Here is a 55,004-nt window from a genome sequence, read left to right as displayed (position 1 = left end):
GGGCGCGAACATGCCGGCGCCGCGGGCGATCCTGGCCGCCGCGATCGAGGGCGCGCAGGTCGACTTCGACACCGCGATCCAGATCGAGACGCGCTACTTCATCCACCTCGCCACCGGCCAGGTCTCGAAGAACATGACGAAGGCGTTCTTCTTCGACCTGCAGACCATCAACTCCGGCGGCTCGCGGCCGGACGGCTTCGAGAAGTACACGGCCAAGAAGGTCGGCGTCCTCGGCGCGGGCATGATGGGCGCGGCGATCGCGTACGTGTCGGCGAAGGCGGGCATCGACGTCGTCCTCAAGGACGTCTCGCAGGAGGCGGCCGAGAAGGGCAAGGGCTACGCGGAGAAGCTGGAGCAGAAGGCCCTCTCGCGCGGCAAGACCACGCAGGAGAAGTCGGACGCGCTGCTGGCCAAGATCAAGCCGACCGCCGACCCGGCCGACTTCGCGGGCGTCGACTTCGTCATCGAGGCCGTGTTCGAGAGCGTCGAGCTGAAGCACAAGGTGTTCGGCGAGATCGAGAGCATCGTCAACGCCGACGCCGTCCTGGGCTCGAACACCTCGACGCTGCCGATCACCACCCTCGCCGAGGGCGTGCAGCGCACCGAGGACTTCATCGGGATCCACTTCTTCTCGCCGGTGGACAAGATGCCGCTGGTCGAGATCATCTGCGGCGAGAAGACGTCGCCGGCCACGCTGGCCAAGGTGTTCGACTACACGCTCCAGATCAAGAAGACCCCGATCGTCGTCAACGACAGCCGCGGCTTCTTCACCTCGCGCGTCATCGGCACGTTCATCAACGAGGCCGTCGCCGCGCTGGGCGAGGGCGTCGAGCCGGCGTCGATCGAGCAGGCGGGTTCGCAGGCCGGCTACCCGGCGCCGCCGCTGCAGCTGATGGACGAGCTGACGCTGACCCTGCCGCGCAAGATCCGCAAGGAGACCCGCGAGGCCGTCGAGGCGGCCGGTGGCGTGTGGAAGGCGCACGCGTCGGAGACCGTGATCGACCGGATGGTCGAGGAGTTCGACCGCAAGGGCCGCTCGACCGGCGCGGGCTTCTACTCCTATGGGGAAGACGGCAAGCGGACCGGCTTGTGGCCGGGGCTGCGGGACGCGTTCAAGTCGGGCACGGCGCAGGTGCCGTTCGAGGACCTCAAGGAGCGGATGCTCTTCGCCGAGGCCCTGGAAACGGTGAAGTGCTTCGACGAGGGCGTGCTGACGTCGGTCGCGGACGCCAACATCGGCTCGATCTTCGGCATCGGCTTCCCGGCGTGGACCGGCGGCGTCATCCAGTACATCAACCAGTACGAGGGTGGCCTGCAGGGCTTCGTCGACCGGGCGCGTGAGCTGGCCGCCCGGTACGGCGACCACTTCGAGCCGCCGGCCTCGCTGGTGGAGAAGGCCGCCAAGGGCGAGATCTACGAATAAGCGGTGCCCGAAGGGGCTCCTCGGCTTCGGCCGGGGAGCCCCTTCAGCGCGTTTCGGACCGGAAGCTGTGGCCGAGTTCCGGCCCGAGGCCGAAGTAGTGGCGGAAGTTGTAGATCAGCGGGCTCCACGCCTCCGGGTCGACGTGCTCGGTGCCGGGCACGACCAGCGCGGGATCGGCGTGCACGGCCAGCACCTCGGCCTCGACGATCAGGAAGTCGCTGTTCGAGTGCACCGCCACCGCCCGCGCTTCCAGCTGCAGCGGGCACTCGCTTGCCCGGGGCGGACGCACCAGGCGCGCCGGCTCCGGGGTCAGGCCGGCCGCTTCGAACTTCGCGCGCTCGTGGCGGAACAACGGCTTGCTCCGGGGAACGGGATCGCGGCCGGTGAGCGGGGCCAGGCGTTCCACCGCTTCCCACGGGTGCGGACCGGGCAGGTTGACGACGACGTCGGGGCGCGCGCGGAGGTTGTGCGCGGTCTGCCCGTCGGCGGCGATCCCGAGGACGACCGTCCAGCCGAGCGCCCAGGCCGAGGACATCGGCGCGAGGTTCGGGCTGCCGTCGTCGTTCTCGGTGCTGAGCAGGACCACCGGGGTGCCGAAGTAGAGGATCCGTGGCTTGATCTCCATGGTGGCGAAGGTAGGTGCCGGATCCGTCGGTGCGCGCCGAAGCGAGTGAGCCGGGGGCGAGCGATGATCTATCGCCCATTCGTGGTCGCTGCTCTGCTAGTACGATCCCGGGTGCTCCTCTTTCACCGGCGCGAGGGAGGCTTGGCCGTATGGCAGCCCCTGTTCACCGAACTATCGCTGCGTTCGACGTCGAAGGCTATAGCGCACCTGAAAGGACGAGCGATGACCTCGAGGCGCTGAGAAAAGGTCTTCACGAAGCGTTGATAGCGGCATTTTCCGATTCCGGCATGCCGTGGGACGAATTGTATCATGAGGTCAATGGCGACGGCTATCTCGTTCTGGTGCCGGCACAATTCGGGAAGTCGGCGCTCGTCGAACGGTTTACTCAGTGCCTGGCAAAAGAGGTCCGGGTGCACAACGCGCAGAACGAGAAGCAAGCGCAGATGCGGCTACGGATGGCGTTGCACGCTGGTGAGATCGCCGGCGAGCCGACTCGGCGGACCTCGCCGGCGATCAACAAGACTCAGCGCTTGGTCGATGATCAAGCGCTGAAAGACGCGCTCGCCTGTTCCAATGGCGTGCTCGTCCTCTCGACTTCGACCTGGTTTTTCGATGAAGTGGTCCGGCCGAGTAAGGCGGCGGCCGCTCCCACCTTTCGCAAGGTGTGGGTCAAACGCATTGAAGAGCACGCGTGGATCTCGCGGCCGGATGACCCCTACCCGGTGAAAAAGCGCCGATCCGCCGCGGCCCGGCGATTCTGGTGGCTGGCCGCGGCGGTAATCGTGGTCGCGGCCATCGTGCTGGCCGCGCTTCTGATCCTCGGCTAGGGCTCCAGCGCGAAGTGCGGCAGCCGGCGATCCAGCCACCGCGGCAGCCACCACGCGCGGGCCCCGAGCAGGCGCATGATCGCGGGGACGACCAAGCAGCGGATCACCAGTGCGTCCAGCAGGACCGCGACCGCCAAGCCGAGACCGAACTGGGCCAGCATGCGGGACGGGTCCAGCAGGAACGCTCCGAACACCAGGACCATGATCGCGCCCGCCGCGGTGATCACCGCTCCCGTCGAGGCCAGGCCTTCGCGCACCGCCGACTGTGCATTGCCCGTGCGGCGCCACTCCTCGTGCATCCGGGACACCAGGAACACCTCGTAGTCCATCGACAGCCCGAAGACGATCGCGAAGATCATCACCGGGACGAACGCCTCGATCGGGCCCGGCTGCGCGCCGAACCAGCCGTCGCCGAACACCAGCGTCATCACGCCGAGCGAAGCGCCGATGCTCAGCAGGTTCAGCAGCGCCGCTTTGAGCGGGATCAGCACCGAACGGAACACCACCATCAGCAGCAACGCCGACAACCCGACGACGACCAGCACGAACAGTGGCAGCCGGTCCGCGACGGCGTCCGCGAAGTCCGTCGCCGCCGCGACCGAACCGCCGACGAGGTAGTGGCCCGGCAGCGTCGGGAGGACGTCCGTCCGCAGCCGCGTCACCAGATCGGCGGTGGCTTCGTCCTGCGGTGACGTCGTCGGGAACGCCAGAACCGTCCGGCCCATCGGCGGCAGGACCTGGGCGATGCCCGGAGTCGACGTGAGTTTCCTCTGCAGCGCAACGGTTTCGCCGTCTTCGGTGACGATGGCGAGCGGGCCGGTGAAGCCCGGGCCGAAGCCTTCGGCCAGCAGGTCGTAGGCCTTGCGCGTGGTGGAACCGGCCGGGTCGGTGCTCGCGTCGGCGAACCCGAGCCGCAGGCCGGCGGCCGGAATGGACAGTCCGATGAGGACGATCAGCCCCAGGGCGAGCGGCGCCAGCGGACGGCGTTGGACACCGTCGGCGAGCCGTCGCCACGCCTTGCCGTGCTCCTTCCGAAGAGCGTGCCGGCGGATCCCTCGCTCGAGCCGCTTGCCGAACAGCGACAGCAGCGCGGGCAGGAGCGTCACCGACGCGAGCATCGTCATCAGGACCGTCAGCGCGACGGACAGCGCGACCCCGCGCAGCCCGCCGAGCCCGAGCGCGAGGAGGCCGAGCAGGGCGATGATCACCGTCGTCCCGGCGAACAGGACCGAGCGGCCTGCCGTGTCGAGGGCCCGCCGGGCGGCCGAATCGCGGTCGTGGCCGGCGAGGATTTCCGTGCGGTAGCGGGAAAAGATCAGCAGCGCGTAGTCGACGCCGACGCCGAATCCGACCAGCATCATCAGCGGCGAGGTGTAGCTCGCGATGTCGACGAAGTGCGAGACGACCGTGATCACGCCCAGCGTGCTGCCGACCGCGAACACCGCCGTGATGACCGGCAGCCCGGCCGCCAGCAGCGAGCGGAACAGGAACACGAGGATGACCAGCGCGGCGAGCAAGCCGACGCCCTCCGCGGGACCGCCGCTCTCGGAGATCCGCTCGATCGGGTCCCCGGCGAGCGCCACCTCGACCGGCCCGGCCCGCTTGGCGGTGTCGGCGAACTGCACGATGTCGTCGTAGGGGAGATCGGTCGACGCCGCGTCGAAAGTGACGGTGGCGTAACCGATCCGTCCGTCGGGAGAGAGCGTCGTGTCGGTGACCGAGCGAACGTGCGGCAGGGACCGGACTTCGCCGAGCATGGCGTCGATCGGCGCCCGGTCGGCGGCGAGGCCATTGTCGGCTTTCAGCACGATCTGCGCGTTCGCGCCGGACTGCGCGGAGTTCTTGAGCAGGTCCACGACCTGCTGGGATTCGGTGCCGGGCAACGAGTTGTCGTCGTGGAACGCGCTGCCGGCCAGTTGCGAGGTGAACGTGACGCCGATGAGGACCAGCGCCCAGAGCGCGACGGCGAGCCACCGGTGGCGTTGCGCCCAGCCGGCCAGCCGCGCCAGGCCGCCCCCGGAGGTACGAGTGATGGTGTCCATGGTGGACAAGGATTCGCGAGCGGGGCCCTACCGCGCGTCGCGCAGCGGAGGACACTTCGCGTGCTCCCGGCGGTGTCCCCTAAGGCCGGTCCCGTACACCCGGGGGAGTACGGGTCAGGGCGCCAGCCACCGCGGCGTCACCGCGCCGGATTCGTAGGCGAGGACGACCAGCTGCGCGCGATCGTGCGTGCCGGTCTTGGTCATGATGCGGCTGACGTGCGTTTTCGCCGTCGCCGGGCTCAGTGTGAGCTCGCGCGCGATGTCGTCGTTCGACAGCCCGGCCGCGACCAGGGACAGCACCTCGCGCTCGCGGTCGGTGAGCCGGTCGAGCGCCGGGGACGGCGCCGGGCGGGTGCCGCGCGCGGCGAACTCCGCGATCAGCCGCCGGGTGATCGACGGCGCCAGCAGCGCGTCGCCGCGGGCGACGACGCGCACGGCGTGGATCAGCTCCTCGGGCTCGGTGTCCTTCACCAGGAACCCGCTCGCGCCCGCACGCAGCGCGCCGTAGACGTCTTCGTCGAGGTCGAACGTCGTGAGGATGACGACCTTCGCCTGCACTCCGGGGTCTTCGAGGAGGTGCCGGGTGGCGGCGAGGCCGTCGAGCACCGGCATCCGGATGTCCATCAGGACGACGTCGGGGTGGTGGTCGTGCGCGGCCTGCAGCGCCTCGCGCCCGTCCGCGGCCTCGGCCACGACGGAGATGTCGTCCTCGCCGTCCAAAATGGACCGGAAGCCGGCGCGGACGAGCCGCTGGTCGTCGACGAGCAGGACCCGGATCATCGGCCCATCATCGCACCGGCAGCCGGGCGCGCACGCGGTAACCGCCGTCTTCGCGCGGCGCCGCGGTCAGCTCGCCGCCGAGGGCCCGCGCGCGTTCGGCCATCCCGCGGATGCCGTTGCCCGCCGGCGCCGCGCCGCCGCGGCCGTCGTCGTCGACCTGCACGGACAGCTCGTCGGCGCCGTAGCCGAGCCGGACGACGACGGTCTTCGCGCCGGCGTGCTTGGCGACGTTCGTCAGCGCCTCCTGGACCACCCGGAACGCGGCGTGCTCGACGTCCGGGGGCAGGTCACGGGCGACGCCGTCGATCTCGGTGCGCACGGTCAGCCCGGAGGCGCCGACCGATTCGGCCAGCTCGGCGACCCGCTGGAGGCTCGGGCCGCCGGTCCGGCGGAGCATGCCGAGCGTCGCGCGCAACTCCTGGAGCGCGGTCTTGCTGGCGTCCTTGATGGCGCCGAGCGCTTCCTCGGCCTGCCCGGGCTCACGGCGGTGCAGCGCGGCGCCGGCCTGGACGTTGATCAGCGCGAGGTGGTGGCCGAGGACGTCGTGCAGCTCGCGGGCGATGCGCAGGCGTTCGTCGGTGGCGCGGGCCCGGGCCTCGGCCTCCTTGGTGCGCTCGGCTTCGGCGCGGTAGTGCGCGACGGCCCCGCCGGCGACCAGGGCGACGAACCAGCCGGTCATCAGGAAGAAGGCGAAGTTGTCGACGTGCCGCCCGGTCCGCGAGCCGATCTCCCCGGCGGCGACCCCGGCCATCGCGGCGACGACGAGCAGCGCGGCCCCGCGGATCCGCCCGGCCGCGGCGGCGTTGTAGAGCGCGTAGGCGAAGGCGAGCAGGACGAGACCGTCGGGATCGGTGAGCGGGTAGTAGAGGGCGCAGCAGCCGAGCGTGACCGTGGCGACGGTCAGGGGGAAGCGGCGCCGGAAGAAGAGGGCGGCACAGGCGAGGACGGTGAGCACCCAGCCGACGGCGGCGTGGTGCGCGGGCTTGGCCCCGTCGTTGAGCACGGCGAACAGCGAGCCGACGAGCACCGCGATGATGACCGCGAGCTCGGCCGCGTACCGCCGTAACCAGGACATACGGCGAGTTTAGGAGAACCGGCGTAACAACCGGGCGCGTTCGATCGACTCCTGCGGCATTGCTTCGTGGTGCTAAGGGAGTCGGCATGCGAATGAAGTTCGGTGCGGTGCTGGTCGCGGGTGTGCTGGTCGCGGGGTGTGGGGCCGGTGCCGTGCCGCCCAAGGACGCCGGGAACCTCGGGGTGGTCGCCCCCACCACGTCGGCGTATTCGATCCCGACGTACTCGGCGCCGACCGAGACGTCGACGTCGGTGCCGACGACGTCCGCAGCGCCGGTGGTCACCACGACCCCGGAGGCGCCGAAGACGGTCGCGCCCAAGGTGACCGCTCCGAAGGCGACCACGCCGCGGACCACCGCCCCGAGGACCACCGCGCAGGCCGCGCCGAAGCCGGCCGAGTGCGGGGCCGACTACTACCGGAACTCGGACGGCAACTGCGTCCACCGGCCCAGTGACAACCCGGCCGGCGCCACGGCCCTCTGCAAGGACGGCACCTACAGCTACAGCCAGCACCGCTCGGGCACCTGCTCCGGCCACGGAGGCGTCCGCACCTGGCTGTGACGAAACCGCCACTCGTACGGAAACCCGTCACCCCGTAGGTACAGTGCATGAAGTTGCATGACGCGTACTAAACACACACTGGGGGTGTGGTGGTGTCCCGTTCCGGCCGGGCGATCGTCGTGGTGCTCGCCTCGTGCGGGCTCGTTGCCTCCTTCATGCAGACGCTGGTCGTGCCGCTGATCCCGGTCTTCCCGCGGCTGCTGCACGCGTCCCCGGCCGACGCGTCCTGGGTGGTCACCGTGACGCTGCTGGCCGCCTCCGTCGTTACCCCCGTGAGCGGGCGGCTCGGCGACCTCTACGGCAAACGGCGGATGATCCTCGTCAGCCTCGGGCTGCTCATCGCCGGCTCGGTCGTGTCCGCGACGACCAGCGCGCTCGCCTTCCAGATCCTCGGCCGCGGGCTGCAGGGCTGCGCGATGGGCGTGATCCCGCTCGGCATCAGCATCATGCGCGACGAACTGCCGCCCGAACGCGTCGGTGGCGCGATCTCGCTGATGAGCGCGACGCTCGGGGTCGGCGGCGCCATCGGGCTGCCGGTCGCGGCCGTGGTGGCCGAGAACGCCGACTGGCACGTGCTCTTCTGGACCGCCGCCGGGCTCGGGCTGGCCTGCGCGCTGCTGATCCTCACCATGGTGCCCGAGTCGCCGGTGCGGACGCCCGCGCCGTTCGACTACTTCGGCGCCTTCGGCCTGGCCGCCGGGCTGCTCTGCCTGCTGCTGCCGGTGGTCAAGGGCGGGACCTGGGGCTGGACCAGCGCTCGGACGCTCGGGCTGGCCGCGGCCGCCGTCGTCGTCCTGCTCGGCTGGGGCGTCTACCAGCTGCGCCGCCGCGATCCGCTGGTCGACCTGCGGGTGTCCGCGCGCCGCCCGGTGCTGTTCACGAACCTCGCGTCGATCATGGTCGGCTTCGCCCTGTACGCCATGGCGTTGTCGTTCCCGCAGCTGCTGCAGGCGCCGGCGTCGACCGGCTACGGGCTGGGCCAGACGCTGGTCGAGTCCGGCCTCACGCTGGCCCCGAACGGCCTGGTGATGATGCTGCTCTCGCCGGTCTCGGCGCGGCTCATCGCCCGGTTCGGCCCGCGCCCGACGCTGATTAGCGGCTCGCTGGTGATCGCCGCCGGGTACGCGTTCGCGATCGTGCTCATGGACAACGCCGCCGAGCTGATCACGGCGTCGGTGATCATCGGGGCCGGCGTGGGCATCGCGTACGCGGCGATGCCCGCGCTGATCATGGGTTCGGTGCCGGTCACCGAAACGGCGTCGGCGAACGGCCTGAACTCCCTGATGCGCGGCGTCGGCACGGCCGTCTCCAGCGCGGTGATGGCGGCGATGCTGGCTCAACTGACCATCACCGTCGGCGGGCTGCCGGTGCCGTCGCTGTTCGGCTTCCGCGCGACGTTCGCGGTGGCCGCGTTCGCCGCGCTGGCGGGGGCGCTGCTCGCGGCGCTGGTCCCGCGGACGCGGACCGCGCCGGAGCTCGTCGCCGTCTAGTTCTTGCGGGCCACCAGGGCCAGGCCGCCGCATTCCGCGGGGTCGGGCGGCATTTCCGCGGGGTTGTCCGGCCGCCACTCGGGGATGAACACGATGCCCGGGTCGACGATCTCGAAGCCGTCGACCAGCGCCTGGAGCTCGTCGGCCGAGCGCGGGGTCACCGGGTTCGCGCTCTTCTGGTACATCGCGACCGCACGGGCCGTGTCGTCGCTCTGCTGCTCGTAGGTGGCGGACGACAGCGCGAGGTAGCTGCCGGGCGCGAGCGCGTCGCGGTAGGCGGCGATCAGCCCGGCCGGGTTGCGCTCGTCCGGGATGAAGTGCACGAACAGCGCCATCACGACCATCACCGGCTGGTCCAGGTCGAGCATCATCTCGGTGATGTCGTGCTCGAGGACGTCGTCGGGGAACTCGGCGTCGGCGTGCACCATGGCCGCGTTGTCGTTGTCCTCCAGCACGATCTCGCTGTGTGCGACGGCGACCGGCTCGTTGTCGACGTAGACGACGCGCGCGCCGGCGTCGACGGCCTGGGCGACTTCGTGCACGTGCCCGACCGTCGGCATCCCCGAGCCGATGTCGAGGAACTGCCGGATGCCCTGGTCCATCCCGAACCGGATGGCCCGGCGCAGCCACTGCCGGTTGAGCCGGGCCCGCTCACGCGCGTTCGGCTGCGCGGCCAGCACCTGCTCGGCGAACATCCGGTCGACGGCGTAGTTGAGCTGTCCGCCGAGGATGTAGTCGTACACGCGCGCGGCGTTGGGCTTGTCGAGGTCGATGCCCCGCCGCGCGTACTCGTCTTCGCTCATCCGCCGCTCCCCGGAAGTCAGGTGTGCCGCGAGAATAGCCGCTCAGTTCCGGCGGGCCACCAGGGCCAGCTGACTGGCCTGCTCCGGGTGCTCGCCGACCTCGGCGGGGTCGTCCGGCCGCCACTCCGGCGTGAACACGATCCCCGGCGGCACGATCTCGAAGCCACCGACCAAGGCGCGCAGCTCCTCCCGCGACCGCGCGAAGACCTCCGTCACGCTCTGCTGGTACAGCTCCGCCGCGCGGCGGACCTCCTCGCCCTGCCCTTCGAACGTGCCCGACGACAGCGCCAGGTAGCTCCCCGGCGCGAGCGCGTCCCGGTAGGCCGCGATCAACCCCGCCGGATCCCGCGAGTCCGGGACGAAGTGGATGAACGCCGCCATGATCAGCATCACCGGCTCGGTGAAGTCCAGCAGCCGCTCGGCCGCCGGGTGCCCGAGGACGTCGGCCGGGCGCTCCGCGTCCGCCTGCACCATCTCCGCGTTGGCGTTGTCCTGCAGGACGATCTCGCTGTGCGCGACGGCGATCGGCTCGTTGTCGACGTACACCACCCGGGACGCCGGGTCGATCGACTGCGCGACCTCGTGCACGTGCCCGACCGTCGGCATGCCCGAACCGACGTCCAGGAACTGGCGGATCCCCTGCGAAGCGCCGAAACGCACCGCGCGGCGCAGCCACCGGCGGTTGAGCACGGCCAGTTCCCTGGCCTCCGGCCGCACCTGGAGGATCCGCTCGGCGAACTCCCGGTCGATCGCGTAATTGAGCTTGCCGCCGATCAGGTAGTCGTACACGCGCGCCGCGTTCGGCTTGTCGACGTCGATGCCGCGCGGCGCGCGGTCGCCGGCCATCACCGCTCCTTGCGGCCCACCAGCGCGAGGCCGCCCGACTGCTCCGGCGGGTCTTCGAGCGGGCCGTCCGGACGCCATTCCGGCGTGAAGACGATCCCCGGCGGCAGGACTTCGAAGCCCGTCACCAGCGCCCGCAGTTCGTCGGGCGACCGCAGGGTCAACGGCGTGCCGCTCTTCTCGTACAGCGCGACCGAGCGGTGAGTCTCCTCGCCCTGTCCTTCCCAGGTGCCCGACGACAGCGCGAGGTAGCTGCCCGGCGCGAGGACGTCGCGGTAGGTGCCGATCAGCCCGGCGGGGTCCCGCGAGTCCGGGATGAAGTGCACGAACGCCGCCATGATCACCATCACCGGCTCGCCGAAGTCCAGCAGCTCCTCGGTGACCGGGTGCTCCAGCACCTCGTCCGGGCGCTCGGCGTCGGCCTGCACCATGGCGGCGTTCTCGTTGCCCTCCAGCACGATCTCGCTGTGCGCGACGGCGATCGGCTCGTTGTCGACGTACACCACCCGCGACTTCGGGTCGATCGCCTGGACGACCTCGTGCACGTGCCCGACCGTCGGCATCCCCGAACCGATGTCCAGGAACTGCCGGATGCCCTGCTCGGCGCCGAACCGCACGGCGCGGCGCAGCCAGGCCCGGTTGGTCAGCGCCATGTGCTGCGCGTTCGGCAGCACGCCCAGGACGCGGTCGGCGAACATCCGGTCGACGGCGTAGTTGAGCTTGCCGCCGATCATGTAGTCGTACACGCGCGCGGCGTTCGGTCTTTCGAGGTCGATGCCCCGCTTCGCGTGTTCGTCGTCGCTCATCCGCCGCTCCCGGGTCGAAGGTGTGACGGGAGAATAGTCCGGTTCACAGCAGTGGCGGCACCGCGGCGTCGATGAGGTGCGGGCCGGGCTCGGCGAAGGCGCGCTGGAGCTGTTCGGCGAGCTCTTCGGCCGTGGTCGCCCGGGACGCGGGCACGCCCATGCCCTCCGCGATCTTCACGAAGTCCATGTCCGGCCGGGAAAGATCGAGCAGGTCGTTCGCCTTCGGGCCGCCCGAAGCCGCGCCGACGCGCTGCAGCTCCAGCCGCAGGATCGCGTACGCGCGGTTGTTGAGCAGTACCGTCGTGACGTTCAGGTTCTCCCGGGCCTGCGTCCACAGCGCCGAAATCGTGTACAGCGCACTTCCGTCGGACTGCAGGTTCAGCACCGGCCGGTCCGGCGCCGCGACGGCCGCGCCGGTGGCCACCGGCATGCCGTAGCCGATCGCGCCGCCGGTCAGCGTGAGGACGTCGTGCCGCGGCGCGCCCGTCGTCGCCATCGGCAGCATCAGGCCGGAGGTGTTGGCCTCGTCGGCGATGATCGCGTTCTCCGGCAGCAGCGCCCCGATCACCTCGACCCAGTTCTGCGGGGTCAGCGGCCCGCTGGGCAGCGCCGGCCGCGATTCCGGCGCCAGCACGGGCTCGGTGTCCGCGGCGACCAGCTCGGCGACCTCGTTCAGCGCGCGCGTGACGTCCTGCCCGACCGACGCCAGCGTGTGCACCTGGGCGCCTTCGGGCACCAGGTCGCTGGCCTTGCCCGGGTAGGCGAAGAACGACACCGGCGCCTTCGTGCCCGCGACGACGACGTGCTTGATCCCGTCGAGCTGGTAGGCGACCTGCTCGGCGAGGTAGCCGAGCCGCTCGATCGCGGGCAGCCCGGCGCCGCGCTCCAGCCGCGCCGGGAACGTCTCGACGAACACCTTGGCGCCGGTCGCGGCGCCGATGCGGCTGGCGGCGCGCAGGCCTTCCTCGCGGCACGCGCCGCCGCCGACGAGCAGGGCCACCGGCTCACCGGTGCCGAAGACCGCGGCGACGTCCTTGACGGTCGTCGCGTCGACGGCCTGCGGCACGCGCGGTGGGATCGGCGCGCAGGTCTCGCCGCCCTCTCCCCACGAAGCGTCCGCGGGCAGGATCAGCGTGGCGACCCGGCCGGGCGCGTCCTGCGCGGCGGCGACCGCGGCGGCGGCGTCCGCACCGACGTCCTTGGTGTGCTCCGAGCGGCGCACCCAGCCTTCCAACGAGCCCGCGACGGCCTCGATGTCCGACTCCAGGGGTGCGTCGTACTGCTTGTGGTAGGTCGCGTGGTCGCCGACGACGTTGACGATCGGCGTGTGCGCGCGCCGCGCGTTGTGCAGGTTCGCCAGGCCGTTGCCCAGGCCGGGGCCCAGGTGCAGCAGCGTCGCGGCGGGCTTGTCCGCGATCCGCGCGTACCCGTCGGCCGCGCCGGTGACGACGCCTTCGAACAGGGCGAGCACGCCCCGCATCTCGGGGACGGAGTCGAGCGCGGCGACGAAGTGCATCTCCGACGTGCCCGGGTTCGCGAAGCACACCTCGACGCCGGCGTCGACCAGCGTGCGGATCAGGGACTGGGCGCCGTTCAGCTCGCTCATGCTTTTCCTTCGGGGAAGAGAACGCCGGGGTTGAGGATCCCGGCGGGGTCGAAGCTCTGCTTGATCCGGCGCATCAGCTCGATCTTCGCCGGGTCTTCGAGTTCGGAGTGGTAGTGCGCCTTGGTGCGGCCGAGGCCGTGCTCGCCGGAGATCGCGCCGCCGAGTTCCATGGCGTAGGCGAAGACGTCGGTGAGCAGCTGCTTCCGCTTGGCGTCGTCCTTGCAGAAGATGCCGAGGTGGACGTTGCCGTCGCCGGCGTGCCCGCAGCCGAGCGCGCCGCCGCCGGCGGCCATCGCCAGCTCACGCGCCTTCGAGATGAACTGCGGCATCGCGGTCCGCGGCACGACGACGTCGATCACGTCGTCGGCGCCGGCCGCCTTCGCGGTCCAGAACGCCTTCTCCCGGGCTTCGATGAGCTTGCGGGCGGCGTTGCCTTCGAGGACGTAGACGTCGGTGGCACCCAGCTCGCTCAGCAGCTCGCCGACGGTTTCGACGTCTTCCCCGAGGCGCCCGGTCTCACGATTTTCCAGCGCCACCACGAGGTACGCCTCGCTGGTCTCGCGGATCTCGTCCGGCACACCCAGTTCGAGCTTCTCGTTGTAGACGATCGCCGCCATCGTCAGGTTGTCGATGTACTCGAGGATGTGCGGCGCGAGCCCGCTGGAGAGGACTTCCGGCACGGCGGCCATGACCTGGCCGAAGTCGCGGAAGGGGGCGAGCACGGTGGCGCCGTGGGCCAGCCGCGGGTGCAGCTTGACGGTGATCTCGGTGGCCAGCGCGAGAGTGCCCTCGGAGCCGATGATCAGCTGCGTGAGGTCGTAGCCGGTGGAGATCTTCGACGTCTTGCCGCCGGTCCGGATGATCTCGCCGGTCGGCAGCACGGCCTGCAGGCCGAGCACGTTGTTGCGGGTGACGCCGTACTTGACCGCGCGCATCCCGCCGGCGTTGGTGCCGACGTTCCCGCCGACGCTCGCGCTGAGCTCACCCGGGTAGACGGTGTAGCCGAGCCCGGCTTCGGCGGTCTTGGCGTCGAGTTCGGCGAGGGTGACGCCGGGCTGGACGACGGCGACGTGGTTCCCGGTGTCGACTTCGAGGACGGCGTTCATCCGCTCGAAGGAGATCAGCAACCCGTCCGCCTGCGGCCGGGCCGCCCCGGACAGCCCGCTGCCCGAGCCGCGGGCCGTCACGGGGACGTTGTGTGCCGAAGCGGCTTTCAGCAGCTCCGCGACTTCTTCTGCCGTTGCCGGCTTCGCGACGTACGCAGGCTTCTGCGGTTCCGCCGTCAGCGCTTCGTCGTGCGCGTAGTCCTCCGAGATCGCCTCGCCCGTCAGCAGGTTTCCGTCCCCGACGATCTCGGCCAGGCGTGCCGCCACGTCGCCCATCGGCAGTTTCTCCTCCGCGCCGTCGCTGTGGTTACCGCAGCGTAGTACGTACCGGCGGTACGCCGCCATGAAGGATTTTCACGTTCTTGCGCGGAGGAGGTTCGCCGGTCAGTTCGCCGTGGTCAGAGCGTCCTGGAGCAGGGTCAGCGCCTGCCTCGCGACGACGTTGAACAGGCCCATGGTCGTGTCCGGCCGGGCGAACACGACCAGCAGGATCGGCCCCTGCACGGGGAAGACGCAGACGTGCCCGAGCGAACCCTGGAACATCGCGCCGCGGGCCTCGCCGAGGCCGGCCTGCCCGATGAACCTCGTGGCCAGCCCGACCGCGGCGGCGGACATGGCCGCCACGCTGTCGTCTTCGATCTCCCGGGTGTCGCTGGCCAGCAGCAGGCCGTCCCGGCTGGCCACCAGGAGCCCGGTGATGTTGGCCCGGTCGACCCGGTCGCGGATCTCGTCGAGGGCCTTGGCCGCGGCCTTGGCGTCGGGGTGGGCCTCCCGGGGTCCCTTCTGGACGGGGAAGGCCGGGGTCGCACCGAGCTTGCGCGTCGGCAGCGGCACCGGGGTGCCGGGTACTTCGGCCGGCATCCCCGTCACACGACCAGCTCGGCTTCGATGTTCTTGAGGTAGTGCCGCGCCAGCGCGAGGTTGGCCCGCTCCCGGTCCAGGACGAGGTACAGGAACAGCGCGGAGTCGTGCTTGGCCGGCTTGAGCAGGCGGATCAGGTGGTACTGGCGACCGAGCGTGATGAGGATGTCCTCGATCTCGTCGTTGAGCCGCAGCGCGGAGATCACGCGCAGCTTGGAGCGGACGACCTCGGTGTTGCCCGCGGCCGCGGTGTCGAGGTCCAGCCAGTCGCCGCCGCCCAGCGTCCCGAGGGCCATCCCGCTTTCGTAGTCGACCAGGGCGGCACCGACCGCGCCGGTGATGGAAAGCGCTTCCTTCAAGGCTGTTTCGATGTTCATGGGGCTCGTCTTCTCCCTTGTCCCGACGCCTTGACGTGCCGACCCGGTGGTCAGGTGCGATCACCCTAGAGTTGCCTGAGGCGTCAGCATATCCCCAAACGGAGCAATCAAATTGCTCCAATGGCGCTATTAGATAACGCGGAGTGCAAGTTGCAGATTTAGCTCAGACTAAATCTCTGGTGGGTGACAGGGTCGGCGGCGAAGCTTCCGGCATGACCTCGACGTACACCTTCGAAGACGGCCTTTCCGTGCACCGCCTGGGTTTCGGCGCGATGCGGCTCACCGAGTGGGACCACGTGCGCGACGGTGCCGCCGCGGTCGCGCGCCGCGCGGCCGACCTCGGCGTGACGTTCTTCGACACCGCCGACGCCTACGACCTGGGCCTGAACGAGGAACTGCTCGCCGACGCGCTCCACCCGTACCCGGGGCTGCTCATCGCGACGAAGTGCGGGCACGCCCGCCCGAGCCGCGGCGAGTGGGTCCCGCTCGGCCGGCCCGAATACCTCCGGCAGCAGGCGGAACTTTCGTTGCGGCGCCTGCGCGTCGACCGGCTCGAGCTGCTGCAGCTGCACCGGGTCGACCCGCAAGTGCCGCTGGCCGACCAGATCGGCGCGCTCGCCCGGCTGCGCGACGAGGGCAAGGTCGCCCGGATCGGGCTGTCCGAAGTGACCGTCGCGCAGCTGGCCGAGGCGCAGGCGATCGCGCCGATCGCGAGCGTCCAGAACCGCTACAACCTGACCGACCGCGCGTCCGAGGACGTCCTCGACCACTGCGAGCGCAACGGAATCGCGTTCGTCCCGTGGCTCCCGATCGCCCGCGGCGACCACGCCACGGCGGACGGCGTGCTGGGCAAGGTCGCGGCCGGCGTCGGCGCGACCCCCGCTCAGGTGTCCCTCGCCTGGCTGCTGCGCCGGTCGCCGGTGGTGATCCCGATCCCGGGGACGTCGTCGATCGCGCACCTGGAGGAAAACTGCGCCGCGGCGGAAGTCGTGCTCTCCGACGCCGATCTCGCGCAGCTGGGCTGAGCTCGGCCCGGCCGCGGAAAACCGCGGCCGGGCCGGGGGATCAGGCGCGGGCGAATGAGAGCGTTTCGCCCTCGACACCCCGCAACCACAGGTCCTGCGCGGCCGCCGCCATCTCGGCCAGGCCCTCCTCGATCGTGGCGAACACGTTGCCGGGCACCCAGCCCGCGTCGCCGTTGATCAGCAGGTTGTTGCGGCCGTAGAAGATCGCCAGGTCGGTCGCGCCCTGGTCGCTGTGCGCTTCGCTGCCTTCGTCGTAGCCGTACGCCGGATTGCCGATTTCCCAGGCCTCGAAACCGAAGTACACGACGTCGCCGGGGATCGGCGTGATCGTCGGGTTCTCCCGGCCCGGCTTGGGTTCGGCGAACGGCGGCACGAGCGTGTAGACCTCGTTGCGCGCGTACTTGGCGTGGTAGGCGGATCCGCTCTGCGGCAACGCGTCCCAGACCGCCTTGCAGGTGCGCGGTGCCTCGTCGTCCAGCAGCCGGGCCCGGCAGGAGACGCCGCGCTTGTCCAGGGTGATCGTGATGTACCGGGCCATGCTCAGCTCCCCGTGACCGAAGCGACGACGTCGCCCCAGATCCGCAGTGTGTCGTCGACCTGCTCGGCGGTGACGACCAGCGGCGGCACCATCCGGACGACGTTCATGTACGGCCCGCAGGTGAGCAGGAGCAGCCCGTTCTTCGCCGCCGCCTGCTGCGCGGCCTGCGCGGTGGCCGTGTCCGGTTCGCCGTCGGCCGTGGTGAACTCCGAGCCGACCAGCAGCCCGAGCCCGCGCACCTCGCCGATCGACGGCGTCTTGTCCGCGATCACCCGCGCGCCTTCGAGGAGCTGGCGGCCGCGCTCGGCGGCGTTCTCGACCAGGTTCTCCTGCTGGATGACCTCGAGCGTCGCGATCGCCGCGGCGCACGAAACCGCGTTGCCGCCGTACGTCCCGCCCTGCGAGCCCGGGAACGCCTTCGCCATCAGCTCCTGCGAAGCGGCGATGCCGGACAGCGGGAAGCCGCTCGCCAGGCCCTTCGCGATGAGGACGATGTCGGGGGAGACGTCGAAGTGGTCGTGGCCCCAGAACTTCCCGGTGCGGCCGAAGCCGGTCTGGATCTCGTCGACGACCAGCAGGATGCCGTGCCGGTCCGCGCGTTCGCGCAGCCCGGCCAGGAACTCGGTGTTCGCCGGGACGTACCCGCCCTCGCCGAGCACGGGCTCGACGAACATCGCGGCGGTCTCGTTCGGCGCGCTGACCGTCTGGAAGAGGTAGTCCAGCTCGCGCAGCGCGAACTTCGTCGCCGTCTGCTCGTCCCAGCCGTAGTGGTAGGCGTACGGGAACGGCGCGACGTGCACGCCGGCCATCAGCGGGCCGATGCCGGCGCTGAACCGCGTCCCGGACGTCGTCATGGTGGCGGCGGCGACGGTGCGGCCGTGGAAACCGCCCTGGAAGACGATGACGTTCGGGCGTTTCGTCGCCTGCCGCGAGAGCCGCAACGCCGCTTCGACGGCTTCGCTGCCGGAGTTGGCGTAGAAGAGCGAGTCGAGCCCGCTCGGCAGGACTCCGCCGAGGCGTTCGGTGAGCTCGAGGAGCGGCTTGTGCATGACCGTCGTGTACTGGCCGTGGACGAGCTTGCCGATCTGCTCCTGCGCCGCCCGCACGACGTGGGGGTGGCAGTGCCCGGTGCTCGTGACGCCGATGCCGGCGGTGAAGTCCAGGTGCCGTTTGCCGTCGACGTCGTAGAGGTAGACCCCTTCACCGTGGTCGACCACGACGGGCGTTGCCTGCTTGAGCAGCGGAGAGAGCTGGGCCACAGCGTGCTCCTCGGTCGGTTCGAGCGGGTTGTCGATTGTTGACAATATCCATAGCATGGCCTCCGGGACAACACGTGAGGAGCAGGTCGGCATGAGCGCGAGCACCGAGACCGGCGTCGTCGAGGCGGTCGGCAAGGAACTGTTCATCGGCGGCAAGTGGGTTGCCGCGCAGGACGGGAAGACGTTCCCGGTGGTCGACCCGGCCACCGGGAAGGAGCTGTGCCACGTCGCCGACGCCTCGCCGTCGGACGGCGTCGCGGCGCTGGACGCCGCCGTCGCGGCCCAGGCCGATTTCGCGAAGATGGCGCCCCGGGAACGCGGCGAGATCCTGCGCCGCGCCTACGAGCTGCTGATGCAGCGCCAGGAAGAACTGGCGTTGCTGATGACCCTGGAGATGGGCAAGCCGCTCGCCGAGTCGAAGGGCGAGATCGCCTACGCCGCCGAGTTCTTCCGCTGGTTCGCCGAGGAGGCCGTCCGCATCGACGGCGGCTACGCGACCGCCCCGAACGGCGCCGGCCGGTTCCTGATCACCAAGCAGCCGGTCGGGCCGACGCTGCTGATCACGCCGTGGAACTTCCCGATGGCGATGGGCACGCGCAAGATCGGCCCGGCGATCGCCGCGGGCTGCACGTCGGTGATCAAGCCGGCCGCGCAGACGCCGCTGTCGATGCTCGCGCTGGCCGGCATCCTCGCTGAGGCGGGCCTGCCCGAAGGCGTGCTGAACGTCGTGACGACCAGCGACTCCGGCGGCGTGATGCAGCCGCTGATCCGCGACGGCCGCGCCCGCAAGCTCTCGTTCACCGGCTCCACCGGCGTCGGCCGCAAGCTGCTGGAACAGTGCGCCGACAAGGTTTTGCGGACGTCGATGGAGCTGGGCGGCAACGCGCCCTTCCTGGTCTTCGACGACGCGGACATGGACGCCGCCATCGACGGCGCGATGCAGGCGAAGATGCGCAACATCGGCGAGGCGTGCACCGCGGCGAACCGGTTTTACGTGCAGCGCGGCGTCGTCGACGAGTTCGCGCGGCGCCTGACCGAGCGCATGCAGGCGCTGCCGATGGGCCGCGGCACCGAGAAGGACGTCGTGGTCGGCCCGCTGATCGACGACAAGGCCGTCGAGAAGGTGACGGAACTGGTCAAGGACGCCACCGACCGCGGTGCCCGGGTCCTCACCGGCGGCTCGGGCGTCGACGGCCCGGGGCACTTCTACCAGGCCACCGTGCTCACCGACGTCCCGCAGGAGGCGCGGCTGACGCACGAGGAGATCTTCGGGCCGGTCGCCCCGATCACGCCGTTCGACACCGAAGAAGAGGCCGTCGCGAAGGCGAACGACACCGAGTTCGGCCTGGTTTCCTACGTCTTCACCAGCGATCTCAAGCGCGCGCTGCGGGTCTCGGAAGCCCTGGAGGCCGGGATGATCGGGCTCAACCAGGGGATCGTGTCGAACCCGGCGGCGCCGTTCGGCGGGATCAAGCAGTCCGGGCTCGGCCGTGAGGGCGGGTCGGTCGGCATCGACGAGTTCCTCGAGACCAAGTACATCGCGGTGGCCCTGTGAGCGGGTACCGCATCGCGAGCATCCCGGGCGACGGGATCGGCGTGGACGTCACGGCCGAGGCCCGCAAGGTCCTCGACCGGGCGGCCGCTTTGTTCGATTTTTCCTTGGAGTGGACCGAGTTCGACTGGAGCTGCGAGCGGTACGCCCGGGTCGGCGCGATGATGCCGGAGGACGGGGTCGCGCAGCTCTCGGCGTTCGACGGCATCCTGCTCGGCGCGGTCGGTTTCCCCGGCGTCCCGGACCACGTTTCGCTGTGGGGCCTGCTGATCCCGCTGCGGCGGGCGTTCCAGCAGTACGTCAACCTGCGTCCGGTGCGGCTGCTGCCGGGGACGACGTCCGTGCTGGCCGGGCGGAAGGCCGAGGAGCTGGAGCTGGTCATCGTCCGGGAGAACTCCGAAGGGGAGTACTCGGCGGTCGGCGGGCGGCACAACGCCGGGCGGCCGGACGAGTTCGTGCTGCAGGAGTCGGTTTTCACGCGGGTCGGCGTCACGCGGATCATCCGGTACGCGTTTGAACTGGCGCGGACGCGGTCGGCGCGGGTCTGCTCGGCGACGAAGTCGAACGGGCTGATCCACTCGATGCCGTTCTGGGACGAGATCTTCGCCGAGGTCGCGGCGGAGTTCCCGGACGTACACAGTGAACAGATGCACGTGGACGCGCTGGCGGCGCGGATGGTGCAGGCGCCGGACCGGCTCGACATCGTGGTGGCGTCGAACCTCTTCGGCGACATCCTGAGCGACCTCGCGGCCGCCATCACCGGCGGCCTCGGCATGGCCCCGTCCGGAAACATCAACCCATCAGGTGAATTCCCGTCGATGTTCGAGGCGGTCCACGGGAGCGCCCCGGACATCGCGGGACAGGGGATCGCCAACCCCGTTGCGCAGGTCCTGGCGGCCGCGATGCTGGTCGAACACCTGGGCGAAACCGTTGCGGCGCAAGCGATCCGCGCCGCGGTGGACCGCGTGCTCGACGAGGGCCGGGTGCGCACGCCCGACCTCGGCGGCACGGATACCACAGAACGGCTCGGCACGGCGGTGGCCGAAGCGCTGGGCTGAGTTTTGTCGGTGCCCTCCGGCACGGTGGACCCCGAGCCCACCGAGGGGGAGGAGTCACCGATGTGCTTCGAGTGCGAGAACCCGGACAGATCCGGTTACCTGGAACGGCTTCGCGGCGGCGTGGCCGACCGGGGCTGGCTGGTGCAGGGAGTGGAGAGAGCGGGGCCGTACCCGCCGTGGGCCTACACGATCGGCCTGAGCGGGTACGGCTTGCCGGAGCTGGTCGTCACCGGCCTGCCGATGCTCGCGGCCGGCGCCCTGCTGAACGCCCTGGCGTCCCACACCCTGCACGGCCCGCCGTTCGCGGCGGGTGACCACATCCCGTTGCGCGACGGCCCGCTGATCGAGGTCGTCTCACTCGCCGAGCCGTCGGCCCACCTGGTCTTCGCGGCGGCGTTGCACGGCCCGCAAATCCGCGCGCTGCAACTGGTTCACGCAGACACCCAGGGCCGCTTCCCCTGGTCCCCCGACTACCGCGACGGCCGCGCCGGCCAGCCCGTCCTGGGACCCCGCCATGCCCACTGACCCCCGTGAGTTCCGCCCCCAATCACGCGAGTTCCGGCCTCAATCACGCGAGTTCCGGCCTCAATCACACGAGTCCCGGCCCCCTTCACACGAGTCCCGGACCCGGCCGAGCGTGTCGTCCGCCCAACCACGCAAGATGCCTCGCCGGGCACCCGTGTCGACCGCTCAATCACGCGTGTCGGCTCTGCGGTCACGCGTTTCCCGGCACCGGCGGAGCTTCCCCGTCCCGCAGGCTCGTGCCCGGCGCGAGCCGCTGCACCGCGTCCTCCATGTGGGCCTCCAGCAGCGTCAGTGCCGTCTCTTCGTCGCCGTCGCGCAGGGCCTGGATCAGCTTCGTGTGCTCCTCCACCCGTTCCTCGACCCGCTGGTACGTGCTCTGCAACGCCGTCAGGCACATCCGCGTCTCGATCAGCAGCGTCCGGGCCATCCGCACCAGCCGCTTGCTGCCGGAGGCGTTGATCAGCGCCTCGTGGAACTTCAGGTCCGCCGTGGAGAGCGCCGTGGGGTCGTCCTCGCTCGCCGCCGTCGCCATCTCGGTGACGGTCTGCGCGAGCACGTCCGCGATCCGGTCGCGGTCGCCGCCGCGCAGGGCGCGCAGCATGGCCGCCCGCTCGATCGCGGATCGGGCCGCGTAGATGTCGTAGACGTCGCCCGGCTCGAGGTCGATGACGAACAGCCCGCGGTGTCTTTCGCTCCGCAGCAGCCCTTCGGACACCAGGTGCTGCATGGCTTCCCGGAGCGGCCCCCGTGACACCTGGAACCGCGCGGCCAGCTCGGTCTCGCCGAGCTGGGTCCCGGGCGGGAGAGCGCCCGTCATGATCGCGTCACGCAGCTGGCGCGCGATCACAGCGGCCGTCGACTCGCGGCTCACCGGCTCGATCTCGGGCAGCATGCCCGGTGGCAGGGCCATCTCAGGCGCCCCCGTCCGGCAGGTGCCGGAAGAGCGCGCCGAGCGAGCGGACGAGCCGGTGCTGCCCGGTCAGGCGCAGGCCCTCCCAGACCGTGACCTGGTTGGCGGTCAGCACGGGCTTGCGGAGCGCGGCCTCCACGGCGTTGATCTCGCCGAGGGTGCGCATGGCGGTGTCCGGCACGAGCACCGCTTCGGCGTCGGGGTGGTCGTGGCCGACGGCGAGCTCGACGACGGCCTCCGGGGTCATCGCGCCGACCTCGGCCGCCGTGACGATGTCCGCGCTGGCCATCGAGACGACCTCGATGCCGCCGGCCTGGAGGAAGTCGGCGAACAGCCGGGCGATGTCGTCCGGGTAGCTGGCGGCGACGGCGACCCGTCGAACGCCCAGCGCACGCGCGGCGTGCACGAACGCGAAGGAGGTGCTGGAGGCCGGGACACCGGCGACGGCGGCGAGGCGGTCGGCCTGGTCGCGGGCGCCGTCCCAGCCGTAGACGAAGCTGCCGCTGGTGCAGGCCCAGATGACGGCGGCGGGCTCGTGCTTGGCGAGGAGGGCGGCACCGTCGGCGAGGCGGGCCTCGCTGCCGAGGTCGAGCAGCTCGGCCACCGCGTGCTTGTCGGTGCCGTAGATGTGCTCGACCGCCAGGCGGATGTCGCCCTCGTCGACGGCCATGCCGCCGAGCAGCTGCTCGGCCAGCGGGTAGTCGTCTTCGGCCGCGTGGTCGGGGTAGATGAAACCGATGGTGGTCACGGAACCTCCGGAGGGGACGCAAATTGTCGACAATCCTAGAGGGGAGGTCAAGGAATACCCTTCACGACACGTCACGAAGCCACCTCCCGGGTCCGACGATGGGGAGGTTCATCCGGCGCAGGCACGCCCACATCGTCAGCTGGTTGGCGGTGAGCACCGGTTTGCCGAGCGCGGCTTCCAGGGGTTCGATCAGGTCGTAGGTGGGGAGATTGGTGCAGCTGACGAAGATCGCTTCGGCGTCGCCGTGGTCGGCGGCGAGGATGCGCTCGGCGATGGTCCGGTAGCTGACCTTCCAGATGCCGCCGCCCAGGCCGAGGTGGTCGCTGGCGACGGTCGTGACGTCCAGCTCGGCGAGGAAGTCGTGCAGGGCGCGGGTCAGGTCGGCGTCGTACGGCGTGAGCACCGAGACGCGGTGGAGGTCGAGCTGGTGCAGCACTTCGGCCAGCGCGCCCGAGGTGGTGACGGCGTCCGGCGCGCCGGCGTCGCAGATCGCCTTGGTCAGCGAGCGCTCGTAGTCGACGCCGTTGACGAAGCTGCCCGACGTGCAGAGGTAGGCGACGACCTCGGGCTCGACGTGCAGCACGTCGCGGGTCGCGCTCGCCAGGTGGTGGCTGTCGCTGACCAAGCGCGCCATCTCCATGCTGACCGGCACGGGCTCGTACGGCGTGCGGGCGAGGTGGAGGGACACCTCCATCGGCACCCAGCGCCAGAGCTCGCGCTCCAGCGCGAGGTCGAAGGGGGCGATGACCCCGATGCCGCGTTGCGCCAGCGGGCCGTCGAACGCCAGGAAGTCGAAATCCAAGGCTCAGCCTCCGGAATACGTCTGTACTTGACAGTCCGGTGCTCCGGGGGTCGTTCCTCGGATTGTTGACAATCATACGAGTCACTTTTACCGTGTCAACGTGATCGCCTCGGAACACCGGGAAGCCCCCGTCCTGGCAGTGCTCTGCGGCGAGTCCCGCCCACCGGACATGCGTGCTGTCGAATCCGGGGCGGTCGTGCGTTACACGGACGCGGCGGGTCTCGCCGAAGCGTTGTCCGGAGCGGACGCCCTCTTCGTCTACGACTTCCTGTCGACGGCCGTCCCCGGCGCGTGGCACGCGGCCGACCGGTTGCGCTGGCTGCACATCGCCAGCGCCGGGGTCGACCCCGTGCTGTTCCCCGGGCTGCGCGAGAGCGACGTCGTCCTGACGAACTCGCGGGGTGTCTTCGACGACGCCATCGCGGAGTACGTGCTGGGCGTCGTCCTCGCCTTCGCGAAGGACTTCGCGCGCTCGCACGACCTGCAGCGCGAAGGCCGCTGGCTGCACCGGGAGACCGAGCGGGTCGCCGGGCGCGAAGTGCTGGTGGTCGGCACCGGGCCGATCGGCCAGGCCATCGCGCGGCTGCTGCGCGCGGCCGGCATGCGGGTGAGCGGCGCCGGCCGCCGTGAGCGCACCGGCGACCCGGACTTCGGCGTCGTGCACGAGTCCGCGCGGCTCGCCGAAATCCTGCCGCACGCCGACTACGTCGTCGCGGTCGCGCCGCTGACCGAGCACACGAAGGGCATGTTCGACGCGCGGGCGTTCGCCGCGATGAAGCCGTCGGCGCGGTTCGTCAACGTCGGCCGGGGCGAGCTCGTGGTGACGTCCGACCTGGTCGCCGCGCTCGAAAACAAGACCATCGCCGGGGCCGCGCTCGACGTCTTCGACACCGAGCCGCTGCCGGCCGAAAGCCCGCTGTGGACGCTGCCGGACGTGCTGATCTCGCCGCACATGTCCGGCGACTTCATCGGCTGGCGGAACACACTGGTCGAGGTGTTCACCGAGAACTTCCGCCGCTGGCGCGCCGGGGAGCCGCTGCGCAATGTCGTCGACAAGACGCTCGGTTACGTGCCGTCGGAGAACCAGGGGAACCAGGGAGCCGGATGAACGACAGGATGCTGACCGCCAGCGAGCTCGTCGCCGCCTACGCGACCGGCGAGCTTTCGCCGGTCGAGGCGACGCAGAACGCGTTGCAGGCCATCGAAGCCCGGGACGGCGAGTGCAACGCCTACTGCCTCGTCGACGCGGACCGGGCGCTGGAGCAGGCCAAGGCGGCCGAGGTCCGCTGGCGGGACGGCAACCCGATCGGGTGGCTCGACGGCGTGCCGGCGTCGATCAAGGACATGTTCCTCACCCAGGGCTGGCCGACCGTCCGGGGCTCGAAGAGCATCGACCCGGACCAGCCGTGGGACGTCGACAGCCCGGTCGCCGCGCGGATGCGCGAGGCCGGCCTGGTGCTGCTCGGCAAGACGACCACGCCCGAGATCGGCTGGAAGGGCGTCACCGACAGTCCGCTGTGCGGCATCACGCGCAACCCGGCCGACCCGTCGAAGACGGCGGGCGGGTCGAGCGGCGGCAGTGCCGCGGCCGTCGCGGCCGGCATGGGCGAGCTGTCGGTCGGCACCGACGGCGGTGGCTCGGTGCGGATCCCGGCGTCGTTCTGCGGCATCGTCGGGCTGAAGCCGACCCACGGCCGGATCCCGCTCTACCCGGCGAGCCCGTTCGGCCCGCTCTCGCACGCCGGCCCGATGGCACGCTCGGTCGACGACACCGCGCTGCTGCTGGACGTGCTTTCGCTGCCCGACCACCGCGACCCGGCCGCGCTGGCGCCGCCGGTGGGGTCGTTCCGGGAGGCCGTCCGGCGGGACGTGCGCGGCCTGATCGCCGCGTTCTCGCCGACGCTCGGGTACGTCGACGTCGACCCGGAGGTGGCCGCGATCGTCGCCGAGGCGGTCCGCTCGCTGGGGGACGCCGGCCTGCACGTCGAGGAGACCGACCCCGGGTTCGCCGATCCGAAGCCGGCGTTCGACGTCCTGTGGTCGTCCGGCGCGGCGAAGCTGCTGGACTCGTTCCCGCCCGGGTCCGAGCAGCGGACCGACCCCGGTCTGCGCCGGGTCTGGGAACTCGGCCGGAAGTGGACGGCGAGCGACTACCTCGACGCCACCGCCGAGCGGGCCGCGCTCGGTATCCGGATGGGCGAGTTCCACACGCGCTACGACGTGCTGATCACGCCGACCCTCCCGATCGCCGCGTTCGAGGCGGGGCACGACGTGCCGCCGGGCAGCGGGCTGAGCGAGTGGCCGGAGTGGACGCCGTTCACGTACCCGTTCAACATGACCCAGCAGCCGGCGATCAGCGTGCCGGCCGGGCGGACGTCGGCGGGGCTGCCGGTCGGCCTGCAGATCGTCGGGCCGCGGCACTCGGACGACCTGGTGCTGGCCGTGGCGAAGCTGCTGGAAGAAGTGCGGCCCTGGGCGCCCTGACCACACGTGAGGGTGAAACCCGGACCGGCGAGGGGAAAGCTGTGCCACTGTCGGCCGGGTGAACGCTCAAGGCTGGTGGTACGAACGAGCCATCCCGACCGTCGACGTCACCGGAGAGCCGACGCGGGTGGTCGTCGGCCTGATCGAACAGGGCGACAGGCTGGCCGCAGCACTGCGGGTGGACGACGGCAAGGCGGCGCTCGTCCCCCTGGAAACCGGCGGCGAGCTGCTGAAGGCGCTGCGCGAGACGCTGGAGAACTGGTGGCGCCTGGACGGCCACCGCGACCTGACGTCCGGACCGCGCGTGGGCCGGTAGAACGACCGGGGCTGGTGCTGAACTTCAGCCTGGTGCGCCCGGGCTGACCGGCGCCCGGCGGACGAGCCCCCGCACCTGCGAGCTGCACAGCACGAGCGCGGTGGCGCCGACGACCAGGGCCGCGCCGCCCAGCAGCGTTGCCGACCGGCCGGCGTGTTCGGCCAGCGGGCCCACGCTGATCTGGCCGAGCGGCATTGCGATGCACGAGCCGAGCATGTCGTAGGAGTAGACGCGGGCGAGCTTGTCCGGCGGGATGTTCTCCTGCAGGGACACGTCCCAGGCGACGGAGAACTGTTCGATCGCGATGCCGGAGAGGAACATCGCGACCAGCAGCGGCAGCAGGTACGGCGTCTGGCCGAGGACGAGCATCGGCAGCGCGTCGACCAGGACCAGCGCGACGCCGACGAACAGCATCCGCCGCGGTTGCCAGTGGGCGGCGAGGATGCCGCCGAGCAGCGACCCGGCGGTCTGCACGGCCAGCGCGAAGCCCCAGCCGGTGCGGCCGAAGGTGTCGTCGGCGACGAGCGGGCCGATCACCAGCAGCGCGCCCGCGGTCACGGCGTTGACGATCATGAACTGCAGCACCACCAGCCACACCCACGCCCGGGCGCGGAACTCCCGCCAGCCTTCGGCCAGCTCGGCGAGCGGACGGCTGCCGGGCACGCGTTCACCGCGCGGCAGCCGGATCCGCCGGTATGCCAGCGCGGCGGCGAGGAAGAGCAGGGAGTTCCCGGCGAGCGCCCACCCGGAACCGGCGAAGGCGACGAGCACGCCGGCCAGCCCGGCCCCGGCGATGCGGCCGGTGTTGGAGAGCAGCCGGACCAGGGCGTTCGCCTGGGTGAGCAGGGTGGCCGGCACGGTCAACGGCGTGAGCGACGCAGCCGCGGGCAGGGAGATGGCCGAGACGGCCCCGTTGACGAGCCCGAGCCCGGCCAGCAACGGGATGGAGGCGAATCCACAGAGGACACTCGCGGCGATGGCGGCCTGCGTGAGCGCGGCGGCGGTTTCGGTGCCCTGCAGGATGACGGACCGCGGGAGCCGGTCGGCCAGCAGGCCGCCGAAGAGCAGCAGGAGAACGTTCGCGATCGACCGGGCCCCGACGACGATCCCGAGGTCGACGGCCGACCCGGTGAGATCGACCACGGCGAAGGCCAGGGCGAAGGGGGCGATGGCGTTCCCGAAGTCGGCCAGGCTCCGGCCGGTGACGAGGGCGCGGAACCGGGCTTCCCGCAGCGGGGCGAGCAGCGGACTGGTCACGACAGCGGCTCCGAGGGGCGGGTACGCGGGTTGCGTGCGCTCACGACAGCGGCTCCGAGGGGGTGGGCACGCGGGTTCGGCGTGGGGCGCTCACGACAGCGGCTCCGAGGAGGCGGCAACGCGGGTTCGGCGTGCGTTGCCGGCGCTCACGACAGCGGCTCCAGCTCGAACAGCGCCACGCTCGCGCTGACCCGGACCGTCCCCGGAGATCGAGGGGGCCGGGCCGCCGCGTGCAGTTCCTCGCTCAGTGCCGTCGCCTTCTCCAGGAGGCGGGCCCACAACTCCGGGTCCACCCACAGCTCCGCGTCCGTCAGGGACGCCGGTCGCTTCGCCGCCCGGTCGGCAGAGCGCCTCAGCAGCTCGTTCGCGATCGCCTTCGTCAGGAGCTTCTCCTCGCCCGGCGAGCGGGTCGTCAAACGCTTGCCCGAGTCCGGCTGGTGGCGGTAGCGCTTGGCGCGGCCGCCGCGGATGTGGACCTCCTCCGCCACCTCCAGCAAGCCTGCGTCGTGCAGCCGGCGGACGTGGTAGCTGACGTTCGCCTGCGTCTCGCCGAGTTCGCGGGCCGCCTCCGCCGCGCTCAGGGCCGTGCCCGTCAGCAACGACAGGATGCGCAGGCGCAGCGGGTGGGCCAGCACCCGGAGGTGGTCGTGGGGCATGTCCCCAGTCAACCACGACTGTCAAACACTTATTTGGGGGTTGGTCAGAACGAGAACCGAGCGCCGTCGGGAGGCAGGGAAGCGCCGGCGGCCAGCACCGCCGCGTGTTCGGGGGACGCGGGGTCCAGCACCGGGTTCGTGTTGTTCAGGTGGGTGAACGCCCACGGCCGCCCGGCCACCCGCGGCAGGCTCGCCGTGATCGGCAGGTGGCCCATCGCGAGCTGGTCCGGCCCGCCCACCCCGGCCATCTCGTCCGGCGCGTAGAACGTCCCGTCGAGCAACACCAAAGACGCGTCCGCCACGAACTCGTCGAACCCGGCGGGCCAGCTCCGCAGGCACGGTGCGTACACCAGCACCCCGCCCGTCACCGGGTCCGTGATCCGGTAGGCGACCACCCAGGTGCCGCCGGAAGGAGCGGCGTACTTCGGCCGCTTGTCGCTCACCGGCAGCGTCTCGACCCGCAGGCCCGGGATGTCCACAACGGACGACCAGGTCCAGCTGCCGTAACTGTCCACAAGGGAGAACAAGGGCGACCGCGCGGCCGGCGGCACCCACACCGGCAGCCCACCCGACTCGCGCAGCATCAGCAAGCCCAGGGAATGGTCGAGTTCGGCGTCCGTCAGCAGCACCCCGCGCAGCGGGATCTCGCGCGGCCCCGGCCCGGCCCGCAGCTCCGGCGTCCCGAGGAGCTGCGCCCGGATGTCCGGCGAACAGTTCAGCAGGTACCAGCCGGCGCCGTCCGCGCTGATCGCCACGCAGTCCTGCGTGCGTGGCGGCAACCCCGAAACGCAGAGCCGGCACGCGCAGTTCCACTGTGGACACCCGCCGCCGGCCGCGGTGCCGAGGAGGATCACCTTCACCGGCGCATGACCAGGTCGGGAACCCCGGGCCGGGACAGGACCAGATCGACCACCGAACGCCGAGGCGACCGCGAGCACACCGGGTCCGTCGCCGCCGCGTCGCCGGTGAGCAGGAACGCCTGGCAGCGGCAGCCGCCGAAGTCGACGCCCCGGCGGTCGCACGTGCGGCACGGCTCGCTCATCCACTCCTCGCCGCGGTAGGCGTTGAACGACGACGAGCGGTACCAGATCTCGGCCAGCGGCGTGTCCCGCACCGACGACAGCGAGAGCGTCGAGATCGCCGACGCCGCCGGGCAGGGCAGCACCGTCCCGTCCGGCGCCACCGTCAGCTGCCGCGCACCCCAGCCGTACATGCACGGCTTCGGGTACGGCTCGTGGTAGTCGGCGACGACGTAGACGATTTCCATCGTGCCTCGCAAGCGATCGACGGCCGCGCGCACCACCGGCTCGGCGGCCGCCAGCTGGGCAGCCGTCGGCATCAGCGCGTCCCGGTTGCGCAACGCCCAGCCGTAGTACTGCGTGTTCGCCAGCTCCAGCCGGTCCGCGCCCATCCGCTCGGCCAGCTCGATGATCCCGGCCAGCTGGTCGTGGTTCTGCCGGTGCAGCACCACGTTCAGCGACAGCGGCAGCCCGGCCGCCTTCACCAGGGAAGCCGCGGCCAGCTTCCGGTCGAAAGCCTTCGCCCCCGCCAGTCGATCGGACCGCTCCCGGGTAGCGCCCTGCGCCGACAGCTGGACGTGCGCCAGCCCGCGCGCAACGAGGTCGTCGAGCCGCGAAGACGTCAGGCCGAGCCCCGACGTGACCAGGTTGACGTAGCAGCCGAGCCCGTGCGCGTGGGCGACCAGCGCGGGCAGGTCCGGCCGGAGCAACGGCTCCCCGCCGGACAGGTGCACCTGCAGGACGCCGAGTTCCCGCGCCTGAGACAGCACCGACAGCCAGTCCTCAGTGGACATCTCGCGGGCGCGGGCCGTCAGCTCGACCGGGTTCGAGCAATAAGGACAGTGCAGCGGACACCGGTGGGTCAGCTCGGCCAGCAGGCCCAGCGGCGGGCTCACGTCCATGCCACGACCCGCCGTTCGCCCAGCCGGGTCAGCACGGACAGGACGTCCTGCGCGACGACACCGGAGTAACGCCCGGAAAGCGCTGTCGTGATCTCGCTGACGGACCGGGCGCCGTCGCAGAGCTCGAGGACCGCGGCCGCCGTGGCGTTCGGCACCAGGACGCCCTCGGGGAACAGCAGCACGTGCGTCTCCCGGACGTGGTCGAAGGACAGCCGCACACCCCGGCGCAGCTGCGGAACCGAATCGGCGGTGATCACGCGGCCGCCCGCTCGATCGCGTCGAGCATCGACCACAGGACGTCGCACTTGAACGACAACGCGGCGATCGCGCGGTCCTGCTGTTCGCGCGTGACGCAGTGGCGGACCACGATGTCGAGCGTGTCCTTGCCTTCGCCGGAAACCTTGTCGATGCGGTTGGTGAAGTACGCGAGGTCGTCGGGAGAAATCCACGCGTAGTGCGCGAGCATGTCCGCCACCCGCTGCTGCATCAGGTGCCCGGCGAACATCTCGGTCAGCCCCGACGCGACGGCCTCCCACCACGGCTTCGTTCGCGCGAAGGTGACGTAGGCGTCCACCGCGAACCGGACGCCGGGAGCGACGTGCCGTTCGTCCAGGACTTCGTCGCGGTCCAAGCCGACGGCCGTGCAGAGCCGCAGCCAGCGGTCGATCCCGCCGGTGCCGGCGCTCACGCCGTCGTGGTAGACGATCCGGTCGAGCCACTGGCGGCGGATCTCCGGCACCGGGCAGTTGCTGATGATCGCCGCGTCCTTCTGCGGCAGCACGCACTGGTAGTACCAGCGGTTCGCCGCCCAGATCCGCAGCGCGCGCTCGTCGAGTTCGCCCGCGTGCAGCCGGCGGTGGAACGGGTGCGTTCCCCAGTACCGGCCGGAAAGACCGCGCAGCGCGTCGATGAATGCGCTTTCCGGGAGTGGCTCGACCGGCATCGGTCAGTCCGCCATACGGGCCGCGTAGGCGGTGACCTCCATCGGGGTTTCGTACTCGACGAAGTCCGGGGTCGTCCACTCCTCGGTCATGCCCTGCTCCTCTCTCCGGGGGTGATCGTCGTCACCCTAGGAGCGTCCGGAGCGGACTGACCAGCCAGTTCGGAAAGATTCCTTCCGATGGGGGAGCCGGTGAGCGGGCTACCGCACCGCGGCTTCGAGCTCGACGAGGGCCGTGTCGAGGTGGGTCAGGATCCGCTGCAGGTGCGGGACGCTGCGGCGGCAGCCGGTGATGCCGAAGTCGAGGTGGTCGCCGTTGCTCGTCAGGGTGATGTTCACGGCCTGGCCGTCGAGCAGCACCGACGCCGGGTAGATGCCGTCGAGCTGGGCGCCGTTCCAGTACATCTGCTTGCGCGGGCCGGGCACGTTCGAGATCACCAGGTTGAACGGCGGCCGCGTGTTCTTGACGACGCCCGGGATCGGCGAGACGCCGAGCTGCGCGACGTTCACCGCCGAGAGCAGCAGCGTCTGCAACGGCGTCAGCTCCGAGAACAGCCGCTTGCCGTTGCGCATCGACTGGTGGATCGTGACGAGCCGCTTGCCCGCGTCCGGCAGGTCGGTGGCCAGGTTGCAGAGCAGCGCGCCGATGTTGTTGCCCGCGGCCTCGCCCGGGTCGTTCTGCCGGCGCAGCGACACCGGCACCATCGCGATCAGCGGCGCGTCCGGCAGCGCGCGCTGTTCGATGAGGTAGTCCCGCAGCGCGCCCGAGCACATCGCGAGCACGACGTCGTTGCGCGACACCCCGGCCGCGGTCGCCACCTGGCGGACGCGGTCCAGCGACCACTTCTGCGCCGCGAACCGCCGCGCGCCGCCGATCGGCACGTTGAGCATCGTCTTCGGCGCCTGTCCCGGCAGCGTCAGAGTGTGCTCGCCGAACGCCTCGCGCGCGACCTTCATCGCGGCCGGCGCCAGGCTCGCGAGCTGGTTGGCGGTCTTCCGCGCAGTCCCGAGCACCGAGCGCGGGCGCTTCTCACGCTCGCCGCCGGGCTTGCGCCGGCTGCCCCACCACGGGGGGCAGTCCATGTCCGCGGGGTCGTCCGAGAGCGTGCCCTGCAGCTGGCGCAGCGCCGAGACGCCGTCCATCAGCGCGTGGTGGACCTTCGTGTAGACGGCGAACCGGCCGTCGTCGAGCCCCTCGATGAGGTGGGTCTCCCACAGCGGGCGGTGCCGGTCGAGCAGGGTGCTGTGCCAGCGGCCGGTCAGCTCCAGCAGCTCGCGGACGCGGCCCGGCCGCGGCAGCGCCGAGTGCCGGAAGTGGTAGTCGAGCTCGAGCTCGGCGTCGTTGGCCCAAGCCACGTGCCCCATCGTGTTGACCGGCCGGGCCGGGCGGCGCCGGAAGACCGAGCGCATGTTGTCCGATTCGAGGAGGCTCTTGCGGATGTCGCGCAGGTACTCGTCGCCCGCGCCATCGGGTTTCCTGAACAGCTGCAGACCGCCCACGTGCATCGGATGCTCGCGCGTTTCGACGAGGAGGAACATCGAATCGGTCACGGGCATCATCGCCATGGGACATCACCTCTCGAGCTCGGCACGCCGACTCTACGCGCTCGGCGGCCGCCGGTGGATCACGTTCTACATTGGCGAGTATGACCGGCCGCGGCACAGGGGAAACGTCGTTGCCACCGATGGCCGAGTGCGTCGTGATCGGCGGTGGCGTGATCGGCGTCAGCTGCGCGTTCCGGCTCGCCGAAGCCGGCGTGGACGTGCTGCTCCTCGAGCGCGGCGAGCTGGGCGGCGGCTCGACGGCGAAGGCCGCGGGCGGTATCCGGTCGTCGTTCACCAGCCGGGTCAACGTCCAGCTCGGCCTGCGCGGGCTCGCCGCGTACAGCGCTTTCCGGAGCGACTTCGGCACCGAGATCGACTTCCGCCGCGACGGCTACCTCTACCTCGTCACCGACCCGGCCGACGTCCCCGCGTTCGAGCGCTGCGCCGAGCTTCAGCGCGAGCACGGCGTCCGCAGCCACCTGCTCGACCCGGCGGAGGCGAAGAAGGTGCTCCCGCCGGTGGAGACCGACGGCGTCGTGGCCGCCCTCTGGTCGCCGGACGACGCCAAGGCGACGCCGGACGCGGTCGTCCAGGGGTACGCGAAGGCGGCCCGCGCGCGCGGCGCGAAGCTGCGGACCGGCGTCGAGGTCACCGGGATCGAGCGCGACGGCGACGCGCTGACCGGCGTCGTCACGACGGCGGGAGTGGTCCGGACCGGCGCGGTGGTGTGCGCGGCCGGCGCGTGGTCGGGCCGGATCGGCGAGCTGGCCGGAGTGGACCTGCCGGTGCGCCCGTACCGGCGGCAGGTCGTGTTCACCGGGCCGGTGCCCGGGCTGCCGGAAGCGGTTCCGCTCACCATCGAGATGCCGTCGGCCTTCTACTTCCACCGCGAGGGGCCCGGCCTGGCGATGTCGTTCTCCGACGGCGACGGTGTCCCGGGCTTCGACACCCGGTACGAGCCGGGCGAGTGGCTGCCGCGGCTGGCCGAGCTGGCGGGCCGCCGGATCCCCGCCGTACTCGACGCCGGCATCCGGACCGCGTGGGCCGGGCTGTACGAAACGACGCCGGACCGCAACCAGATCATCGGGGAAAGCGTCCTGCTGTCGCGGTTCTTCTACGCGACCGGCTTCTCGGGCCACGGCTTCCAGATGGGCCCGGCCACCGGCGAGCTGATCCGCGACCTCTACCTGCGGCGACGGCCCGCGGTGGACATCGCCGGGCTCGACGTCCGCCGGTTCGCCGCGGGCTCGGCGGGTGCCGAGCACAACATCGTCTAGGGGCAGATTGCCAGATCGTTGAACGATCTGGCAGTATCCGAACCGTGGCTGTGAGTGGTGCTCGGGAGCTGGTGGACGCGCTGGAAGCGCTCGGAACGGAGATCGTCTTCGGCCTTCCGGGGGTGCACAACCTGCCACTGTGGGAAGCGCTCGGTGAAACCCGCATCAAGCTCGTCGGCGTCCGCCACGAACAGACCGCCGGATACGCCGCCGACGGCTACGCCCGCGCCACCGGCAAGCTCGGCGTCGCGCTGGTCACCACCGGTCCGGGCGCGGCGAACACGCTCGGCGCGGTCGGGGAGGCCATGGCGTCCGCGGCCCCGGTGCTGGTCATCGCCACCGACATCCCCTCGACGCTGCGGCGGCCCGGTGTCGTCCGCGGCGTGCTGCACGAGACGTCCGACCAGCAGGCGATGTTCGCGCCGGTGACCAAGGGCGGCTTCACCGTGCGGGCTCCCGACCAGATCGGCACCACCGTGCACCGCGCCGCCCGGCTCGCGCAGCTGCCGCAGAGCGGCCCGGTCTACCTCGGCGTGCCCACCGACTACCTGCGCGAACAGGTGCCGCACCGGCGGCCGCCCGCCCCGCACCGCAAGCCCGACGTCGACGTCCCCGACCTCGCGCGGGCCGAGGCGATGCTGTCCGACGCGCGGCACCCGCTGATCTGGGCCGGCGGCGGTGCGCTGCGATCGGGCGCGGGTGAGGCGATCGGTGTCCTCGCCGAGAAGCTCGCCGCGCCGGTGATCACCACGTTCGCCGCCCGCGGGCTGCTCCCGCTCGACCACCCGTGCCTGGCGCCGAACCCGGTGCACACGCCGGAGGTCGGCGAGCTGTGGGACGAAGCCGACGTCGTGCTGGCCATCGGCACCGACTTCGACGGCCTGATGACGCAGAACTGGCGGATGCCCAAGCCGCCCCAGCTGATCGCGGTCAACGTCGACGCCGACGACGCCGCCAAGAACTACCGCCCCGACCTGACGCTGGTCGGGGACGCGCGCTCGATCGTCGAGCGGCTGCTGCCGAAGCAGCGGGACGGGCTCGACGACATGACGCTGCGGCTGGCCGGGATCGGCCGCCGGGTGCGCCAGCGCATCCGCGACGAGGAACCGCAGGCCTACGACTTCCTGTCCACTTTGGACGAGGTGCTGCCGACGGACGCGGTGCTGGTCTCGGACATGTGCGTGGCCGGCTACTGGGTCGGCGGCTTCCACCGGGTGCGGGCGCCGCGCAAGCTCGCCTACCCGATGGGCTGGGGCACCCTCGGCTACGGCTTCCCGGCGTCGCTCGGCGCGGCCGCGGCCGGCACCGGGCGCGCCATCTGCATCACCGGCGACGGCGGGTTCCTCTACGGCTGCGGCGACCTGGCCACGCTCGCGCAGGAACAGCTGCCGGTCACCGTCGTCCTGGTCGACGACGGCGGGTACGGCATGCTCCGCTACGACCAGGACCGCGAGGGCCTGCCGCACCGCGGGGTCGACTGGGACAGCCCGGACTTCGTCGGCCTGGCCCGGTCGTTCGGGGTGCACGCCGACCGCGTCTCCGGCTTCGGGCGGGCGTTCCGGCGGCTGCTCGGCGAGTTCGTCGAGTCGGACGAGCCGAACGTGCTGGTCGTGAAGGCCAAGCTCAAGCCGCCGCTGAACACCTCGCCGCGGTGGTACCGGACATGAGGATCGGCGTCGACATCGGCGGCACGTTCACCGACCTCTGCGCGGTCGACGAGACCGGCATCGTCGCGGTCGGCAAGGTCCTGACCACGCACGACGAGCCGGCCCGGGCGGTCGAGGAGGGCCTGGCCGCGCTGCTGCCGGACCTCCGCGCCGTCGAGCAGGTCGTGCACGGGACGACGCTGGTGACGAACGCCCTGATCGAGCGCAAGGGCTCGCGGACCGCGCTGCTGGCCACCGCCGGGTTCCGGGACGTCCTGGAGATGCGCCGCGAGCACCGGTACGAGCTCTACGACCTGCACCTGGAACTGCCCGCGCCGCTCGTGCCGCGGCACCTGCGGTTCGACGTCCCGGAGCGGATCATCGCCGACGGGTCCGTCCACACCGGACTCGACGAGTCCTTGGTGGCACGGCTCGGCCGGGAGCTGGCGGCGCGCGGTATCGAGGCCGTCGCCGTCTGCTTCCTGCACGCCTTCACGAACCCGGCGCACGAACGCCGGACCGCGGAGATCCTGGCCGAGGTGGCGCCCTCGCTGCGGGTGGCGCTGTCGTCCGACGTCGTCCCCGAGATCCGCGAGTTCGAGCGGACCTCGACGACGGTCGCCAACGTCTACGTCCAAGACCTCACCGAGCGGTACCTGCGCGACCTCGAACAGCGGCTGCACCGGCTGGGGATCACCCGCGCGCCGCACATCATGCTGTCCAACGGCGGACTGGCCACTGTGGACACCGCCGCCCGGCACCCGATCCGGATCCTCGAGTCCGGCCCGGCGGGCGGGGCACTCGCGGCCGCGGCGATCGGGCCGGCCGACCTGCTGGCCTTCGACATGGGCGGCACCACGGCCAAGCTGTGCTTGATCGCCGGCGGCACGCCGCTGGTGACGCACCAGTTCGAAGTGGACCGCAAGTACCGGCTGCTGCCCGGCTCCGGGCTGCCGGTGCGGGTGCCGGTCACCGACCTGATCGAGATCGGCGTCGGCGGCGGCTCGATCGCCCGGATCGACGCGCTGGGCCTGCTCACCGTCGGCCCCGACTCGGCGGGCTCCGAGCCCGGTCCGGTCTGCTACGGCCGCGGCGGCACCGAGCCCACGGTCACCGACGCCGACCTCGTGCTCGGCTACCTCGACCCGGGCTACTTCCTCGGTGGCGGCATGCGCCTGGACGCCGAGGCCGCGAGAGCGGTGCTCCGAAGGAAGATCGCCGATCCGCTCGGGGTGAGCGTCGAAGAGGCCGCCTGGGGCATCCACACGAGCGTCAACGAAGACATGGCCAACGCGGCGCGGGTGCACGCCGTCGAGCGCGGGCACGATCCGGCGAAGCTGCCGATGTACACCTTCGGCGGGGCCGGGCCGGTGCACGGCGTCGGCGTCGCGCGGGCCCTCGGCGCGCCTTCGGTCGTCGCGCCACCGGCCGCCGGGGTGCTGAGTGCGGCGGGGTTCCTGACCGCGCCGCTGGCGTTCGACTTCGTGCGGTCGGCCCGCGCCGCCGTCCACGACCTGACGTGGGACCAGGTCGACGCGCTGTTCGCCGAGATGGAAGCCGAAGGCGCGGCGCTGCTCGCCAAGTCCGGAGTGGACGAGGTGACGCACCGGCGCGTCGCCGAGATGCGGTACGCCGGGCAGGGGTACGAGATCCGCGTCCCGGTCCACGACGGTCCCTGGCCCGGGACCCTGATCGACGAGTTCACCAGTACCTACCGCGCGCTCTACCGGCGCACCGGGCCCGAGGTCGGCGTCGAGGTGCTGAACTGGCGGGTCGTGTCGAGCGGTCCGAAACCGGCCGTGAAACTGCGGCTGACCTCGGCTTCCTCCGGTGAGGCGCGCAAGGGCACTCGTCAGGCGTACTTCCCGTCGGCGGGTGGATTTGTCGACACGGCCGTGTTCGACCGGTACCGGCTCGAACCCGGCACGCGGGTCGGCGGACCGGCCATCGTGGAGGAACGCGAGTCCACTGTGGTCGTCCCGCCCGGCGCGTCCTGCGTCGTCCGGGACGACGGCGCCCTGGAGGTGACGGTGTGAGCGTCGACCCCATCGTCGTCGGGCTGTTCGGCCACCGGCTGCACTCGATCCTCGCCGAGCAGCAGAACGCGCTGGTCAACACGGCCTTCTCCGCGGTCGTGCGCGAGTCGCTCGACCTGGCCTGCGCGGTGTTCGACTCGTGCGGGGAGATGATCGGCCAGTCCGTCGGCGGCACGCCGGGGCACATCAACGCGATGGCGACCGGCATGCACCACTTCGTCGCGGCGTACCCACCGGAGACCCTCGAACCCGGGGACGTGCTGCTCACCAACGACCCGTGGCAGACCGCGGGCCAGATCAACGACATCACGGTGGCGACCCCGGTGTTCCGGGGCGGCCGGCTGGTCGCGTGGTTCGCCTCCTGCTGCCACGCGCCGGACATCGGCGGGCGGCTGGTGTCCGCCGAGGCCCACGAGGTCTTCGAAGAAGGCCTCCGGTTGCCGATCCTGAAGTTCCTCCGCGCGGGCGAGGTCAACACCGACCTCGAACGGCTGATCCGGGCCAACGTCCGGACGCCGGAGGAGACCATCGGCGACCTGTACGCGCAGGTCACCGGCAACGAGGTCGGGGCGGCGAGCCTGCTGCGGCTGTTGGACGAGCTCGGCCTCGACAGCCTGGACGGGGTCGCCGCCGAGATCATGGACCGCTCGGAGCGGGCGTTGCGCGACGCGTTGTGGGAATTGCCCGACGGCACGTACACCAACGAGGTCGTCACCGACGGCTTCGACGACGAAGAGATCGTCCTGCGCGTCACGGCCACTGTGGACGGCGACGAAATCCACCTCGACTTCGCGGGCTCTTCCCCGCAGAGCCGACGCGGGATCAACGTCGTCCTGAACTACACGCGGGCGTACGCGTCGTTCGCGGTCAAGGCGGCGATCGCGCCCGAGGTGCCGCACAACGCCGGGTCGTTCCGGCCGGTGCACGTCACCGCGCCCGAAGGCTCGGTGCTGAACTGCCTCCCGCCGGCCCCGGTCGCGTCCCGGCACCTGATCGGGCACTTCCTGCCGTCGCTGCTGATCGGCGCGCTGCCCGGCCCGGCGCTCGCGCCGAGCGCGGACGCCCTGTGGATGACCATCTGGCGCGGGCCCGGGTTCATGCTGAACGTCTTCCAGACCGGCGGGATGGGCGCGCGGGCGGACAAGGACGGCCTGTCCACCACCGGCTTCCCGAGCGGCCTGCGCTCGACACCCACCGAAGTCATCGAGACCATGGCGCCGCTGGTCCAGCACGCGCGCGAGCTGCGCGTGGACTCCGGCGGGGCCGGCCGGTTCCGCGGCGGACTCGGACAGGTGACCACGATGGGCGCACTCGGCGTGACTTCCTGGAGCGTCAACGGGAACGTCGACCGGGTGCGGGCCGCGGCGTCCGGGGTGGCCGGCGGGGAACCCGGCGCGCCCGGTCGCTTCGGCCTGCACGGTGGTCGGGACCTGCCCGCGAAGAGCCGGGTGCCGCTGGCGGCAGAGTCCGTTGTGGACGTCACGCTGCCCGGCGGTGGCGGGTACGGGCGGCCGGCCGAGCGGCCGGCGGCGGCGGTGCTCGCCGACGTCGTCGAGGGGTACGTCTCGGTGGCGGCGGCGCGGGCGGTGTACGGCGTCGAGGTGCGCTACCTCGGGGACCCGGACGCGCTGGTCCGGCTGCCCGGGGACTACGTGGTGGACGAAGAGCAGACAGCACGACTGAGAGCAGGGCAGTGAGCATGGGTCGGTTGGCCGGCAAGGTCGCGGTGATCTTCGGTGGCGCGCGGGGCATCGGCCTCGCCACGGTGAAGGAGTTCCTCGCCGAGGGGGCGACGGTCTTCGCGTCCGACATCCGCGAGCCCGCGGAAGCACTCGACGGCTACCGTCATTCCATAGTGGACGCCACCGACGAGGCCGCGGTGGCGGCGTTCGTCGACGGCGTGCTCGCCGAGGCCGGCCGCATCGACGTGTTGTTCAACAACGTCGGCATCCACCTCGGGAAGTCCCTTGTGGACACCAGCCTCGCCGAATTCGACCACATCTTCGCGCTCAACGTGCGGGCCGCCTTCCTCGGCACCCGCGCCGTGCTGCCGCACATGATCGAGCAGAAGGCCGGCAGCATCATCACGACGTCGTCGAACGGCGGCGTGATGGGCCGCCCCGGTGACCCGGTGTACAACGCCACCAAACACGCGCTGGTCGGGCTGACCAAGTCGATCGCCGTCGCGCACGCGCACCAGGGCATCCGGGCCAACACGGTCAACCCGGGCGCGATCGACACCGACATGTTGCGCAGCACGCTCAACTCGCCGGAGGAGTTCGAGACCAAGCAGCACCAGCTGGTCGCGAGCACACCCGCGGCCCGCGTCGGCGAGGCGTGGGAGGTCGCGAAGGCTGTGGTGTTCCTAGCCTGCGACGAGTCCCGGTTCGTCAACGGCGTCGTGCTGCCGATCGACGGCGCCAAGGCCGCGGGGGCGCTGCCGGGCAACCGGTACAGCCTCGATTTCGACCTCGGCGTCCGGTAGTGCCGTGACCGTCGATGCCTCGGGGCTGGAGAGCGCGCGGCACCTGCTCGAGCGCAGCGGCACGGCCGAGCGGGTCGCGGCCATCCTGCGCCAGTACATCACCGACGGCGTCTTCGCCCCCGGTGAACGGCTGTCCGAGCCGGTGATCAGCTCGGCGCTCGGCGTCTCGCGCAACACGCTGCGCGAGTCGTTCCAGCTGCTCGCCCACGAGCGGCTGGCCGTGCACGAGCTGAACCGCGGCGTGTTCGTGCGCGAACTGACCACAGAGGACATCGAGGACCTCTACGTCGTTCGCCGCGCCACCGAATGCGGAGCCCTGCGCCGCGCGGCCGAACTGTCCACAGTGGATCTGTCACTCGTCGAGCAAGCGCTTCAGGCCGGCCGGACGGCCGCGGCGGCCGAGAACTGGCCGGCGGTCGGCACCGCGAGCATCCACTTCCACCAGGCCCTCGCGGACCTGGCCGGCAGCGAGCGCCTGTCCGCGACGATGCGCCAGGTGCTCGCCGAAACCCGGTTGTTCTTCGTGCTCAACGAGAACACGCGCGAGTTCTACGAGCCGTTCCTGGACTGCCACGAGCAGATCCTGCGCGACCTGCGCGGCGGGCGGTTCGACGCCGCGGAGGCCGCGCTGGACCGCTACCTGCGGGACGCCCAGGCCCGGCTGCTCGAGCTCAGCGCACCGGGAACACCACGCTGAACGAGTACGGCCGGCGGACCGTGACGAGGTGGTACCGGCCGTCGGGACCGGCCACCCAGCCGTACCAGGCGATCGTGCGCAGGATGGAACACGTGCGGTAGCCGGGGGCGGGCGGATCGGCGGCACGGGCCGTGGCGGCCGGCACGGAGGCGAGCAGCACGGCGGCCACGGCAGCGACTGTCCCCGCACGTCGGATGCACACCAGCCCACTCAACCCCGCGGGAACCTCCGACCGGAAAGGATTCGAGCCGGTTCAAATCCGCCGTCTTCGCTGCTACCGTCGGTGAAGTGTTCAAGCTGGGGGTCGACGCCGAGACGGTGGCCAGGACCCGGTTTTCCCCGTCGCTGGCGGCGGAGTCCCTCGCCTGGCTGAAGCTCGCCGCCGACGCGGGACGGCACCCGGTGTTCGGCGATCCCGGCCCGCTCGCCCGCGCGGCGCTCGCCCACCCCGACGTCGCCCTGCTGCTGGACCTGCTGCCGCGCCCCGGCGAGGTCTACACGCCGGACCTGCTCACCCCGCAGCCGGGCACGGCCACCCGGCACCGCGACCTGCTCGACGAGCAGATCGCCCGGATCGAGGCGACCGCGCAGGACGACGTCGAGACCCAGGTGCTGGGCCACACGCAGGTCCACTGGACCAGACCGCTGCCGGTCACGGCCCGCCGGAGCGTCGAGTCGGGGACGATGCCGCGGCGCCTGGCCAACGGCCTCGCCCGGTTCTGGCGCGACGCGCTGGCCGAGGACTGGGCCGGCCTGCAGGCGGTCCTCGACCGGGACATCACCCACCGCGCGCAGACCATCGCCCGCCACGGCGTCGGCGGGGTGCTCGGCAGCCTGCACCCGACCATCGGCTGGGCCGGCGACGCGATCACCGTCGTCAAGCCGTTCGACGGCGAGGCCGACATCTCCGGCCGGGAGCTGGTCCTCGCGCCGGGCGTGCTCAGCTGGCCCGGCACCAGCATCCAGATCGACGTCCCCGGCCAGGTCGTCCTCTGCTACCCGGCGCACGGCGTCGGGACGGGCGCCGACCACCGGCCGGGCCGGATCGCCCCGGTCGTCGGCGCGGCCCGCGCGGCGCTGCTGGCCGACCTCGAACCGGCGCGGTCGACGGCGGAGCTCGCGTCCCGGACCGGGTACAGCCCGGGCACGGTGTCGTACCACCTGAGCGCGTTGCACCGGGCGGGCCTGGTCACCAAGGTCCGGGACGGGCGGTTCGTGCTCTACCGGCGGACCGCGCAGGCCGTCGCGCTGCTCGAAGGAGCCGTCAGCAGCTGACGTTCGGGGCGATCCAGTCGGCGTACTCGTCCGCCGAGCCGTCACCGCCGTCGTCGACCGCGATGGCCAGCTGCTGCACGCCGGTGACCGGGACCGTCAGCTTCTGCGGTTTCGTGCCGCGCTGGACGATCCCCGTCGCGAACAGCTCCCGGCCGTCGCCCAGCACGCGGAACGCCACCGTCGCCTGCGGGCCCGACGCGTCGTCGACGCCGTACTGGGTCGTGAACGACTTGCACGCCCCGCCCAGGTGCAGGCGGATCACCGACGGCGCGTGCACGCCGATCCCGCTGTTGGGCTGGTAGCCCACGCCGCCGACGGCCATCGCCCGCCCGTTGGCCACGCTGCCGCGTTCCACCGGCCCGAGCCCGTTTTCCGAATACAGCCAGGGCCGCGTGCTGAGGTAGGTCGTCCCGGTGCCCGGCGCGGTCACCAGTGGTGCCTCGGCGGAGCCCGCCGCGGACCGCGGGCCGAACTCGCTCGTGTAGCCGCCGCTCACCCCGACCAGCACCTTCGCGGCCGGTGCCGCGGTCGGCCGCAGCGTGATTTCGCGCGTCACCGTGCTGCCGGGGGAGACCCGCGGGACGTCGACCTGCGCGGGGCCGTCCAGCGCCCACCCGGACGGCACGGTGATCGTGTAGCGCGCGTCGGTGATCGGGGTGTCGCCGTCGTTGGTCAGCGTCACGGTGCCCGGCACCGCCTGGCCGGCCAGGAACCCCTCGGGCAGCTCGACCCCGAGCGTCACCAGCGGTTCGGCGGGGGACGGCTGACCGGGCCACACGCGGAAGAAAATCCCGGAGTTCGCGCGCGTGGACGTGCGCAGCGTGCCGGTGCTGGTCAGCTCGGCGCCGGTCCACAGGTCGCGGACCCGGTAGGCCGGCGCGGCCGCGACGCCGGATTCCGCGAGGTCGAACGCGATCGTCCGGGCGACCGGGCCGCGGTTGAGCAGCAGCACCGCGACCGAGCCGTCGGACATCGGCTTCGCCCAGATCTCGCCGTCGGACAGGTCGCGGACCTTGCGTCCCGGCGTGCCGGACCAGTCCTGGTCGACCGCGATCACGTCCCGGTTGGCGATCGTGTCCAGCGGGAACGACTCGTTCGGCATCAGCGGCGCGTTCAGGAGTGCCCACAACGAGAACTGCGCGCGCCGCACCCAGGGGTCGACGATGCTGAAGTTGAGGTAGCCCGGATCGCTCCAGCCGCCGGGGCCGGTGTGCCCGGCCAGCGGGATCTGCTTGTCCACGGCCAGCATCGCGGACGGGAAGTTGTCCGGGAGGTCGCTGGTGAGCTGCCAAGTCTGTGCGCCCGCGCCGGGCGCCCACTCCCACTGGCGGTAGTTCGCCGCGAAGGTGTCGATCATGGCGAGCAGGATCGGCCGTCCGGTGGCTTTGAGCGCGTCGCTCATCTTCCTGGTGGCCGCCGCGACGCCGTTCTCGCCACCGCACGTGTCGTATTCGAGGTAGTCGACGCCCCAGGCCGCGAACGTTTGCGCGTCCAGTTCCTCGTGGTCGCGGGAGCCGGGCATGGCGCTGCCGCAGACGAGCGCGCCGGTGCCGCTGTGCAGCCCGAACTTGAGGCCGTTGGCGTGCACGTAGGCGATGAGCCCGGGCAGGTCCGGGTACTTGGCGGTGTCCGGCTGGAGCTTCCCGTCGGCCGAACGAGTCTTGGTCGCCCAGCACCCCGCGATGTTGACGTAGCTGTAGCCGGCGTCCTTCAGGCCGCTGGTGACCAGCATGTCGACCGCCGCGCGGACCTTGGCGTCGTCGATCCGCGGGCACTGGTTCCAGCCGCGGGACCACGAGATGCCCATCGGCGGCTTCGCGGCGATGACCGGCTCGTCGGCGGCGGCCGGGGCGGCGATCGCCGTGCCGAGGGTGAGGAGGGTGAGCAGCAGGACCCCGAACCGTCGCATGGGTTCCCTCTCCGGGACTGCGGACAAGATCTCCAGGGTGACGTGGGGCCGAACCGGGCATCAGGGCAGAAATGCCGCCCCCGGACGAGTGGCCTCCCGCGGCGGTCGGTGGGTGAATTCCCGAGGCGCGCCCGGGTAGAAAGGGACCGGACGCCGAGACGAGGAGCCATCGATGCCCCCTGCTGTTCGACCGCTGGACGGGATCAAGGTCGTCGACCTCTCCCGCATCCTGGCCGGGCCGTACTGCACCCAGTACCTCGGTGAGATGGGCGCGGACGTGGTGAAGGTCGAGCCGCCGGGCCACGGCGACGACACCCGCGGCTGGGGCCCGCCGTTCGTCGGCGACGAGGCCGTCTACTACCTGGCGGCGAACCGGAACAAGCGCGGCATCGTGCTCGACCTCAAGACCGACCGCGGCCGGGAAGCGCTCCGGCGGCTGGTCGCGGACGCCGACGTCCTGGTCGAGAACTTCCGCCCGGGCACGCTCGAGAAGTGGGGCATCGGGTACGAGGCGTTGTCCGCGCTCAACCCGCGGCTGATCCATGTGTCGATCACCGGGTTCGGCCAGACCGGGCCGTACCGCGACCGCGCGGGGTACGACCTGGTGGCGCAGGCCCTCGGCGGCGTGATGTCGCTGACCGGCGAGCCGGACGGCGCACCGGCGAAGGTCGGGCTGCCGGTGGCGGACCTGAACGCGGGGACGTGGGCGATCATCGGCGTCCTGATGGCGCTGCAGGCCCGGCACACGACCGGCCGCGGCCAGTACCTCGATGTGTCCCTATTGGACAGTCAGCTGGCTTGGCACGTGTACGCGGCGGGCGCGGTGTTCTACGACGCGCCCCGCCCCCGCCGGATGGGTTCGGCGCACCCGAGCATCGTCCCGTACCAGGGTTACCACGTCGCCGACGGCTGGCTGGTCATCGCGGTCGGCAGCGAGAAGCTGTGGCACGCATTCTGCGGCGTGCTCGGCCTGGACATCGCGGCCGACCCGCGGTTCTCGTCGAACGCGCTTCGCGCCGCCCACCGCGACGAGCTGAACGCACTGCTGGAGCCGGCGCTCCGGACGCGCACGGCAGCGGAGTGGATGAAGGCGTTCGACGCGGCGGGCATCCCGGCGGCGCCGATCAACGAGATCGACGACGTCTACGCGGACCCGTGGGCGGCCGCGCGCGAGCAGGTGGTCCGGCTGCCGCACCCGACGGTGGGGACGTACGTGGGCACGGGCTTCCCGGTGAAGGCGTCGGACACCCCGGCGCGGCCGACGTCCGCCCCGCCGACCCTGGGCCAGCACACCGAGGAGGTGCTGGCCGAGCTGGGGTACTCACCCGAGGAGATCGCGGAGTTCCTGGACTGATGGTAGGGATGGGGGCAGGACTGAGGAGGACCGATGGCAGCACAGCACGCCCTGTGGCACCCGTTCGCCGACATGGGCGCGGTCGACGGTGACCGGATGGTCGTCACCCGGGCCGAGGGTTCGTACATCTGGGACGACGCCGGCCGCAGGTACTTCGACGCGACGGCGTCGCTCTGGTATGCGAACTTCGGCCACGGCCGTCCCGAGATCACCGAAGCGGTTTCCCGCCAGCTGGGGGAGCTCGACTCGTGGAACCTGTTCGGCTACAACGCGAACCGCCCGGCGATCGAGCTGGCGGACCGGGTGGCGGCCTTGGCGCCGGAGCCGGGGTCGAAGGTGTTCTTCGGTTCGGGCGGCGGCGACGTCATCGACACGGCGGTGAAGCTGGCCCGCGCGTACTTCGCGCAGACGGGGCGGCCGGAGAAGGTCCACGTGATCGGCCGGGCGCAGGGCTACCACGGAACCCACGGTTTCGGCACGGCGGTGGGCGGCATCCCGGCGAACGCGGCGGGTGTGGGCCCGCAGCCGCCTTCGTTTTCCCACGTGGCATATGACGATGCGACGGCGCTGGAGGCGGAGATCGAGCGCGTGGGTGCGTCGCGGGTGGCGGCGTTCTTCTGCGAGCCGGTGATCGGCGCGGGCGGCGTGCTGCTGCCGCCGGAGGGCTACCTCGAGGAGGTGGCGGCGATCTGCCGCCGGCACGAGGTGCTGTTCGTCGCGGACTGCGTGATCGCGGCCTGGGGCCGGCTGGGCACGTGGTTCGGGATCGACCGGTGGCCGGTGCGGCCGGACATGATCACGACGGCCAAGGGCATCACGGGCGGAACGATCCCGCTGGGAGCGCTGGTGGTGGCGCCGAAGGTGGCATCGCCGTTCTTCACGGGGGCACCGGGAGCCCCGATCTTCCGCCACGGCCCGACGTACGCGGGGCACCCGGTGGCGTGCGCGGCGGGCTTGGCCACGTTGGACATCTACGAGCGCGACGGCTTGATCCCGCGCGGCCGCGAGCTGGAGAAACCCCTGGCGGACGCGGTATCGGGAGTGGCGGGGCATCCGCTGGTCGCCGAGGTGCGGGCGGGCCTGGGCTTCTTGGCGGCGGTGGAGCTGAGCGCAGAGCTGCTCGACGCCGACCCGGGGGCACCGGTGAAGCTCCAGCGAGCCTGCCGCGACGAGGGTGTGATCGTGCGCAACCTCGGGCGCGGGGTGGCGGTGTCACCGCCATTGGTGGCGGCGGAGCCGGAGCTGGATCTGCTGGCGGCGGCGTTGCCGAAGGCACTGGACCGCCTGGCGGCGCAGGTGTGAGGTCGCGAATGACTTGTTCGCGACGCTTGTGCTGGTGACGGCTGAGCGGAACCCGCGTGCTTCGGCGCGGGACTGGCGTGCTCCGGCGCGGGACTGGCGTGCTCCAGCGCGGGACTGGCGTGTCCCGGCGCGGGACTGGCGTGCTTCGGCGCGGGACCGGCGTGCTCCGGCGCGGGACCGGCGTGCTCCGGCGCGGGACTGGCGTGATTGGAACCGGAACTCACCAAGCCGGCGGCGGCCCCCAGCCCGCCGCCGACCTAGCCTCGTCCCGGTCCCGGTCCCGGTCCCGGTCCCGGTCCCGGTCCCGGTCCCGGCCCTCACGAAACGCAGAACTCGTTCCCCTCCGGGTCGGCCATCGTCACCCAGCTGTGTGGCCCCTGCCGGCCTCGCCACAGGAACTCCGCGCCGCGCGCCTTCAGCTTCTCGACCGATTCCTCGACGTTGTCCGCGCCCACCCACACGTCCAGGTGGAGGCGGTTCTTCACCGTCTTGGCCTCCGGGACCTCCTGGAACAGGATCCGCCGGGGCGGGCCCTCCGGTGGCGAGTCCGGGTGCCGGATGCCCGCTCCCGCTTTCCACACCAGCGACCCCCGGTACGTCCGGGTTTCCTCCTCCGTCGCGTACCCCTTCGCGATCATCTCGCGGACGAAGTCCGCGTCCGTCGGTTCCACGGACCAGCCGAGCGTCTCGGCCCACCAGTCGGCGAGCACGTGCGGGTCGGCCGAATCCACCACTACCTGGAAGTCATGCGCCATACCGGCACGTTAACGACCGAGTCCGACATTTTCCGGAGCATCGGGTCCTCGGGGACGACCGTGAAGCGCCACTTGTCCACGCCGCCGCCCATGATCTCGGCGTACCGGCGGGCCCCGTCCGCGTTGGCGAACCGGACCTGCTGGCCGTTCGTCAGGTGGGTGATCTTGACCGCCACGACTGCCTCCCGAAGTTGGTGGGCCGGCCCTCGGAGCTTCCCCCTCCGGGACCGGCAAGGCACAGTAGAACACATGTTCGACCGCCCGCGCCACTCTCTCCCTCAACTAGGGGACCAACAGGGCAAAGACCAGGTCAGAGCGGGCGAACCATGGCCATCCGCGGCCAGGCGTCGAGGCCGCGGGCGATCTCGGCCCGGCGGATCGAGCGCAGTCCGTCGCCGATTTCCGCTTCCGGGACGACCCGGAACCCCAGCCGTTCGTAGTACGGCGCGTTCCACGGCACGGTTTCGAACGTCGTGAGCGTCAACGCCGGCAATCCGCGCGCACGGGCCCACTCCGCCAGCGTCTCGATCAGCGCGCGGCCGATTCCCCGCCGCGCGTGCGACGGCCGGACCGACACCTGCTCGATGTGCGCGCACCCGTCGACGACCTCGGCGATCAGGTAGGCCACCGGCCGGTCCGCGGAGTCGACGCTCACCCAAGCGCGGCCCGCCGCCTGGAAAACCGCCAGCGACTCCACCGAACCCGGGTCTTCGTCGGCGATCGCCGCCATGTCGACGTCGCGGAAGAGTGCCCCGGCCTCCCGCTCGACGTCGACGAGCGCGGGCAGGTCGTCGGGGCGCGCGAGACGGATCACCCGGGTAGTTCTACGCGCCCGCGCGGATTTCTCACACCGAATAAGACGCGATCGCCCGCTGGATGCGGACCGCGTACTCCTGCAGGGCGGTGATCGCCGTCTGCCGGGCCTCTTCGGTGATCCGGGCGGCCGGGCCGGCCAGGCTCAGCACGGTGGGCCGCCTGCCGATCGTCTGCACCGGCACCGAACAGGCCCAGACGCCCTCGTCGAGTTCTCCCGAGCTGACCGCGTACCGGTTCTCCAGCGCCTGCTTCAGCTCGTCACGCACCGCCGTGCCGCGCTGCGCGACGATCGACGCCCACCGCTGGTCACGCTCGATCTCCGGCAGCAGCGCGAGCAGCATCTTGCCGGACGCGCCGACGCCGAGCGGCAGCGAATGCCCCGGCTCGAACGTGAACCGCATGGCGCGGTCGCACTCGACGCGGTCCGCGCACACGGCGGCGTCGCCGAACCGCTGGAACAGCATCACCGTCTCGCCGAGCTCCCGCGCGGCCTCCTCCATGGCCGGCCGCGCCAGCTGCACCATGTCGTTGGCGAGCTGGGCGGCCCGCGCCAGCGGCATCACCTGGCTCGTCAGGTGGTAGTGGCCGGCCCGGCCCTCCTCGAGCAGCTGCAGCTCCTTGAGCAGGGCCACGTACCGGTAGGTCGTCGCCACCGGGGTGCCGATCGTCGCGGCCAGCTCGGCGACGCTCGCCTCCCACCGGCGCTCCGAAAAGGCCAGCAGCAACTGGAGGACCTTGCGCGAACTGCTGGCACCCGGGGTGCGGCGGGGGGAAGTGGTGGCGGAACCGTCGACGGTACTGACGGCAGGCGTCATCGTGACCTCTCGGTGAGACAAAAACGACCTTCGCTATCACACGGGGTGAATAAATTAGCACGTAGTGTGAAAGGAAGGCCAGCAATGGCCCGGAATAGGGCCATCGCCGGGCGCACCGGACATCACATGGTGAGAAACTCGCCCGGTTTCGTCACCACGGGTGACTCGACGTACAGGCCGCGGTACTCGTCCTGGATCCCCGAGTTGTGCACCTGCAGCGCGAGCGGGCCGACGCGCCCGGCCGTCCGGTCGGTGAACTGCAGCACTTCGACGCCCTTGCAGGTGATCGCCGTGCCGGTGAGCGGGCAGCAGGCCATCCGCGCGACCCCGGTGGCGGCGTCGCCGATCAGTTCGCACTGGGCCCACTTCTTGATGTCGATGGTGGTGTGCGGCAGTTGCCGGAACAGTTTCCCGCCGCCGTTGTTGTGCCCCGGCCGGTAGTCCCAATGTCCCCCGTTCGGCGGTTGGAACTGGATGGCGCTCAGTGCGTCGCGGATCGGGTCGGTGGTGCCCCAGATCAGCACGGTCGGTTTGTGGTTGCCCTTGACCTGCCGGACATTGAATATCCACCGAAACGTGCCGACCTGCTGTTTGTTGTAGTACAACCAGCCGCGCGCGGTGCCATTGCCGTGGATGACGCCGGTTTTCGCCGACCAGAGCCCGGCTTTCGACGACGTCCACGCGCTCAGGTCGGTTCCGTCGAACATCGAGACCAGATTCGGGTCACCGTAAGGGTTTTCGGCCGCCGCGGCCGGCGTCGGGACCGAAGCCGCGACGATGCCCGCGGCCACCACGCCGAGAAGCTTCCGGAACATCCTGCCGTCCTCTCGTCGAACGCGGATCGAGGGTTCGGACGGCGGATTTTCACGTTAGGAGCGGCCCGGGCCGGGCGTCAACCACGGTCCCGGTCACCGGTGAGGAACGGCGTCAGCAGGCCGGGGACGGCCCGGTCGGCGAGCGCCAGCCCGTCGGCCTCGCCGACGTCGAGCACCTGGTACTTCCCCTTGCCCGCGGCGACCGGCGCGATCAGCGTGACCAGCCCGGCCCGGCGCTGGAAGTACGAGCGTTCGACGACGATCCCGGTCATCCCGTCGCAGCGGACGGCCGCCGTGCCGCGGTCCAGCGAACCCGACCGCGTCACGAGGTACCGGCCGGTGAGGGCGTGGCCGAGGCCGCGGTAGCGGTCCCAGCCGACGAGCGCGGCGACCGGCACCAGCACCAGCGCGACCTGCCACGGCCAGTCCGGCAGCGCACCGAGCCACGCCAGGCCGTAGAGCGCCGCGGCGAGCAGCAGCACGCTCAGGACGGCCCGGGACAGCCGCCGGTACAGCGCCCGGCGGGGGTGGCGCACCAGCGGCGTCGCGGCCGGGTCCTCACCCAGCACCCGGGCGACGACTTCGTGCGCGCGGGCCAGCGGCGCCGGCGGCAGCAGCAGGCTGCCGCCCTTGTCCGCGCTCTTGCCCTCCCGCAGGCCGGCGGCGATGGCGACGCAGCGGGCGCCACCGGCCAGCCGCAGCGGCAGCGGCTCGCGGATTTCGGCGCCGCGCAGGCGGTCCTCCTCGATCGACACCGACCGCGTGGTGATCAGTCCGCGCCGGATGTGCAGCGTGCCGGCGGGCTCCCGGGTGAGCCGGAAGTTCCAGAACGACAGGACGTACCCGCCGACCGACAGCAGCGAGACGAGCACCAGCAGCCCGACGGCGGCGAGCACCAGGCTCAGCCACACCGGGGTGTCGGCGAAGTGCCCGACGACGGCCTGGACCAGCGAAAACTGGATCGGGTCGAAGTGCAGTTCGTGCGCGAAGTGGTAGACCGTGCCGACCGCCGCACCGACCACGGCCAGCCCGGACAGCGTGAAGGGCGCGTACCGCAGCCACCGCTTGTCGACCGCGGCGATCAGCTGCTCCGGCGGCGCGGCGGCCTCCTCGGAAACGACCTCGGCCTTGCGGTGCAGCAGGAGCGTCCGCAGCCGCTGGGCCTCGGCGATGGTGACGGCGTCGAGGACGAGCTCGTCCTTGCCCGGTCCCTTGCCGTGCGAGTGCCGCCCGGTGCCGATCCGCGCGGCGGCCAGCGAGAACAGCCGGTGCTTCGGTTCCGAGGTGACGTCGACCGTGCGGATCCGGTCGCGCGGGATGGCCCGGTGCTTGCGCTGCAGCAGCCCGGTGCGCCACTCGACCTGCGCCTCGGTGATCCGGTAGCGGGAGGTCAGCACGTGCGAGACGCCGGTGAACACGGCGATCGCGGTGAACACGAGACCGATCCACTGCCACGGTTCGCCGTGGCCGAACAGCAGCGCGCCCAGCAGCACCGGCAGCGACTTCACCAGGTCCAGCACCGGGCGGATGAGCAGCATGCGCCGGTCGAGGTGGTGCCACGGCGCGTCCTGCGTGCCCTCGGCGGGCGGGGTGATCACTTCGGCGGTGCTTTCTGCCGCCTCCGCGGGGAAGAGGGCGTCGGCGGGGCTCACGTCGCATCGCCCCGCACGGCCTGGGTCGTCTTCGTGAGCTCGTCGGCCAGGGCGAGCGCGCGGTCGTGCGCCAGGCCCGAGATCCGCAGCGGGCCCGCCGCGGACGCCGTCGTGACGGTGATCTTCGCCAGCCCGAACAGCTGCTCGAAGGGGTCGCGCTCGATGTCGACGGTCTGGATCCGCGAGACCGGCGCGATCCGCCACTCCTGCTTCAGCCAGCCCGACTGGGTGTAGACGGCCTCGTCGGTGACCTCCCAGCGGTGCACCCGGTAGCGCCACTGCGGCATCACGATCAGGTGCAGCGGACCGAGCACGCAGGAGAGCACGAGGGTCACGGTCAGGAACGACGGCGCGTCGTCGCTGGTCACGACGATGAGCGCCTGCACGCCGATGAGGATGATCCACAGGATCGACGCGGTCACCGTCCAGTAGCCGATGGCCCGGCGGCTGACCCGGTGCGCCGGCGGCCGCAGCCGCAGCGCCGTGTTCGTGGTGTGTTCGCTCACGGGTCAAGCGTGCCCGATCGGTGCCTTGCGCGCCCACGACAGTTGTCACGATGGCGATCCGAACCGGCCTCGAACGCGTGGCGTTACGATCGGCGACACCGTCGGCGGAATGGAATCCCACCCGGGGTGTGTTGTGCTTGACGGATTGGTATAGCGGCGATCAGGAGGATCAGGTGGGACTCGATCCCGACGACCTGTACGAGGTGGACTCGGACGTCCCCGACCTGACCGGGGCGGTGCTGCTGCACCACTTCGAGGGGTTCATGGACGCCGGCTCGGCGGGCCGTCTGCTGGCGGAGCACCTCCTGGGCGGCGAGCACCGGGTGGTCGCCCGTTTCGACGTCGACCGGCTCATCGACTACCGCTCGCGGCGGCCGACGATGACCTACGCGGTCGACCACTGGGAGGACTACGACGCGCCCGAGCTGGTGGTGCACCTGCTGCACGACGCCGACGGCACGCCGTTCCTGCTGCTGTCGGGCCCGGAGCCGGACCACGACTGGGAGCGGTTCAGCGCGGCGGTCCGGAACCTGGTCGAGCGCTGGGGCGTCCGGCTGACGGCCGGCTTCCACGGCATCCCGATGGGCGCGCCGCACACCCGCCCGCTCGGCGTCACCGCGCACGCGACCCGCAAGGACCTGGTCGTCGACAACCAGCAGCTGCCGAACCGGCTGCAGGTGCCGGGCAGCCTCGCCGCGCTGCTGGAGTACCGGCTCGGCGAGTGGGGCCACGACGCGATGGGCTTCGCCGCGCACGTGCCGCACTACCTGGCGCAATCGACGTACCCGGCGGCGTCGCTGATCGTGCTCGACGCGCTGAGCCGGGCGACCGGGCTGAGCCTGCCCGAGGGCGAGCTGCGCGCGGCCGCGGACCTGGCGGACGCCGAGATCAACCGGCAGGTCGCGGAGTCCGACGAGATCGCCGACGTCGTCCGCGCCCTGGAGCGGCAGTACGACACGTTCATCGAGGCGTCCGACCGGGGCAGCCTGCTGGCGGAGTCGGTCGAGCACATGCCGACGGCGGAGGAGCTCGGTTCGCAGTTCGAGCGGTTCCTCGCGGAGCAGAACGGCGGCGACGGCCCCGAGCGCGGATGACGCGCTACGACGAGATCGGCGTCGGTTACGCACTGGGCCGGCGGACGGACCCGCGCTGGCTCTCGCCGGTGCTGTCGGCGCTGGGTCCCGCGGCGTCGGTGCTGGACGTCGGCTCGGGGACGGGCTCGTACGAGCCGCCCTCGCGGCACGTCGTGGCGGTCGAGCCGTCGGCGGAGATGATCCGGCAGCGCGCGACGGGGGCGGCGCCGGTGGTCCGGGCGGTCGCGGAGGCGCTGCCGTTCGCGTCGGACACGTTCGACGCGGCGCTGGCGGTGCTGACGGTGCACCACTGGCCGGATTGGCGCGCGGGTGTGCGCGAGCTGCGCCGGGTCGCCGCCCGTCAGGTCGTCCTGGCGTACGACACGGCGCTGCACAGCGACTTCTGGTTCGTGCGGGAGTACGTGCCGGAGATCGCCGCGCTGGAAGCGTCCCGCCCTTCGGCGCCGGAGATCGCGGACTTCCTCGGCGCGTCGGCGGTGGTGCCGTTGCCGGTGCCGTGGGATTTCACGGACGGGGTGTTCCCGGCGTACTGGCGCCGGCCGGAGGCGTACCTGGACCCGGGGGTGCGCCAATCGTGCTCGGCCCTGGCCCAGACCTCGCCGGCGGCGGTCTCGCGGGGGATCGCGCGGTTGCGGGAGGACCTGGAGTCGGGGCGGTGGCACGCGGACCACGCGGACCTGCTCGACCTGCCGGAGTGGGACGCGGGTTTCCGGCTGATCGTGGCCTAGCCGTGGCAGCCTTCTTCGTTCAACGGCCCGAACGAAGGCAGCAGCAGCCCGCACAGGTACCCGTCGATCCAGCGCCCGTTCCCCGCGAGGTTCGTCCCCAGCCGCACGAACGGCGCGAACCCCCGGATCCCGGCGGCCAGCGCGTCCTGGTTGCGCTGCAGCATCGACGTCAGCTGGTCCAGCTGGGTCAGCAACGGCCCGACCGGTGACTCCCCGATGAGCCCCGACAACTCCGACGACAACCGCCGCGAGCCGTCCAGCAGCCGAGTGATCGCCGCTTCGCGGTTGCTCACCGAGGCGAGCAGGTCGTTGCCGTCCTCGAGGAGCCGGCGAACCGCCGCGTCGCGGTCGACGAGAGTCTGCGAAATCACGCGTGTATTGCCCAGCAACGCAGCCAGCTGCCGGTCGCGCGCGGCGAGCGAGTCCGAAAGCCGTGAGAGCCCGGTAAGGGCGGCGCGAACGCTCTGCGGAGTGTTTGCCAGCGTCGCCGAAAGCGTGTCGAAGCTGCGAGCCAGCCGCGTGGTGTCGATACGGTCCACTGTGGACGAAAGCTCGCCGAACGCCGCGAGGATGTCGTACGGCACCTTCGTGCGCGACCGCGGGATCGGCGACCCCGGGTCGAGCGTGCCCTCGCCCTGCGGGTCGAGCGCGAGGTACTTCTGGCCCAGCACCGTCTTCAGCCGGATCGCCGCGCCCGTCGCGTCGCCGAGCCAAGCTCCCTTGGCCCGGAACGAAACCAGCACGTGGTCGCCGCGCAGGCGCACGTCCGACACGCGCCCCACCTCGACGCCGGCGATGCGGACGTCGTTGCCGGCACTCAGCCCGGCCGCTTCGGTGAACTCGGCCGCGTAGGTCGTCCCGTCGCCGAGTACCGGCAGGGAGCGCGCGTTCAGCGCCGTCACCACGCCCAGGGCCAGCACGGCCAGGCCCGCGACGGCCGTCCTGACCGGATTTGACATGGCGTCAAGAGTGACCCACCTCACGCCGGTGGAGTTGCCCCGGTGGGGCGGACACGGGGTTTTCAGGCAGCTGGGGCTTGACGATAGTTGGTTCGGGTTTCGGCTGGGGTGTGGTGGCCGTTG

At 71.5% G+C, this 55,004-nt stretch carries 56 protein-coding genes (1 of these 56 running past the window's edge); 22 read left to right on the top strand and 34 right to left on the bottom strand.

Annotated features, from left to right (window positions below; translation table 11 throughout):
• On the top strand, positions 1-1,423 hold the 3' portion of the coding sequence (locus ACWEVN_RS07035; protein WP_452050572.1) for a 3-hydroxyacyl-CoA dehydrogenase NAD-binding domain-containing protein. The gene continues 749 nt to the left of window position 1, outside the view; the window shows 1,423 of its 2,172 coding nt (coding positions 750-2,172); its start codon lies off the left edge, out of view; it ends in the stop codon at positions 1,421-1,423.
• Between the two features lie 43 nt (positions 1,424-1,466).
• Here the strand turns inward: ACWEVN_RS07035 and ACWEVN_RS07030 are convergent, their stop codons facing one another.
• Positions 1,467-2,048 carry a flavin reductase family protein gene (locus tag ACWEVN_RS07030; protein WP_452050571.1) on the bottom strand — a complete coding sequence of 194 codons (582 nt, stop codon included), beginning with the start codon at positions 2,046-2,048 and terminating at the stop codon, positions 1,467-1,469.
• Between the two features lie 149 nt (positions 2,049-2,197).
• Between ACWEVN_RS07030 and ACWEVN_RS07025 the strand changes: the two genes are divergently transcribed.
• Entirely contained in the window at positions 2,198-2,875 is a 678-nt protein-coding gene (locus tag ACWEVN_RS07025) for a hypothetical protein (protein ID WP_452050570.1), read from the top strand.
• Here ACWEVN_RS07025 and ACWEVN_RS07020 read toward each other — a convergent pair.
• The 3 genes from ACWEVN_RS07020 to ACWEVN_RS07010 all read right to left on the bottom strand — a co-directional run bounded on the left by ACWEVN_RS07020 (position 2,872) and on the right by ACWEVN_RS07010 (position 6,772).
• Positions 2,872-4,917, bottom strand: a complete 2,046-nt coding sequence (locus ACWEVN_RS07020) for an MMPL family transporter (protein WP_452050569.1) — start codon at positions 4,915-4,917, stop codon at positions 2,872-2,874. The two genes, ACWEVN_RS07025 and ACWEVN_RS07020, sit on opposite strands and share 4 nt — an antisense overlap.
• Before the next feature lie 114 nt (positions 4,918-5,031).
• Positions 5,032-5,697 carry a response regulator gene (locus tag ACWEVN_RS07015; RefSeq protein ID WP_452050568.1) on the bottom strand — a complete coding sequence of 222 codons (666 nt, stop codon included), beginning with the start codon at positions 5,695-5,697 and terminating at the stop codon, positions 5,032-5,034.
• 7 nt (positions 5,698-5,704) lie between these two features.
• Positions 5,705-6,772 carry a sensor histidine kinase gene (locus tag ACWEVN_RS07010; protein WP_449683543.1) on the bottom strand — a complete coding sequence of 356 codons (1,068 nt, stop codon included), beginning with the start codon at positions 6,770-6,772 and terminating at the stop codon, positions 5,705-5,707.
• Between the two features lie 92 nt (positions 6,773-6,864).
• Between ACWEVN_RS07010 and ACWEVN_RS07005 the strand changes: the two genes are divergently transcribed.
• Positions 6,865-7,332 carry a DUF3761 domain-containing protein gene (locus ACWEVN_RS07005; protein WP_452050579.1) on the top strand — a complete coding sequence of 156 codons (468 nt, stop codon included), beginning with the start codon at positions 6,865-6,867 and terminating at the stop codon, positions 7,330-7,332.
• A gap of 86 nt (positions 7,333-7,418) precedes the next feature.
• Positions 7,419-8,822, top strand: coding sequence for an MFS transporter (locus tag ACWEVN_RS07000; protein WP_452050567.1), 1,404 nt, complete (start codon positions 7,419-7,421; stop codon positions 8,820-8,822).
• Here ACWEVN_RS07000 and ACWEVN_RS06995 read toward each other — a convergent pair.
• From ACWEVN_RS06995 to ACWEVN_RS06965, 7 genes are all read right to left on the bottom strand, one after another.
• The gene (locus tag ACWEVN_RS06995) at positions 8,819-9,625 is read right to left on the bottom strand and encodes an SAM-dependent methyltransferase (RefSeq protein WP_449683541.1); all 807 of its coding nucleotides are present in this window, start codon (positions 9,623-9,625) and stop codon (positions 8,819-8,821) included. The two genes, ACWEVN_RS07000 and ACWEVN_RS06995, sit on opposite strands and share 4 nt — an antisense overlap.
• A 42-nt stretch (positions 9,626-9,667) precedes the next feature.
• Positions 9,668-10,471: an SAM-dependent methyltransferase gene (locus tag ACWEVN_RS06990; RefSeq protein ID WP_452050566.1), complete on the bottom strand. Its 804-nt coding sequence runs from the start codon at positions 10,469-10,471 to the stop codon at positions 9,668-9,670.
• A complete protein-coding gene (locus ACWEVN_RS06985) occupies positions 10,471-11,274 on the bottom strand; it encodes an SAM-dependent methyltransferase (RefSeq protein ID WP_452050565.1) in 804 nt (267 codons plus the stop codon). The genes ACWEVN_RS06990 and ACWEVN_RS06985 overlap by 1 nt, the downstream gene beginning before the upstream one ends.
• Positions 11,275-11,317: 43 nt before the next feature.
• Positions 11,318-12,880: an acetolactate synthase large subunit gene (locus tag ACWEVN_RS06980; protein WP_452050564.1), complete on the bottom strand. Its 1,563-nt coding sequence runs from the start codon at positions 12,878-12,880 to the stop codon at positions 11,318-11,320.
• Entirely contained in the window at positions 12,877-14,262 is a 1,386-nt protein-coding gene (locus ACWEVN_RS06975; RefSeq protein ID WP_452050563.1) for an FAD-binding oxidoreductase, read from the bottom strand. The genes ACWEVN_RS06980 and ACWEVN_RS06975 overlap by 4 nt, the downstream gene beginning before the upstream one ends.
• A gap of 108 nt (positions 14,263-14,370) precedes the next feature.
• Complete coding sequence (locus ACWEVN_RS06970) at positions 14,371-14,847, bottom strand: roadblock/LC7 domain-containing protein (protein WP_310973290.1); 477 nt, start codon at positions 14,845-14,847, stop codon at positions 14,371-14,373.
• A gap of 5 nt (positions 14,848-14,852) precedes the next feature.
• Entirely contained in the window at positions 14,853-15,224 is a 372-nt protein-coding gene (locus ACWEVN_RS06965; RefSeq protein WP_310973289.1) for a hypothetical protein, read from the bottom strand.
• A 212-nt stretch (positions 15,225-15,436) separates the two neighbouring features.
• On the opposite strand from ACWEVN_RS06965, the gene ACWEVN_RS06960 reads away from it, so the two are divergent.
• Entirely contained in the window at positions 15,437-16,249 is an 813-nt protein-coding gene (locus tag ACWEVN_RS06960) for an aldo/keto reductase (RefSeq protein ID WP_452050562.1), read from the top strand.
• A gap of 40 nt (positions 16,250-16,289) precedes the next feature.
• Here the strand turns inward: ACWEVN_RS06960 and ACWEVN_RS06955 are convergent, their stop codons facing one another.
• Together ACWEVN_RS06955 and ACWEVN_RS06950 are read right to left on the bottom strand one after the other, a co-directional pair.
• Entirely contained in the window at positions 16,290-16,787 is a 498-nt protein-coding gene (locus tag ACWEVN_RS06955) for a DUF3830 family protein (protein WP_003079597.1), read from the bottom strand.
• A gap of 2 nt (positions 16,788-16,789) precedes the next feature.
• The gene (locus ACWEVN_RS06950; protein ID WP_452050561.1) at positions 16,790-18,046 is read right to left on the bottom strand and encodes an aspartate aminotransferase family protein; all 1,257 of its coding nucleotides are present in this window, start codon (positions 18,044-18,046) and stop codon (positions 16,790-16,792) included.
• Positions 18,047-18,137: 91 nt separating this feature from the next.
• Here ACWEVN_RS06950 and ACWEVN_RS06945 point away from each other — a divergent pair, with 91 nt between their 5' ends.
• The 3 genes from ACWEVN_RS06945 to ACWEVN_RS06935 are packed head-to-tail and all read left to right on the top strand — an operon-like array spanning position 18,138 to position 21,181.
• A complete protein-coding gene (locus ACWEVN_RS06945) occupies positions 18,138-19,601 on the top strand; it encodes an NAD-dependent succinate-semialdehyde dehydrogenase (protein WP_452050560.1) in 1,464 nt (487 codons plus the stop codon).
• Positions 19,598-20,656: a tartrate dehydrogenase gene (locus ACWEVN_RS06940; protein WP_449683536.1), complete on the top strand. Its 1,059-nt coding sequence runs from the start codon at positions 19,598-19,600 to the stop codon at positions 20,654-20,656. Before ACWEVN_RS06945 ends, ACWEVN_RS06940 begins: the two co-directional genes overlap by 4 nt.
• Before the next feature lie 60 nt (positions 20,657-20,716).
• Entirely contained in the window at positions 20,717-21,181 is a 465-nt protein-coding gene (locus tag ACWEVN_RS06935) for a DUF4262 domain-containing protein (RefSeq protein WP_452050559.1), read from the top strand.
• A gap of 190 nt (positions 21,182-21,371) precedes the next feature.
• Here ACWEVN_RS06935 and ACWEVN_RS06930 read toward each other — a convergent pair whose 3' ends face one another.
• From ACWEVN_RS06930 to ACWEVN_RS06920, 3 genes are all read right to left on the bottom strand, one after another.
• Complete coding sequence (locus ACWEVN_RS06930; RefSeq protein WP_452050558.1) at positions 21,372-22,091, bottom strand: GntR family transcriptional regulator; 720 nt, start codon at positions 22,089-22,091, stop codon at positions 21,372-21,374.
• A 1-nt stretch (position 22,092) separates the two neighbouring features.
• Positions 22,093-22,839, bottom strand: a complete 747-nt coding sequence (locus ACWEVN_RS06925) for a maleate cis-trans isomerase family protein (protein ID WP_452050557.1) — start codon at positions 22,837-22,839, stop codon at positions 22,093-22,095.
• A gap of 61 nt (positions 22,840-22,900) precedes the next feature.
• Positions 22,901-23,641, bottom strand: a complete 741-nt coding sequence (locus tag ACWEVN_RS06920) for a maleate cis-trans isomerase family protein (RefSeq protein WP_310973276.1) — start codon at positions 23,639-23,641, stop codon at positions 22,901-22,903.
• A 100-nt stretch (positions 23,642-23,741) separates the two neighbouring features.
• Between ACWEVN_RS06920 and ACWEVN_RS06915 the strand changes: the two genes are divergently transcribed.
• The 3 genes from ACWEVN_RS06915 to ACWEVN_RS06905 are packed head-to-tail and all read left to right on the top strand — an operon-like array spanning position 23,742 to position 26,441.
• Positions 23,742-24,749, top strand: coding sequence for a D-2-hydroxyacid dehydrogenase (locus tag ACWEVN_RS06915; RefSeq protein WP_452050556.1), 1,008 nt, complete (start codon positions 23,742-23,744; stop codon positions 24,747-24,749).
• Positions 24,746-26,125 (top strand): amidase, encoded by a 1,380-nt coding sequence (locus ACWEVN_RS06910; RefSeq protein WP_449683532.1) that lies wholly within the window; start codon positions 24,746-24,748, stop codon positions 26,123-26,125. Before ACWEVN_RS06915 ends, ACWEVN_RS06910 begins: the two co-directional genes overlap by 4 nt.
• Positions 26,126-26,183: 58 nt before the next feature.
• Positions 26,184-26,441, top strand: coding sequence for a hypothetical protein (locus ACWEVN_RS06905; RefSeq protein ID WP_310973271.1), 258 nt, complete (start codon positions 26,184-26,186; stop codon positions 26,439-26,441).
• Between the two features lie 24 nt (positions 26,442-26,465).
• Here ACWEVN_RS06905 and ACWEVN_RS06900 read toward each other — a convergent pair whose 3' ends face one another.
• From ACWEVN_RS06900 to ACWEVN_RS06865, 8 genes are all read right to left on the bottom strand, one after another.
• On the bottom strand, positions 26,466-27,698 hold the full coding sequence (locus ACWEVN_RS06900) for an MFS transporter (protein WP_452050555.1): 1,233 nt from the start codon (positions 27,696-27,698) through the stop codon (positions 26,466-26,468).
• Between the two features lie 146 nt (positions 27,699-27,844).
• Positions 27,845-28,354, bottom strand: a complete 510-nt coding sequence (locus ACWEVN_RS06895; protein WP_452050554.1) for an ArsR/SmtB family transcription factor — start codon at positions 28,352-28,354, stop codon at positions 27,845-27,847.
• A 44-nt stretch (positions 28,355-28,398) separates the two neighbouring features.
• Complete coding sequence (pqqB, locus tag ACWEVN_RS06890) at positions 28,399-29,214, bottom strand: pyrroloquinoline quinone biosynthesis protein PqqB (RefSeq protein WP_452050553.1); 816 nt, start codon at positions 29,212-29,214, stop codon at positions 28,399-28,401.
• Positions 29,211-30,275, bottom strand: a complete 1,065-nt coding sequence (gene pqqE / locus ACWEVN_RS06885) for a pyrroloquinoline quinone biosynthesis protein PqqE (RefSeq protein ID WP_452050552.1) — start codon at positions 30,273-30,275, stop codon at positions 29,211-29,213. Before pqqE ends, pqqB begins: the two co-directional genes overlap by 4 nt.
• A complete protein-coding gene (gene pqqD / locus ACWEVN_RS06880; protein WP_449678740.1) occupies positions 30,266-30,532 on the bottom strand; it encodes a pyrroloquinoline quinone biosynthesis peptide chaperone PqqD in 267 nt (88 codons plus the stop codon). Before pqqD ends, pqqE begins: the two co-directional genes overlap by 10 nt.
• The gene (gene pqqC, locus ACWEVN_RS06875; protein WP_449683527.1) at positions 30,529-31,218 is read right to left on the bottom strand and encodes a pyrroloquinoline-quinone synthase PqqC; all 690 of its coding nucleotides are present in this window, start codon (positions 31,216-31,218) and stop codon (positions 30,529-30,531) included. Before pqqC ends, pqqD begins: the two co-directional genes overlap by 4 nt.
• A gap of 3 nt (positions 31,219-31,221) precedes the next feature.
• On the bottom strand, positions 31,222-31,308 hold the full coding sequence (gene pqqA, locus ACWEVN_RS06870; RefSeq protein WP_043776987.1) for a pyrroloquinoline quinone precursor peptide PqqA: 87 nt from the start codon (positions 31,306-31,308) through the stop codon (positions 31,222-31,224).
• Between the two features lie 108 nt (positions 31,309-31,416).
• Positions 31,417-32,781: a WS/DGAT/MGAT family O-acyltransferase gene (locus ACWEVN_RS06865; protein WP_449683526.1), complete on the bottom strand. Its 1,365-nt coding sequence runs from the start codon at positions 32,779-32,781 to the stop codon at positions 31,417-31,419.
• Between the two features lie 80 nt (positions 32,782-32,861).
• Here ACWEVN_RS06865 and ACWEVN_RS06860 point away from each other — a divergent pair, with 80 nt between their 5' ends.
• From ACWEVN_RS06860 to ACWEVN_RS06835, 6 genes are read left to right on the top strand one after another with little or no spacing between them, the layout of a single operon-like run.
• On the top strand, positions 32,862-34,037 hold the full coding sequence (locus ACWEVN_RS06860; RefSeq protein WP_452050551.1) for an NAD(P)/FAD-dependent oxidoreductase: 1,176 nt from the start codon (positions 32,862-32,864) through the stop codon (positions 34,035-34,037).
• A 44-nt stretch (positions 34,038-34,081) separates the two neighbouring features.
• Entirely contained in the window at positions 34,082-35,704 is a 1,623-nt protein-coding gene (locus ACWEVN_RS06855) for a thiamine pyrophosphate-binding protein (protein ID WP_452050550.1), read from the top strand.
• Entirely contained in the window at positions 35,701-37,719 is a 2,019-nt protein-coding gene (locus ACWEVN_RS06850) for a hydantoinase/oxoprolinase family protein (protein WP_452050549.1), read from the top strand. The genes ACWEVN_RS06855 and ACWEVN_RS06850 overlap by 4 nt, the downstream gene beginning before the upstream one ends.
• A complete protein-coding gene (locus ACWEVN_RS06845) occupies positions 37,716-39,416 on the top strand; it encodes a hydantoinase B/oxoprolinase family protein (protein ID WP_452050548.1) in 1,701 nt (566 codons plus the stop codon). The genes ACWEVN_RS06850 and ACWEVN_RS06845 overlap by 4 nt, the downstream gene beginning before the upstream one ends.
• Before the next feature lie 2 nt (positions 39,417-39,418).
• Entirely contained in the window at positions 39,419-40,204 is a 786-nt protein-coding gene (locus ACWEVN_RS06840; RefSeq protein ID WP_452050547.1) for an SDR family NAD(P)-dependent oxidoreductase, read from the top strand.
• 4 nt (positions 40,205-40,208) lie between these two features.
• Positions 40,209-40,901, top strand: a complete 693-nt coding sequence (locus ACWEVN_RS06835; RefSeq protein ID WP_449683521.1) for a GntR family transcriptional regulator — start codon at positions 40,209-40,211, stop codon at positions 40,899-40,901.
• Here ACWEVN_RS06835 and ACWEVN_RS06830 read toward each other — a convergent pair.
• A complete protein-coding gene (locus ACWEVN_RS06830) occupies positions 40,876-41,070 on the bottom strand; it encodes a hypothetical protein (protein ID WP_452050546.1) in 195 nt (64 codons plus the stop codon). The two genes, ACWEVN_RS06835 and ACWEVN_RS06830, sit on opposite strands and share 26 nt — an antisense overlap.
• A gap of 119 nt (positions 41,071-41,189) precedes the next feature.
• Between ACWEVN_RS06830 and ACWEVN_RS06825 the strand changes: the two genes are divergently transcribed.
• Positions 41,190-42,176, top strand: a complete 987-nt coding sequence (locus tag ACWEVN_RS06825; RefSeq protein ID WP_452050545.1) for a helix-turn-helix domain-containing protein — start codon at positions 41,190-41,192, stop codon at positions 42,174-42,176.
• On the opposite strand, the gene ACWEVN_RS06820 is transcribed toward ACWEVN_RS06825, so the two are convergent.
• Positions 42,166-44,085, bottom strand: coding sequence for an NPCBM/NEW2 domain-containing protein (locus tag ACWEVN_RS06820; protein WP_452050544.1), 1,920 nt, complete (start codon positions 44,083-44,085; stop codon positions 42,166-42,168). The genes ACWEVN_RS06825 and ACWEVN_RS06820 overlap by 11 nt on opposite strands.
• A gap of 172 nt (positions 44,086-44,257) precedes the next feature.
• Between ACWEVN_RS06820 and ACWEVN_RS06815 the strand changes: the two genes are divergently transcribed.
• The gene (locus ACWEVN_RS06815; RefSeq protein ID WP_452050543.1) at positions 44,258-45,439 is read left to right on the top strand and encodes a CaiB/BaiF CoA transferase family protein; all 1,182 of its coding nucleotides are present in this window, start codon (positions 44,258-44,260) and stop codon (positions 45,437-45,439) included.
• Between the two features lie 33 nt (positions 45,440-45,472).
• Positions 45,473-46,741, top strand: coding sequence for an aminotransferase family protein (locus tag ACWEVN_RS06810; protein WP_449683516.1), 1,269 nt, complete (start codon positions 45,473-45,475; stop codon positions 46,739-46,741).
• Positions 46,742-47,058: 317 nt separating this feature from the next.
• Here the strand turns inward: ACWEVN_RS06810 and ACWEVN_RS06805 are convergent, their stop codons facing one another.
• The 7 genes from ACWEVN_RS06805 to ACWEVN_RS06775 form a co-directional block, all read right to left on the bottom strand.
• Positions 47,059-47,475 carry a VOC family protein gene (locus ACWEVN_RS06805; protein ID WP_449683573.1) on the bottom strand — a complete coding sequence of 139 codons (417 nt, stop codon included), beginning with the start codon at positions 47,473-47,475 and terminating at the stop codon, positions 47,059-47,061.
• Positions 47,475-47,672: a hypothetical protein gene (locus ACWEVN_RS06800; RefSeq protein ID WP_004561810.1), complete on the bottom strand. Its 198-nt coding sequence runs from the start codon at positions 47,670-47,672 to the stop codon at positions 47,475-47,477. Before ACWEVN_RS06800 ends, ACWEVN_RS06805 begins: the two co-directional genes overlap by 1 nt.
• Before the next feature lie 134 nt (positions 47,673-47,806).
• On the bottom strand, positions 47,807-48,310 hold the full coding sequence (locus ACWEVN_RS06795; RefSeq protein WP_449683515.1) for a GNAT family N-acetyltransferase: 504 nt from the start codon (positions 48,308-48,310) through the stop codon (positions 47,807-47,809).
• Positions 48,311-48,341: 31 nt separating this feature from the next.
• A complete protein-coding gene (locus ACWEVN_RS06790; protein WP_452050542.1) occupies positions 48,342-49,127 on the bottom strand; it encodes an IclR family transcriptional regulator in 786 nt (261 codons plus the stop codon).
• 122 nt (positions 49,128-49,249) lie between these two features.
• Positions 49,250-49,942, bottom strand: coding sequence for a family 16 glycoside hydrolase (locus ACWEVN_RS06785; protein WP_449683513.1), 693 nt, complete (start codon positions 49,940-49,942; stop codon positions 49,250-49,252).
• A 77-nt stretch (positions 49,943-50,019) separates the two neighbouring features.
• A complete protein-coding gene (locus tag ACWEVN_RS06780; protein WP_452050578.1) occupies positions 50,020-51,480 on the bottom strand; it encodes a PH domain-containing protein in 1,461 nt (486 codons plus the stop codon).
• Positions 51,481-51,590: 110 nt separating this feature from the next.
• The gene (locus ACWEVN_RS06775; protein ID WP_452050541.1) at positions 51,591-52,100 is read right to left on the bottom strand and encodes a PH domain-containing protein; all 510 of its coding nucleotides are present in this window, start codon (positions 52,098-52,100) and stop codon (positions 51,591-51,593) included.
• A 173-nt stretch (positions 52,101-52,273) separates the two neighbouring features.
• Here ACWEVN_RS06775 and ACWEVN_RS06770 point away from each other — a divergent pair, with 173 nt between their 5' ends.
• The gene (locus tag ACWEVN_RS06770; protein WP_310967003.1) at positions 52,274-53,194 is read left to right on the top strand and encodes a proteasome assembly chaperone family protein; all 921 of its coding nucleotides are present in this window, start codon (positions 52,274-52,276) and stop codon (positions 53,192-53,194) included.
• Entirely contained in the window at positions 53,191-53,922 is a 732-nt protein-coding gene (locus ACWEVN_RS06765) for a class I SAM-dependent methyltransferase (RefSeq protein ID WP_452050540.1), read from the top strand. The genes ACWEVN_RS06770 and ACWEVN_RS06765 overlap by 4 nt, the downstream gene beginning before the upstream one ends.
• On the opposite strand, the gene ACWEVN_RS06760 is transcribed toward ACWEVN_RS06765, so the two are convergent.
• Positions 53,919-54,881: an MCE family protein gene (locus ACWEVN_RS06760; protein ID WP_452050539.1), complete on the bottom strand. Its 963-nt coding sequence runs from the start codon at positions 54,879-54,881 to the stop codon at positions 53,919-53,921. The genes ACWEVN_RS06765 and ACWEVN_RS06760 overlap by 4 nt on opposite strands.
• Between the last annotated feature and the right edge of the window lie 123 nt (positions 54,882-55,004).

The organism is Amycolatopsis sp. NPDC003861 (assembly GCF_053605405.1).
Note: the sequence above shows the minus strand (reverse complement) of the source record. Positions and strands in the feature narration are given on the sequence as shown.

Coding starts and splice junctions, on each gene's coding strand:
- ACWEVN_RS07030 (WP_452050571.1), bottom strand. CDS start 2,048: ATGGAGATCAAGCCACGGATCCTCTACTTCGGCACCCCGGTGGTCCTG.
- ACWEVN_RS07025 (WP_452050570.1), top strand. CDS start 2,198: ATGGCAGCCCCTGTTCACCGAACTATCGCTGCGTTCGACGTCGAAGGC.
- ACWEVN_RS07020 (WP_452050569.1), bottom strand. CDS start 4,917: ATGGACACCATCACTCGTACCTCCGGGGGCGGCCTGGCGCGGCTGGCC.
- ACWEVN_RS07015 (WP_452050568.1), bottom strand. CDS start 5,697: ATGATCCGGGTCCTGCTCGTCGACGACCAGCGGCTCGTCCGCGCCGGC.
- ACWEVN_RS07010 (WP_449683543.1), bottom strand. CDS start 6,772: ATGTCCTGGTTACGGCGGTACGCGGCCGAGCTCGCGGTCATCATCGCG.
- ACWEVN_RS07005 (WP_452050579.1), top strand. CDS start 6,865: ATGAAGTTCGGTGCGGTGCTGGTCGCGGGTGTGCTGGTCGCGGGGTGT.
- ACWEVN_RS06995 (WP_449683541.1), bottom strand. CDS start 9,625: ATGAGCGAAGACGAGTACGCGCGGCGGGGCATCGACCTCGACAAGCCC.
- ACWEVN_RS06990 (WP_452050566.1), bottom strand. CDS start 10,471: ATGGCCGGCGACCGCGCGCCGCGCGGCATCGACGTCGACAAGCCGAAC.
- ACWEVN_RS06985 (WP_452050565.1), bottom strand. CDS start 11,274: ATGAGCGACGACGAACACGCGAAGCGGGGCATCGACCTCGAAAGACCG.
- ACWEVN_RS06980 (WP_452050564.1), bottom strand. CDS start 12,880: ATGAGCGAGCTGAACGGCGCCCAGTCCCTGATCCGCACGCTGGTCGAC.
- ACWEVN_RS06975 (WP_452050563.1), bottom strand. CDS start 14,262: ATGGGCGACGTGGCGGCACGCCTGGCCGAGATCGTCGGGGACGGAAAC.
- ACWEVN_RS06970 (WP_310973290.1), bottom strand. CDS start 14,847: ATGCCGGCCGAAGTACCCGGCACCCCGGTGCCGCTGCCGACGCGCAAG.
- ACWEVN_RS06965 (WP_310973289.1), bottom strand. CDS start 15,224: ATGAACATCGAAACAGCCTTGAAGGAAGCGCTTTCCATCACCGGCGCG.
- ACWEVN_RS06960 (WP_452050562.1), top strand. CDS start 15,437: ATGACCTCGACGTACACCTTCGAAGACGGCCTTTCCGTGCACCGCCTG.
- ACWEVN_RS06955 (WP_003079597.1), bottom strand. CDS start 16,787: ATGGCCCGGTACATCACGATCACCCTGGACAAGCGCGGCGTCTCCTGC.
- ACWEVN_RS06945 (WP_452050560.1), top strand. CDS start 18,138: ATGAGCGCGAGCACCGAGACCGGCGTCGTCGAGGCGGTCGGCAAGGAA.
- ACWEVN_RS06935 (WP_452050559.1), top strand. CDS start 20,717: ATGTGCTTCGAGTGCGAGAACCCGGACAGATCCGGTTACCTGGAACGG.
- ACWEVN_RS06930 (WP_452050558.1), bottom strand. CDS start 22,091: ATGGCCCTGCCACCGGGCATGCTGCCCGAGATCGAGCCGGTGAGCCGC.
- ACWEVN_RS06910 (WP_449683532.1), top strand. CDS start 24,746: ATGAACGACAGGATGCTGACCGCCAGCGAGCTCGTCGCCGCCTACGCG.
- ACWEVN_RS06895 (WP_452050554.1), bottom strand. CDS start 28,354: ATGCCCCACGACCACCTCCGGGTGCTGGCCCACCCGCTGCGCCTGCGC.
- pqqE (WP_452050552.1), bottom strand. CDS start 30,275: ATGGACGTGAGCCCGCCGCTGGGCCTGCTGGCCGAGCTGACCCACCGG.
- pqqC (WP_449683527.1), bottom strand. CDS start 31,218: ATGCCGGTCGAGCCACTCCCGGAAAGCGCATTCATCGACGCGCTGCGC.
- pqqA (WP_043776987.1), bottom strand. CDS start 31,308: ATGACCGAGGAGTGGACGACCCCGGACTTCGTCGAGTACGAAACCCCG.
- ACWEVN_RS06865 (WP_449683526.1), bottom strand. CDS start 32,781: ATGGCGATGATGCCCGTGACCGATTCGATGTTCCTCCTCGTCGAAACG.
- ACWEVN_RS06860 (WP_452050551.1), top strand. CDS start 32,862: ATGACCGGCCGCGGCACAGGGGAAACGTCGTTGCCACCGATGGCCGAG.
- ACWEVN_RS06850 (WP_452050549.1), top strand. CDS start 35,701: ATGAGGATCGGCGTCGACATCGGCGGCACGTTCACCGACCTCTGCGCG.
- ACWEVN_RS06840 (WP_452050547.1), top strand. CDS start 39,419: ATGGGTCGGTTGGCCGGCAAGGTCGCGGTGATCTTCGGTGGCGCGCGG.
- ACWEVN_RS06820 (WP_452050544.1), bottom strand. CDS start 44,085: ATGCGACGGTTCGGGGTCCTGCTGCTCACCCTCCTCACCCTCGGCACG.
- ACWEVN_RS06815 (WP_452050543.1), top strand. CDS start 44,258: ATGCCCCCTGCTGTTCGACCGCTGGACGGGATCAAGGTCGTCGACCTC.
- ACWEVN_RS06810 (WP_449683516.1), top strand. CDS start 45,473: ATGGCAGCACAGCACGCCCTGTGGCACCCGTTCGCCGACATGGGCGCG.
- ACWEVN_RS06790 (WP_452050542.1), bottom strand. CDS start 49,127: ATGACGCCTGCCGTCAGTACCGTCGACGGTTCCGCCACCACTTCCCCC.
- ACWEVN_RS06785 (WP_449683513.1), bottom strand. CDS start 49,942: ATGTTCCGGAAGCTTCTCGGCGTGGTGGCCGCGGGCATCGTCGCGGCT.
- ACWEVN_RS06780 (WP_452050578.1), bottom strand. CDS start 51,480: ATGCTGCTCATCCGCCCGGTGCTGGACCTGGTGAAGTCGCTGCCGGTG.
- ACWEVN_RS06765 (WP_452050540.1), top strand. CDS start 53,191: ATGACGCGCTACGACGAGATCGGCGTCGGTTACGCACTGGGCCGGCGG.
- ACWEVN_RS06760 (WP_452050539.1), bottom strand. CDS start 54,881: ATGTCAAATCCGGTCAGGACGGCCGTCGCGGGCCTGGCCGTGCTGGCC.